This window comes from Nitrosospira sp. Nsp14 (assembly GCF_900113575.1).
Classification (GTDB): Bacteria; Pseudomonadota; Gammaproteobacteria; order Burkholderiales; family Nitrosomonadaceae; genus Nitrosospira.
In genome coordinates this window covers 57672-115342 of record NZ_FOPV01000001.1, presented here as the reverse complement: position 1 = coordinate 115342, position 57671 = coordinate 57672, and the positions used below count along the sequence as shown (strand labels likewise).

At 56.4% G+C, this 57671-nt stretch carries 42 protein-coding genes and 1 riboswitch (2 of these 43 cut by a window edge); of the genes, 8 read left to right on the top strand and 34 right to left on the bottom strand.

The genetic code is table 11. The features are described 5' to 3' along the window. On the top strand, positions 1-20 hold the 3' end of the coding sequence (gene dksA / locus BM022_RS00465; RefSeq protein WP_091135687.1) for an RNA polymerase-binding protein DksA. It extends 403 nt beyond the left edge of the window; only the last 20 of its 423 coding nucleotides appear in the window; the start codon falls outside the window, past its left edge; it ends in the stop codon at positions 18-20. Positions 21-167: 147 nt separating this feature from the next. On the opposite strand, the gene pnp is transcribed toward dksA, so the two are convergent. From pnp to BM022_RS00375, 18 genes are all read right to left on the bottom strand, one after another. Next, on the bottom strand, positions 168-2273 hold the full coding sequence (gene pnp / locus BM022_RS00460; protein ID WP_091135685.1) for a polyribonucleotide nucleotidyltransferase: 2106 nt from the start codon (positions 2271-2273) through the stop codon (positions 168-170). Positions 2274-2384: 111 nt separating this feature from the next. Further along, positions 2385-2654, bottom strand: a complete 270-nt coding sequence (gene rpsO, locus BM022_RS00455) for a 30S ribosomal protein S15 (protein ID WP_091135683.1) — start codon at positions 2652-2654, stop codon at positions 2385-2387. A gap of 308 nt (positions 2655-2962) precedes the next feature. Continuing rightward, the gene (locus BM022_RS00450; RefSeq protein ID WP_256208766.1) at positions 2963-3688 is read right to left on the bottom strand and encodes a phosphorylase family protein; all 726 of its coding nucleotides are present in this window, start codon (positions 3686-3688) and stop codon (positions 2963-2965) included. A gap of 23 nt (positions 3689-3711) precedes the next feature. Continuing rightward, positions 3712-5658, bottom strand: coding sequence for a squalene--hopene cyclase (gene shc, locus BM022_RS00445; protein WP_091135679.1), 1947 nt, complete (start codon positions 5656-5658; stop codon positions 3712-3714). A gap of 189 nt (positions 5659-5847) precedes the next feature. After that, complete coding sequence (locus BM022_RS00440; RefSeq protein WP_091135677.1) at positions 5848-6666, bottom strand: MlaA family lipoprotein; 819 nt, start codon at positions 6664-6666, stop codon at positions 5848-5850. 135 nt (positions 6667-6801) lie between these two features. After that, positions 6802-9462 carry an MMPL family transporter gene (locus BM022_RS00435; RefSeq protein ID WP_091135675.1) on the bottom strand — a complete coding sequence of 887 codons (2661 nt, stop codon included), beginning with the start codon at positions 9460-9462 and terminating at the stop codon, positions 6802-6804. A gap of 145 nt (positions 9463-9607) precedes the next feature. After that, positions 9608-10240: an HpnM family protein gene (locus tag BM022_RS00430; protein ID WP_091135673.1), complete on the bottom strand. Its 633-nt coding sequence runs from the start codon at positions 10238-10240 to the stop codon at positions 9608-9610. A 91-nt stretch (positions 10241-10331) separates the two neighbouring features. Beyond that, entirely contained in the window at positions 10332-11441 is a 1110-nt protein-coding gene (hpnH, locus tag BM022_RS00425; protein WP_091135671.1) for an adenosyl-hopene transferase HpnH, read from the bottom strand. Between the two features lie 528 nt (positions 11442-11969). Further along, complete coding sequence (locus tag BM022_RS00420; RefSeq protein WP_091135670.1) at positions 11970-13244, bottom strand: porin; 1275 nt, start codon at positions 13242-13244, stop codon at positions 11970-11972. A 264-nt stretch (positions 13245-13508) separates the two neighbouring features. Then, entirely contained in the window at positions 13509-14351 is an 843-nt protein-coding gene (locus BM022_RS00415) for an indole-3-glycerol phosphate synthase TrpC (RefSeq protein WP_091135668.1), read from the bottom strand. Positions 14352-14353: 2 nt separating this feature from the next. Further along, entirely contained in the window at positions 14354-15397 is a 1044-nt protein-coding gene (gene trpD / locus BM022_RS00410) for an anthranilate phosphoribosyltransferase (protein WP_091135665.1), read from the bottom strand. Between the two features lie 74 nt (positions 15398-15471). Then, complete coding sequence (locus BM022_RS00405; protein WP_091135663.1) at positions 15472-16035, bottom strand: anthranilate synthase component II; 564 nt, start codon at positions 16033-16035, stop codon at positions 15472-15474. Positions 16036-16306: 271 nt separating this feature from the next. After that, positions 16307-16795, bottom strand: coding sequence for a hypothetical protein (locus BM022_RS00400; protein ID WP_143079498.1), 489 nt, complete (start codon positions 16793-16795; stop codon positions 16307-16309). 216 nt (positions 16796-17011) lie between these two features. Next, positions 17012-17653, bottom strand: coding sequence for a DNA repair protein (locus BM022_RS00395; RefSeq protein ID WP_091135660.1), 642 nt, complete (start codon positions 17651-17653; stop codon positions 17012-17014). Positions 17654-17796: 143 nt separating this feature from the next. Beyond that, a complete protein-coding gene (locus BM022_RS00390; protein WP_091135658.1) occupies positions 17797-19482 on the bottom strand; it encodes a putative porin in 1686 nt (561 codons plus the stop codon). Positions 19483-19501: 19 nt separating this feature from the next. Then, positions 19502-20167, bottom strand: coding sequence for a TonB C-terminal domain-containing protein (locus BM022_RS00385; protein WP_091135655.1), 666 nt, complete (start codon positions 20165-20167; stop codon positions 19502-19504). A gap of 4 nt (positions 20168-20171) precedes the next feature. Next, complete coding sequence (locus tag BM022_RS00380) at positions 20172-20576, bottom strand: ExbD/TolR family protein (protein WP_091135653.1); 405 nt, start codon at positions 20574-20576, stop codon at positions 20172-20174. 11 nt (positions 20577-20587) lie between these two features. Beyond that, positions 20588-22246, bottom strand: coding sequence for a DUF2341 domain-containing protein (locus BM022_RS00375; protein ID WP_091135651.1), 1659 nt, complete (start codon positions 22244-22246; stop codon positions 20588-20590). Between the two features lie 448 nt (positions 22247-22694). Here BM022_RS00375 and BM022_RS00370 point away from each other — a divergent pair, with 448 nt between their 5' ends. Beyond that, positions 22695-24032: a glycerophosphodiester phosphodiesterase family protein gene (locus BM022_RS00370; protein WP_091135648.1), complete on the top strand. Its 1338-nt coding sequence runs from the start codon at positions 22695-22697 to the stop codon at positions 24030-24032. A gap of 300 nt (positions 24033-24332) precedes the next feature. Here BM022_RS00370 and BM022_RS00365 read toward each other — a convergent pair whose 3' ends face one another. The 16 genes from BM022_RS00365 to gspG all read right to left on the bottom strand — a co-directional run bounded on the left by BM022_RS00365 (position 24333) and on the right by gspG (position 50456). Next, complete coding sequence (locus BM022_RS00365; RefSeq protein ID WP_256208764.1) at positions 24333-34640, bottom strand: filamentous haemagglutinin family protein; 10308 nt, start codon at positions 34638-34640, stop codon at positions 24333-24335. Positions 34641-34730: 90 nt separating this feature from the next. After that, entirely contained in the window at positions 34731-36296 is a 1566-nt protein-coding gene (locus tag BM022_RS00360) for a ShlB/FhaC/HecB family hemolysin secretion/activation protein (protein WP_091135646.1), read from the bottom strand. Between the two features lie 130 nt (positions 36297-36426). Next, positions 36427-37923: a hypothetical protein gene (locus BM022_RS00355; RefSeq protein WP_091135645.1), complete on the bottom strand. Its 1497-nt coding sequence runs from the start codon at positions 37921-37923 to the stop codon at positions 36427-36429. Between the two features lie 94 nt (positions 37924-38017). Beyond that, a complete protein-coding gene (locus tag BM022_RS00350; RefSeq protein WP_091135643.1) occupies positions 38018-38890 on the bottom strand; it encodes a PEP-CTERM sorting domain-containing protein in 873 nt (290 codons plus the stop codon). 100 nt (positions 38891-38990) lie between these two features. After that, a riboswitch (cyclic di-GMP riboswitch) is annotated at positions 38991-39072 on the bottom strand. 470 nt (positions 39073-39542) lie between these two features. Continuing rightward, positions 39543-40322: an XrtB/PEP-CTERM-associated transcriptional regulator EpsA gene (gene epsA, locus BM022_RS00345; protein ID WP_256208763.1), complete on the bottom strand. Its 780-nt coding sequence runs from the start codon at positions 40320-40322 to the stop codon at positions 39543-39545. Between the two features lie 273 nt (positions 40323-40595). Next, positions 40596-41351 carry a type II secretion system protein gene (locus BM022_RS00340; protein WP_177191584.1) on the bottom strand — a complete coding sequence of 252 codons (756 nt, stop codon included), beginning with the start codon at positions 41349-41351 and terminating at the stop codon, positions 40596-40598. Between the two features lie 29 nt (positions 41352-41380). Continuing rightward, positions 41381-41806: a type II secretion system protein gene (locus BM022_RS00335; RefSeq protein ID WP_091135641.1), complete on the bottom strand. Its 426-nt coding sequence runs from the start codon at positions 41804-41806 to the stop codon at positions 41381-41383. A 54-nt stretch (positions 41807-41860) separates the two neighbouring features. After that, positions 41861-42361 (bottom strand): type II secretion system protein, encoded by a 501-nt coding sequence (locus tag BM022_RS00330; RefSeq protein ID WP_091135639.1) that lies wholly within the window; start codon positions 42359-42361, stop codon positions 41861-41863. Positions 42362-42366: 5 nt separating this feature from the next. After that, the gene (locus tag BM022_RS00325) at positions 42367-44628 is read right to left on the bottom strand and encodes a secretin and TonB N-terminal domain-containing protein (protein ID WP_091135636.1); all 2262 of its coding nucleotides are present in this window, start codon (positions 44626-44628) and stop codon (positions 42367-42369) included. After that, on the bottom strand, positions 44625-45164 hold the full coding sequence (locus BM022_RS00320) for a secretion system X translation initiation factor (protein ID WP_256208760.1): 540 nt from the start codon (positions 45162-45164) through the stop codon (positions 44625-44627). Before BM022_RS00320 ends, BM022_RS00325 begins: the two co-directional genes overlap by 4 nt. A gap of 5 nt (positions 45165-45169) precedes the next feature. Next, on the bottom strand, positions 45170-45760 hold the full coding sequence (locus BM022_RS00315; protein WP_091135630.1) for a hypothetical protein: 591 nt from the start codon (positions 45758-45760) through the stop codon (positions 45170-45172). Continuing rightward, positions 45751-46308, bottom strand: coding sequence for a fimbrial assembly protein (locus BM022_RS00310; protein WP_091135628.1), 558 nt, complete (start codon positions 46306-46308; stop codon positions 45751-45753). The genes BM022_RS00315 and BM022_RS00310 overlap by 10 nt, the downstream gene beginning before the upstream one ends. Next, the gene (locus tag BM022_RS00305; RefSeq protein WP_256208759.1) at positions 46308-47132 is read right to left on the bottom strand and encodes a hypothetical protein; all 825 of its coding nucleotides are present in this window, start codon (positions 47130-47132) and stop codon (positions 46308-46310) included. The genes BM022_RS00310 and BM022_RS00305 overlap by 1 nt, the downstream gene beginning before the upstream one ends. After that, entirely contained in the window at positions 47113-48804 is a 1692-nt protein-coding gene (locus BM022_RS00300; RefSeq protein ID WP_091136074.1) for a GspE/PulE family protein, read from the bottom strand. Before BM022_RS00300 ends, BM022_RS00305 begins: the two co-directional genes overlap by 20 nt. Positions 48805-48809: 5 nt before the next feature. Further along, complete coding sequence (locus BM022_RS00295) at positions 48810-49994, bottom strand: type II secretion system F family protein (protein ID WP_091135626.1); 1185 nt, start codon at positions 49992-49994, stop codon at positions 48810-48812. A gap of 6 nt (positions 49995-50000) precedes the next feature. Then, positions 50001-50456: a type II secretion system major pseudopilin GspG gene (gspG, locus tag BM022_RS00290; RefSeq protein WP_091135623.1), complete on the bottom strand. Its 456-nt coding sequence runs from the start codon at positions 50454-50456 to the stop codon at positions 50001-50003. Between the two features lie 461 nt (positions 50457-50917). Here gspG and BM022_RS00285 point away from each other — a divergent pair, with 461 nt between their 5' ends. From BM022_RS00285 to BM022_RS00260, 6 genes are all read left to right on the top strand, one after another. Beyond that, a complete protein-coding gene (locus BM022_RS00285; protein WP_091135621.1) occupies positions 50918-51622 on the top strand; it encodes a response regulator transcription factor in 705 nt (234 codons plus the stop codon). A gap of 447 nt (positions 51623-52069) precedes the next feature. Continuing rightward, positions 52070-53074 carry a multicopper oxidase domain-containing protein gene (locus tag BM022_RS00280; RefSeq protein WP_091135619.1) on the top strand — a complete coding sequence of 335 codons (1005 nt, stop codon included), beginning with the start codon at positions 52070-52072 and terminating at the stop codon, positions 53072-53074. Between the two features lie 43 nt (positions 53075-53117). Next, positions 53118-56000, top strand: a complete 2883-nt coding sequence (locus tag BM022_RS00275; RefSeq protein ID WP_218146804.1) for a beta-propeller fold lactonase family protein — start codon at positions 53118-53120, stop codon at positions 55998-56000. A gap of 181 nt (positions 56001-56181) precedes the next feature. Next, positions 56182-56805 (top strand): LexA family protein, encoded by a 624-nt coding sequence (locus BM022_RS00270; RefSeq protein ID WP_091136069.1) that lies wholly within the window; start codon positions 56182-56184, stop codon positions 56803-56805. Between the two features lie 16 nt (positions 56806-56821). After that, entirely contained in the window at positions 56822-57568 is a 747-nt protein-coding gene (imuA, locus tag BM022_RS00265) for a translesion DNA synthesis-associated protein ImuA (protein WP_143079496.1), read from the top strand. Beyond that, a protein-coding gene (locus BM022_RS00260) for a Y-family DNA polymerase (RefSeq protein WP_091135617.1) crosses the window boundary here: on the top strand, positions 57528-57671 show its beginning. 1401 nt of this gene lie beyond the right edge of the window; the window shows 144 of its 1545 coding nt (coding positions 1-144); its start codon is at positions 57528-57530; its stop codon lies off the right edge, out of view. The genes imuA and BM022_RS00260 overlap by 41 nt, the downstream gene beginning before the upstream one ends.

The window sequence follows — 57671 nt, the reverse complement described above, 5'->3', positions numbered from 1 at the left end:
AAAAGCAAGTCGCTAAATAACCTACCCCTTTGTTGTCACGCGGTCGGAAATAGGTGCCGCCATGAAAAAGCCCCTGTCTTACTATAGGGGCCTTTTTTTTACGGATGAGATTAAGGTCTTAGCTTGCTACGAGGGGGCTCATCTGTTCCAACTCGTCTTATCCTGAGTTAGGTCGCTTCGCTATCTGTCGTCTCGGCAGCAACCGCTTTCATACTGAGACGTAGACGACCTTTATCGTCAGCCTCCAGAACCTTCACACGCACAGTCTGCCCTTCCTTAAGATGATCAGCAACGTTATTGACGCGCTCGTTGGCAATCTGGGAAATGTGCAACAATCCATCCTTGCCCGGCAGCACGCTGACAATGGCGCCAAAATCGAGAAGTTTTAATACAATCCCCTGGTATATTTTTCCCACCTCTACCTCGGCGGTAATATCCTCGATTCGCTTTCTCGCCAACTCACCACCTTCGGCATTGATACAGGCAATCATAACGGTGCCGTCGTCAGTGATATCGATAGTGGTGCCGGTCTCCTCAGTCAGCGCACGAATTACTGCTCCGCCCTTTCCTATCACATCCCTGATTTTTTCAGGGTTGATTTTTATTTTAATGATACGCGGGGCATGCTCCGAAATTTCCTCGCGCTTCGCGGGCATGGCCTCTTTCATGATGCCAAGAATATGGAAACGTCCTTCTTGGGCTTGGATCAGCGCAGCGTGGAGAATATCCTTGGTGATGCCCTGGATCTTGATATCCATTTGTAGAGCCGTGATACCTTTTTCGGTACCGGCCACCTTGAAATCCATATCGCCCAGATGATCCTCGTCCCCGAGAATGTCGGTCAGAACAGCAAATCTGTTGCCTTCCTTGATCAGCCCCATGGCAATGCCAGCGACATGGGCTTTCAACGGTACACCCGCATCCATCAGTGCAAGGCAACCGCCGCAGACTGAGGCCATAGAACTCGAACCGTTGGATTCAGTAATCTCGGAAACGACCCGCAGCGAATAACCGAACTCTTCAGGTGTAGGCAATACGGCAACCAGCGCTCGCTTGGCAAGGCGGCCGTGGCCGATCTCCCGGCGCTTGGGCGTACCTACCCGACCGGTCTCACCCGTAGCGTACGGTGGCATGTTGTAGTGAAGCATGAAGCGCTCGGAGTAGTCCCCTTGCAGCGCGTCAATTTTTTGCTCGTCCCGACCCGTACCTAACGTTGCAACCACGAGCGCCTGGGTCTCGCCGCGGGTAAACAGGGTGGAGCCGTGGGTGCGCGGTAACAACCCGTGTCGAATGGTAATAGGACGTACGGTGCGCGTGTCGCGCCCGTCTATGCGCGGTTCGCCGTCGAGAATCTGGGAACGCACAATTCTGGATTCCAGCGCAAAACAAGCCTCCTTGACCGCTTGTGCATCCGGCCCGTCCTCGGTATCGACCCCAACTTCAGTGAATACCCTTGTCCAGATGTTGTCGATGGTTTCCGATCGAACCTGTTTCTGTTTGATCTGGAAGGCGGCGCGCAGATCATTTTCGGCCAGACTTGCGATTTTCTCAGCCAGCGCGGCGTCTCGCGAGGGTGATACCCAGTCCCATGCGGTAACCCCCGCTTCATCGGCCAGCTCATTGATAGTATCAATTGCGACCTGCATCTGCTGATGGCCGTAAAGAATGGCGCCCAGCATGATGTCTTCGCTTAGCTCGTTGGCCTCGGACTCTACCATCAGGACCGCTTGCTGCGTACCTGCCACAACGAGATTCAACTGAGTCTGCTTTAATTCGGTCGTGGTGGGGTTCAAGACATATTCGCCATCGACGTAGCCGACGCGGGCGGCACCAATCGGACCATTGAAGGGAATGCCGGATAGAACCAGCGCCGCAGAGGCGCCGAGCATGGCGGGTATGTCCGCATCTACCTCATTATCGGATGACAGGACTGTGGCTACGATTTGTACTTCATTGTAAAAATGATCGGGAAATAGCGGCCGGATGGGCCGATCAATCAGACGAGAAGTGAGGATTTCCTTTTCGGACGGACGACCCTCCCGCTTGAAAAAACTTCCCGGTATTCTTCCGGCTGCGTAGGTCCGTTCCTGATAATCGACGGTTAGGGGGAAGAAATCCTGCCCCTGCTTAGCGTGTTTTGCGCCCACCACGGTAACCAGGACCACTGTATCGTCCAAGGATACGATTACTGCTCCGTGCGCTTGCCTTGCTATTTCTCCGGTTTCGAGCGTTAGGTGATGAGACCCGTACGAGATGCTTTTCTTGATTTTCAATTACCTACCCTTTTCGATAAAAACATTTCAGCGCCGCGCCGGGTGAACCGATACAAGCCTAAAACTTTAGATGCTCATTCGGTCATACTATCTCAATCAGGGCTCGATATGCTATTTGCGCAAGCCGAGACGCTCTATTAACGCACGATAACTATCGGCGCTGCTGCGTTTCAAATAATCCAGCAGCTTGCGGCGTCGACTCACCATGCGCAATAGTCCGCGGCGGGAATGGTGATCTTTGACATGCGCTTTGAAGTGAGTGGCCAAGTCGTTAATGCGTGCGGTCAACAACGCCACTTGCACTTCGGGAGAACCAGTATCTCCGGCGGCTCGTTGGTAGTCGCGTACTACCTGTGCTTTTTGATCGGTTGTGACTGACATGCTACTCTCCATTACAGCTGATACGAAAGAAGGGCGATATTTTAACCTTTAACATGGTCAACGCTCAAGTAATGTTACGTTTTATTTCATGCTGAGCCTGCAGGCAAAGCTGAAGCGGTAACCGGGACTGAGGTTTAGCATGAAACAAAGTAATTACTGGCGCCGATGTATCTGGCGCTCATCTTCTGTTTACCTGCTCACTCTCGCCGTTGTCCGGGATATCGATGAACTGTGCGGGCAGAGGGGCCAGCAGGGGATGAACAGGTGACTTGCAAGCTCTTGCCTAGTCAAGTGCGGTGTCGGGCACATTACCTGGCACTGCCTCGGTAGCTTGCGGGGGATGAAACGGAGTTGCGTGAAGCAATCCCCATTTCCGTCCCGCCTAATCGCGCAACGCTAGCCAATGCGGAGCATGCGGCCCGCGAATCAGCCGCAAGACGCAGCAGTGTCCCAACGGTTAAAACCCGGCGTAGTAGTAAAGGCAGCAGCCGAGCCAAGTCGGCGCTACCATCAGGGCGTACCACATCAAGCAGAACGGTTGGAGGTGAAAATTCCAACGGATCCGAGATTGCCCGCACGGCCAGAAACGGTAGGCCGGCATGAGCGGCAGCTTCCGCTACGGCTCCGCTTTCCATGTCCACTGCGCAGGCCCCGGTAGCTTGCGCCAGCTCGGATTTTGTCGTGCCCGACGTCAGCACGCCGGCGCTCGCAGCCAAGATGCCTCCAACGACACTTATGTGCGCAGGCAACCGCTGCCGCAGACGGTCGCGCCAGCTCAAGTCAACTTCCAGTAAGCGACCAGTATGGATCAATTCCGGCAATACTAAATTCCCGGGACGCAAACTTGGCTCCAGGGCTCCCGCAAAACCAAAGCTCATCAACGCTGTCGCGCCAGATGCACGCAACCCCTCGGCAGCTGCGCGCGCTGCTTCTGCACCTATACCGGAAAGCCATATCGCTCCATGCTCCCCGAGGCCGATCCGCTCGTTGAATGGTAGGCGACCCTGGGTAATGCAGCGAGCTTCAACTCGCATCGCGGTGACAATGCCTACTCCCCTCACACAAATGCATTCCCGGTCAGCGCCTGATATCTGGTCAAGGCCCATAGGGGGAAATATTTTGTGTACCCGTAGTATCTCAGGTAAAAAACTCGTGGGAAGCCAGGCGCCGTAAACCACGGGTCGTGCCATAGTCCATCCGCGTCCTGAGTATTCAGCAAGTATGCGATGCCTCGGCGCACTTCCGGGCAATTCGCTTCACCTGCCGCCATCAGACCCAGCAGCCCCCACGCGGTTTGAAACGATGTGCTTACCTTGAACTGGCCTGCCTGCTGCGGTTCGAAATAACTATCGTTACCTTCGCCCCAGCCTCCATCATCCCGTTGCACCGACTTTAGCCATAGCACAGCGCGGCGGACGGCGAGATCACCCACATCAACACGGGCCAGACGGAGAGCCTCCAGCACGGACCAGGTACCGTAAATATAGTTGCTTCCCCAGCGCCCAAACCACGCGCCGCTCGGTTCCTGTTCGCGGTATAGGCAGGCAAGGCCTCGCTGTACAGCTTCCTTATGCCGGTCCTCGCCGTGCAGGGCCAAGAAACCGGTACATCGCGCCGTGACATCGCTGGTCGGGGGGTCAAGCAAAGCGCCGTGGTCTGCAAACGGAATTTCATTCAGGTAGTAATATGTATTGTCGGAGTCGAACGCGGCAAAACCACCGTTCCGCGACTGCATGCCCGCGAGCCAGTCTGCGGCGCGTACGATGCTCTGGTGGTATGCCGCCGGGTCGGCCTGCTGTAGAGCCCATGCTACCGCCGCGGTATCGTCCAAATCCGGGTAGTGAGGGTTGGTATATTGAAAAGCCCAGCCGCCGCCCAGGAGTTCCGGATGCTCTTCCTGCCAATCCGCAGGTGCATCAAGTATTTGATTAGGAATTAGCCAATCGAGCGCCTGTCGAATAGGCTTCTGGTCGGCGTTGATATCCTCTTGTAGGGCGAGGCATGCCAGAACGGTATCCCACACAGGTGACGCGCAGGGTTGGCACCAGACACGCTCGCCTTCATCCACCAGCAGTTTACGTAGTGCACGGCGGCATTGCTCCCGATGAGGATGCTCGTATGGATAGCCAAGCAACGCCAACGCCTCGCCGGCGTTGACTATCGCCGGGAAGATTCCGCCAAGGCCGGAATCCCCATTAAGGCGCTCAATGGTCCAGCGTTCCGCTTTTCGTAGCGCATAGCGACGCAATGGCTTCGGAATAAACGGCTCAAACAGCGAAGCAGTACGCTCAACAACCAAAAACAGCCGATTGAGACGGGTGCGCACCGAAAAATAGTCTCGCTCTTCCTCGGGGGGAGTTGTAAACAGTTCCTGGATATGTATTTGTCGCGGGTTGACCGCGCGCGCTTTCAAGCTGCACAGGATGGAAAGCGGTACCATCACCGCGCGAGACCAGTACGCGACCTTGCTGATGTGAAATGGAAACCATCGCGGCAACAGAATGATTTCCACAGGGACAAATGGAACGCCGCGCCAGGGAATCTGCCCATACATTGCGAGCAATATGCGTGTGAATACGTTTGCCCGCGCCGCCCCTCCGTGTTTGAGAATAGCTGCGCGCGCCCGCATCATGTGAGGCGCATCCGGAGAATCTCCCACGATCTTGAGCGCGTAGTACGCCTTTACGGTGCAACTCAGATCGAAGGGGCCGCCGTAATACAAGGGCCAACCGCCGTGCTCGAGATCCTGTTTTTCACGAATGAACCGCGCGAGCCTGATTTCAAGGTCTGCATCCACGTCATCCATGAAGTGCATCATCAACACATACTCGGCGGGGATAGTGCAATCCGCCTCGAGCGGGAAACACCAGTGTCCGTCGTCTTTTTGCAATGAAAGCAGAGCGTCTCGCGCCGCGTTCAATCCGTTTTCCAGCATGGTCGGCCCGCCTGAATCCGGATAGCGATCTTGCGATGAAAGTATTGCAGCGCCTTCGAATCTTTTCATTTTTTTTACCTACCTTCCTTACGGTGAGTCAGGATACAACCCCATCCATACGGTCATGAGAACAAATACTGACAGCCACGTTTCTATTCCGCTGACCCGATACCACGCGAACGGATGGCCGAGGTCGGGATTCTTAACCATAGAAGTCCGTTCAAAAAATGCGACATGCCTCTAATACATCTATTTTTGCTATATCCCGGGACTTGACGAGGTTGGTTTAGCCGATGGTTTATCCGATATTCCAACGGCCGGTTCGTTCTGAAGGGAAGCATCATCCGACGGATCCTCGTAGCTCTCCGGCGGCGGACGGCCATCATAGATCAAGTGCTTACGTTGTTGCAAATAGCCTTCTCGTACAAATAGATAAGGGTCCAGTGCCGCCTGATCGCGAATCCGCATTGGACCGGATAATCTGGCCCGCTTGTCAATGATGCTTAAAATGGTCACGGGCGCCACGAAAGCGGTGCCTGCCACCGAACCAGCATAAAACAGGAGATTGCTGAAGACACTCACTGGAATACCCGGGGCATCGCGATAAGTGCTCGGCCCTATTAAGGGTACAAACAAGTAAGACCCGGTATTGACGCCCCAAACCCCCAGTGTCTGCCCAAAGTCTTCATCGTGTTGGGGCAGTCCCATTTGACCCGCCATATCAAAGAGCCCTCCCAAGCCAATAGTCGAATTGACTACAAAACGTAGGCTGTCCTCAAATCCCTGACGAACTTTTCCCTGCAGAAAAGCGTTCAGGATAACGTTCGGGTAGGCGAGGTTATCATAGAAATTTCCAATCGAACGCTGCATGGGGTTGGGGACGTATTTTACGTAGACATCCGCAACCGGGGCCAGAACCGCGCGATCAATTTTATCGGTGAAGTCATAGAACTTGCGATTCGTTTCTTCGTTTGGATCAATCGGATCGGTGCCAGGGCCCGCGGGATGCATCGTGGCGCAACCCGAGAGTGATAAGGCGCAAGCTAATAATAAGCCGATTGTCGCTTCACGCGTCATGATGCGTAAGAGGGAGTACAAGCGTTGATTATCTGATGGGCTCGACAAAAAAAACGAATCAGTTAATGCGTTAAATCATCACAAGGTGCGAAGTATAAACAATAATCGCCACTGGCGCAGAACTTCGCAAAGTCATTACGTTCTCGCGCCTTGAACCGGTGCCCGCAACAACACGGGCAACACCGCGAGCGTGCAGACGAGGGTAAATGTCAGTCCCACCGTGAGCATTATCCCCATACTGGCGGTTCCCTGATGCGAGGAAAACATCAGGCTGGCGAAATCAACCAAAGCAGTCAAGGCGCTGTAGAAAATCGCTCGCGCAGTACTGGTATGAACCAGTACCTCGCTCACCATCTCGTTATTCAAGCTTCGGTGCACCATATGCAAGCTGCTATCGATACCAAGACCGAGCAGCAACGGTAATGCAATAATATTTGCGAAGTTGAATGGTACATCCAGCAGAACTGTGAACGAAGCAGTGAATAAACTGGATAGCAACAGCGGTAGCAGCACTAAGATGGTATATTTTAAACTGCGCAACAATATTAGCAATATTACGACGATGCCAACAAGCGCCAGCAGAAAGGCTTGGACAAATGCCTTCACCACTGCCTCGCCTGCTTCAAGGCTTACCATGGGTGCACCGGTCGCGTTGGGCGCCAGTTCCTGCACGGCCATTACGAAACGCCGCAACTCGTCGTTATCGTTAAGATCTTTTGCCGGGTAGACGGCCACCCGGTATTCTCCAGTGTGGCTGTGCCAGCGATTGACCAGGTCAGCCGGCAGGTCGTCCTCCCCGAACGGAGCGGCTTCAGTTGCGAGCTGCAGGCTCTGCAGTGCAATGGGTAAGGTTAAGAGCAGATCCTCCTCCACCGAACTAAGCAGTTTGCCCTTCTGCTCGTCGGTCCCCGCCTTGTCAACCAAAGCAAACAGGTTGGCGAGCGATGATTTCAGCTTGCCGGCGGCTTCGGTTGCGGCATGATTGGGATGCGCTTTAATAAACTGATCCAATACTGTAGCCAGCTTGTCCAGTGCACGACGTTGCCGTGCGGTGATGTCGCTGGCGGCAGACTCGGCCCTGGTTGAAATTGTTATAAGCCCAGTCGTAAGGGCCATGTCCTCAATAAGCAGCAGTTTCTCGTCTTGTTCTGATGGCACAAAATCATTTATGGTAACCACCTTGCTTACTTCGGGAAGTTTGGCGAGGTTTTCGGCCAAACGTTCCGCTTCAGTGCGCTCCTTCGCCAGGACGATTGAATGCCAGGGCGAATCCTCAGCTTTAGCGAGTAGTTCCCGGAACGCCCGCACCGCATCGCCGCGGGGGTCTTGCATGTTCAGCAAATTGTAGTCAAACCGCACTTGGGGCAGGATGGCGAGGGCAGCAACGGAAGCCACGGCAGTAGCGGCATAGGTTGCCTTGTGCCACCTCAGGGAGAGTTCAAGCACTTTGCCGACGGGGCTCTTGGGGATTGATTTCCTGAACCTGCGTTGCGGCAGACACCGTAACAGAGCCGGGCCAATCGTCAGGGTAACAAGCAGGCTGATTATCATTCCTGTCCCGGAGATGATGCCCAACTCTGCTACGCCACTGTAGTCGGTGGGCATGAATGCATAGAAACCGATGGCGTTGGTGATAGTACAGGCTGTCAGCGCAGCGCCCGCATCCCCGCCGGAAACCTGTATGGCCTGATCCGGCGGGGAACCACTTTCGAGAACCTCTCGATACCGCAGTAGAAAGTGGATGGCGAAATCCGCGCCCAAGCCAATATACAGCACGGCGAATGCGATAGAAATGAGGTTCAAGTGGCCGACAACCGCAGTGGCAAATGCCGCAGTAAGAAGCAAACCCATCGTCAGACAGACCAGGACGTTAACGATCAGCCCGCCAGTGCGCATGGCAAAGTACAACACCAGGCCCACCATAACAAAGGTGATCACGCCGGCATATTCCATCCCACTAAGCGAGCTTTTAAGTTCCTCATTGGCTAACGCCGCCTCACCCGTGATTCGTAGGCGTATCGGGCCGCCCTCTGTCACACCAATATCTTTTGCGATGGTATGCAGAGCGTTAAGGGATTGTTCCGCCGGAGATAGCTGAGAAAAATCCTGCTTCGGCTTGACGACGATTATGTGTTGATATTTATCCTTTTGTGCCTCGCCGCTGAATAACGCTTGCCATGACTGCGCTCTCGGCGTTCCGTCGATACGCGCGTCCAGCGTTGCGCTTATCCCTTCCATGACGGGCCGCAGTTCCATGTTGCGTCCCTTGGTCATTTCTGTAACTGCCAGCGTGAGCACGTCAGCAAAAGCAGTCAAGGTAGGATCATCAGCGATCTGCGCGATAAGCGGCTGCGCGGCTACGATACGATCGGTAATTTGCACCAGCTCCGGAATACTTTCGTATAGCAAACCGTTACGCGCAAAGAAATCCTCGGCGGTTGGCGCAAAGACATCCTGAAAATTGGTGGTGTCCGCCTTCAACCGCATGGCAAGACGTTGCGTCGTGGCACGTGCTTGCTCGGGCGTAGGCGCCTCCACGACCAGCAACATGGTATCGATATCTTGCGGAAACGTTTCGGTGTAATGCCTCATGTTGACGCGAAACGGCAAGTGCTCCGAAAGCATGTCCGTGGTATCGGTGTTCATGCCAAGGTTACGCGAGACATATATCCCGCAGGCAATCGCGCCCAGTAGGGCAATGAGAAGAACCCAGGCACCGTGCCGATAGGACATGGTAGACCAGCGCGCAAAAATTTCGTAAGTGCGGCTGTGAGAAGCTTTGGTCGGTGTGGTCATACCTCGGAGAGCAATCTGAAGCGATGAATCCGTGACGCGGCTTTAAGGGATATGATGCGCAAAAAGGCAACGGGGCCGGCGGTCTTTCCGGCAGACGCGCTACCCGTAAGGCCCGGGGCCCGCAAGGTTGACAGACTCGACTTGTTTAATCTTGCTCGGTCTGGACGATTTTGTCCTTGAGCATATCAATCAGCGCCTGGAAGCCGTCGCGCTGAAGGATCGCACGATATTCCACGCGTTTTAGCGCGAGATCGCTGACCCCATCAGCAAGGACATTGACGATCCGCCACCCGTCGTTTGTCTGCCGGAGGACATAATCGAAACGTACGGGCGGCTCACTACCCGATTGGACGAACCGAGTACGCACCATAACTTGATCCCTTGGCATGGCCTGCTGCTCAATGAACTCGAAACGCTCACCCTCGTGACTTTTAAACCACCCCGCATAGGTGCCAATGCTAAGCTTTCGGAAAACATCAGTGAAAATGCGCTGCTGCTCCACGCTCAACTGTGTCCAATTGGCACCAAGTGTTGTGCGCGCAATAAAGTCGAGATCGTGAGTTTGGTCAACTGCCTTAGCCAACAATTCAAACCGGCCGCGGTAGCCCAGTTTCCCACCCTCGCGCATCGACTTGATCAGTGTCTCTTGCAGATGGCTCACCACCTCCTGCGGCCCGGGCTGCCCCTGCGTCTGCGCCCAGGATGCCGGAGCAACCAGGAGCATCAGCACCACCATCTGAAATTGAAAAAGCGACTTGATCGAGCGCAGAATTCTCATAGCGAAAGCCTCTAAAACAATGCGCTAGTCGCCATCAAAGCCCCAACAAGCTATGATACTTGGGGCTTTGAAGACCTAGATGCATGCGCTGTTATCGTTGAACCTTAACCGGAATTCCTGCAAGCGTTTTCGGAAGTTTGGGTTCGTCGTCTGCCCAGGTCGGTGAAGGCTCAGCCACCATTGGACCAGTCGTTTTCGGACCTCTGATGGAGGTGATCAACGCCTTTACCGGATGCTGTAACATATCTTCGACCGCAGTTGCTTCATAGCCGCAATGGGCCATGCATTGAGCGCATTTGGGATTACTGCTGTTTCCGTATTTGTCCCATGGCGTATCTTCAAGCAGTTCCTTGAACGTCGCTGCGTAACCTTCGTCAGACAAGAGATAGCAGGGCTTTTGCCACCCGAAGACGTTACGCGTGGGGTTGCCCCATGGGGTACATTGATAGTTCTGGTTGCCGGCGAGAAAATCAAGATAAAGCGAAGAATGGTTCAATTTCCAATTGCGCGTCTTTCCGATCTTGAAAATACCCCGGAATAGATTCTTGGTATCCTTTCCTTTAATAAAGATATCCTGCCTGGGAGCACGTTCATAGTTGAACCCCGGCGCAATGGTGGCACCTTCAATACCGAGCTCCATCGCATAATCAAGGAATTCGGCGACGTCTTCAGGAGTTTCCCCCTGAAAAAGGGTGCAGTTGACCGTTACTCTGAATCCCTTTGCCACTGCGATTTTTATGGCCTCTACCGCCCGATCGAAAACCCCTTCCTGAGCAACTGAGGCGTCATGGCGCTCTTTAAGACCATCGAGGTGGATAGAAAAAGTCAGATAAGGCGACGGGGTATAGTCGTCGATCCTCTTCTTTAACAAAAGCGCATTCGTGCAGAGGTACACATATTTCTTCCGCGCGATGATTCCCTCAACGATTTGAGGCATCTCCTTGTGTATTAGCGGCTCGCCACCAGGAATGGAGACCATCGGGGCGTCACATTCATCAACGGCGTCCATACACTGTTGAAAGGACAGGCGCTGGTCGAGGATGTGGTCCGGATAATCTATTTTGCCGCAACCTGCGCAAGCCAAATTACATTTGAACAGCGGTTCCAGCATTAAAACCATAGGATATTTTTTTACTCCTCTCAACTTCTGCTTCAGCAGATAAGTGCCTACCGCGATCTGTTGACGTAAAGGAACTCCCATGTGCAAACCCTCCAGAAAACTTCAATAAACTGATAAATGGCGGACAATATCAACCGCTTTTTTTCTCGTTTTTTAGATTAAACACCGTGCTTTCGAACACTTTCACATCGATATCGTCCATCCCGATCCGGCAGACAAGGCACAGCTTGATAATATGATGATCTCATATTTAATCCAGGTAACGTGTGAGCGGGTATTCTTCGAATATCGCCAGGTAAGGCGTCCTTACTAGCTAGCGGGTGTTCTACCCATTTTCCATTTTTTTGGCGGAACACTTGCAATGCATCGGCATATTAGCATGTATGTCGGACAAACTAAACACACAACCTCTTCAGGGTCAAAGTCCGCTCGGCATGCTCTCCTTAGGCATGGAGAACCGGTTTAGCAGTTCTTAAATATACGAACCCTTGTCAAACTTCCTGCCGGAAAAGAACTCCACGCCCTTCACCAAAACTTTGGGTTTCCCTGAAAAAAGAACCTAAAAAAATGGGGCGCCTGGGCGCCCCATTCTCAACTTCCTCTACACAATTAAAAGTTGTGACGGAGACCAATCGTGAAGGTGCTACGATTGCTGCCAGCCGGCGCATAACTCGGTGCCGTGTAGCTGACAGCGTTGGCGGCGTTGGACAGATCGTTTGCAGCTGCCGCATTGGGGTTGTCTAAATATACGTGCTGATAACCACCGAAGAAGCTGGTGCGTTTGCTCAGATTGTGGATCGCGCCCACGGTGAAGCTATCGGCTTTACGTGCTGCCGCCGCATTGACGCCCCCTGCATGAGCCTTGGTCATACCACCTTGTAAGACCAGAGTGGTATTGCCCCATCTGTATTGAGCGCTGGCATGCCAGATATTACCGTCCGCACCCCAGTTCATCGCGGAATTACACTGGCCAGTGGATTGGCCCGCATCAAGCGGGTTCGCCACCAGGGAAGCAGCTGTGGTACAGGTTGCCGCACCAATCGCATTGTTGATGTTTTCATACTGGCCGGCGAGCTTGAAGTTTTCCCAAGCCCAGGCAGCGCCAACACGCCATATTTCTTCGGTCTTGAGGCCAATGTTCTTTTGAACGGCGTTGGCATTGTCGCGGGAGTAACCACCGAAGATGTCAAATCCCATACTCCCGAAATCAAAGTGGTATTTGGCTGCAGCCTGGCCGTCGAATTCACCGTTCTTACCACCTGTATTGCCATTGCTGCCCAGGCCTCCGGGCGCGAGACCGGATATGACGCTTCCCTGTTGCAGCGGATCAAGGGTATTCGCATCGCCAGGCATCAGGATGGCTGCAAAGGAGAAACCTTCCATGGAAGCGGAATCGAAACGGATCGCGCTGTTCACAAAGCTGTTGGCGCCCGAACCCATGCCATTGGCCGCGCCACTCATGGTCCCGCCGGCGCCGTTGGCTTGCAGGGTGGTGTATGCGAACGGATCAATGGTCATACCTCCCGCGAAATCCTTGAAGGGAGATTGAACGCGGCCGAATTTGACATCGCCCCACTGGTTGCTGGAGAGTCCGACCCACTGCTCACGAGGAGTCGTGGCGGAACCGGAACCGGCATTCAAGCCCATTTCGAGGCGGGCATTGGCTTTCAAGCCGCTCCCCAAATCCTCGGTAATGTGCAGACCCCAACGGGAGGAGCGGGAGTTATCTTGGAGAGATCCTTGGCTGCCCTGGCTGGAAAAGTCAACGAGGCTGTATTCAGCTTGTACCCGACCAAAAATCGTGACGTTCGTCCCCTGAGCGGATGCAACCACCGGGGCCGCGAGTGCACCAGCCACGGCCAGCGCAATCAGTTTCTTTTTCATGTGGAAAATCTCCTTTAAAGTTGAAACGGTGGGGCCTCTCACCGACCCTATTTCGGTGGAGTCTATCCCGCTACTATGGACCTCTCTAAATGAGAGGGTTGAGAGATTGTGCCTAACGCGGCTACACCTAGCAAGGAAATAAAGAGAGTTTCGGGATATGGAAGAGGTATGTGTTGCTTTTTTGCAACAAATACTTCCCGGCGGCGATTCAACTGGGATGCGTCGGCTTGCTCGGCGGTGCGTCTGCGGCCCTTGGGGCAGACCCTAGCCGAACAATCTAGCCAGTTCCGCACCTGGATTGGCGGCACGCATGAACGCCTCACCTACTAGAAAGGCCTGAACTTGACGCGCACGCATCAGATCGACATCGGCTGGCGCAAGTATGCCGCTTTCCGTTATGACGATCCGCCCCGGGGGAATTTCTTCCAGCAGCTGCAGGGTTGTGTCCAGGCTGGTTTCGAACGTCTGCAGATTGCGGTTATTGACACCGATTAAAGGGGAAGTGAGTTGTAATGCAAGTTCCAGTTCCGCACCATCGTGCACCTCAACCAGAACTCCCATCCCGAGCCCGTGAGCGCACGATTCAAGCCTGCGCATATGGGAGAGCGCGTCCCCATCGTCGCTCACATCCGCCGCCGCATCGCCGGTGGGGAAACGAGGGTGAAAAGCAGAAACGATAATCAGGATGCAATCGGCGCCCATCGCCCGGGCTTCGACCACCTGATATTCGTCGATGATGAAATCTTTGCGCAGGACAGGCAAATCACAGGCAGATCTCGCCAGTTTTAGATATTCCGCACTTCCTTTGAAAAATTGCGCATCGGTTAGCACCGACAGGCAGGCCGCGCCGTGCTTTGCATAGCTTGAGGCAATGGCAGCCGGGTCGAACTGCGCGCGCAGCACGCCCTTGCTTGGACTGGCTTTCTTGATTTCCGCGATAACGGCGGGTAGCCCTGCATCAATTTTTTTGCGCAGCGCGGCAGTAAAATCCCGGGGTGGGGGCGCGGACTCAGCCTCCCGGCGCAAAGCGGAGAGGCAGCGCGCCGCCGTCGCAGCCGCCACCTCCTGCTGCTTGACGGCCAAAATCTCTCGCAATATGTTGCCCATAACTATGCCAGCCCGGCTCTATCGCGATTGGAGAATTGGATAAATTGGCGCAGCTTAGCTCTTGCCGCCCCACTTTCTATCGCTGCCCGCGCTTTTTCTACGCCTTCCTCCAAGGACCCCGCCGCGCCAGCAACGTAGATTGTCGCACCTGCATTGAGGGCCACGATATCCAGCGCCGGTCCGGGTTGATTATCCAGGACAGCCATCAGTATCTCCCGGGATTGCGCACTGTCTCGAGCTTGTATCGTTTCGATAGCAGTAGTTTTCATGCCGAAATCTTCCGGAGCGATTGTGTATTCAATCACCTCTCCGTGCCTGAGTTCGCTAACCCGGGTCACGCCAGCGATGGTTATTTCGTCCAGTCCGCCTTGCGCGGTGCTGCCGTGCACCACCATCACATGCTGACTACCCAGACGCTGCAGGACGCGCGTCAAGGTACCGACGAGTTCAGGGTGAAATACGCCCAGCAGCTGGTTTTTTGCGCCCGCAGGGTTGGTGAGCGGCCCGAGGATATTAAAAAGTGTGCGCACCCCAAGGTCACGCCTAACCGGGGCCGCATGCCGCATGGCACTGTGAAAATTAGGCGCAAACATGAAACCCAGACCGGTTTCTCTTATATTCTCCGCAATTTCCAGTGGTGTCTGATTAAGATTAACACCCAGGGCCTCAAGCACGTCCGCGCTCCCGGATTTGCTGGATACTGAGCGGCCACCATGCTTCGCTACACGGGCGCCGGCCGCGGCCGCGACAAAAGCCGCCGTGGTGGATATATTGAACGTATGGGCCGAGTCTCCACCAGTGCCGCATGTATCCACAAGCTGACGATCATCCGGCACATCAACCGGAGTGGCGAATTCACGCATCACCTGAGCAGCGGCCGCGATCTCTCCAATCGTCTCCTTCTTTACGCGTAGTCCCGTGATAATGGCTGAGATCAGCGTGGGCGACAATTCTCCTCGCATGATCTGCCGCATGAGCGACAGCATCTCATCGTGCAAGATCTCACGGTGCTCGATAATACGTGCCAGCGCTTCCTGCGGTTTCATGTTGGTCCTTTCAGGGACTGTATCTGCACAGTCCTTTATCGGCGGGTTTTAGCTCCCGCAGCCGAATTCAGTCTTCACTGCTTCAAAAAATTCTCGAGCAACTGGTGCCCATGTTCGGTGAGCACGGATTCCGGATGAAACTGCACACCTTCTATCGCAAGGGTTTTATGGCGTATGCCCATTATCTCGCCTCCTTCGGTCCATGCGGTTATTTCCAGGGAATCAGGGAGGCTTTCCCGCTCAACGACAAGCGAATGATAGCGGGTCGCGGTAAACGGGTTCGGCAGACCACGAAATATGCCGGCGCCCGCGTGAAAAATGGGCGAGGTTTTACCATGCATGACCTGTTTCGCATGGACGATCTTGCCGCCGAAAGCTTGACCTATACTCTGGTGGCCGAGGCAAACGCCCAATATGGGAATCTCGGTATCATATGACGCGACGAGCGGCATCGAGATGCCTGCTTTGCTTGGCGTGCATGGACCGGGTGAAATGACGATACGAGCGGGCCTTAACCGGGCTACCTCGTGGGGCGTAATTTCGTCGTTGCGAAATACGACCACGTCCTCCCCCAACTCACCAAAATACTGCACCAGGTTATAGGTGAAGGAATCGTAATTATCGATCATCAGCAGCATATGGCGAGGACTAGCGCGTATAAAGGGTCCTGCTGATACCCAATCGCTGTGCCGCGTGGGTTCGTGAATGTGGATAACGCAGGAAACCCGATATTATCCCTTCGCGCAGGCGCGCCCGCAAGGGTAAAAATCAGACGCGAGCTCGGCGAAACAGATGAGAACGCTGCAACTGAACTACCCCCCATTCATGAGGAATAACGCCATTTCTGTTTTTAGATCACAGGCGGCCGCAGGGCTTCCGGATGAGAAAGGGGGACCAAAACTCCCTTGTTTACTTGATGCGCTCTATTGCGTTAAAAAATTCGTTGTCATTCATCCGCGTCAATGCCTGTATTCCCGCACGCAGCAAGTAACTCTTTTTTATTGGCCTGCCCTGATCGGCGCAGCGCTTCTTAAGCACAGCAAGCTGCTTGTGCTCGTTTTCAGGAATGGAGTAACTGTCGTGCCGCAGTTTATTTTTTTTCGGCGTGGAATTGGCGGTGATATCCGTCTTATCGGCCTTATCTAACTCAACGTCCCTAACTGCTTTCACCGCCTTATCTGTTTTAGCAACCTTATCTGTTTTAGCAGCCTTATCTGTTTCATTCGCTATTTTTCCTCTTCTTGCCGGTTTCCGCGGCATTTCGCTTTCCGCCGCGCTTTGGCCGGTTTTTAGGGGCGCGGACGATTTAAGACTCTTGGCAGCTATAACCTTTTTTTGTTTGGGAGCAGGCTTACGCACCGGCTTTTCTTCGGCTCCCACCGCTTCTTCCTTTTCCATATCTGTGCTCGATTTCGCACGCCCCTTACGCGATGTCATTGTCATGTTGTTCTCCTGAATCATCAAATAACGATGCAAAGTATAGCGCTTTAGTACCGGTTACCCGGAGGTTCACGCCCCGTTCTATACAGACAACGGATGGGGCTATTCTACCCGCATATTAGCGGATTTTACATGAATTGCATTCTCCCGTTGCCTGGAACTGCCGGGGCAGAATCAATTGATCGTGCGTTCCAGGCGCTGGCCTTCAAGCTTCTCGCGATAGTTTTCGAGAAGATTTTCCATTTCAACGCTTTTCATGCGTGTGAAGGGCTCAGCCTCCAGAATCGCATTAAAAGCACCCTTTCTGGTGTACCAGTCAACCAGTTCCATACCTATGCGATAGAGTTCAGTGTTATTGGCTTCGCAAAGCTTTCTTTGCTCGTTCTCCTTCGCGAGTACGCTGACAGTCTTCTTCAAATCCTGTTGCAATTGGTCGCGCTGAGCGGAGACCGCCTGGTTTTGTTTCTCCGCCTCATCCAGCCGTGCACGCAACTCGGCCTTTTCATTGTTTGCGGCCTCGATTAACTTCTCCAGTTGATGGGCTTTGGCAGCAGCGCTTGCCGTGGAGCGCTTGTGAATATCGATTTCTTTCTGGGTCTCTTTCTGGGTCTTCTTCAGTGCGTCTTCAAGTACCGTTTTTTCCTGGTCCACAGCGGATTTCTGCTGCTGAATCTCCGTCAATTGCTGCTGCATGCGCCGCAGCACCTGCCGCTCTCTTTTTTGATCCTTAGTGTCGGTAGCCATCGCAGGTCCGGAATACGAGGCGGCTATCAGAAAAACAACCGCCACCGCTTGGCAGAACAGTCGCAAAGTCATGTATTTTACCCGACGATCCTACAGCAATTTAGCGTGCAATACGGTGAATAACCCATGCTCAATGGTTGCCAGTTTTGTTGTCGCCGCTGCTAACCGTTTCGGCGCCGAAGGTTCGGTCGCCCAAGCTGCGACACACCAGTACATTAGAACCTGGCATTAAAGTCGAAGTTTACCGTGTCGATGCCGAGGGGCAGGCCGCTAATGTTGTCGTAGGACATATAACGAACACCCAGCCAGGTGTTATGCGCGACGCCGTATAGGGCCTGAAGCGTATAACCCTTGTGATTGGTGCCCCCAAGCAGATAATTGGAATCAGTAAAAGCGTCCAGCATCGAATCACGCTCCGAGCGGCGATAAAATCCCATCACCTGCCACTGGCGCCGCTCGGAAATAACCGGGTAACCCACGGTCAGGCGCGCCTGGTAGGCGTTGACTTCGGGCTTGATATTCTGCCCCGTTCGAGCAAGAATTTTGCCTTCGTCATAGCCTACGTTGCGAACGAAGTCCAAGGTGCCGATAACGTGAATCGGCCTGAATTTGGCATAATCCGCCACGATGGTTAAATTGGCAATCTTATAGTCCGCGGCCAATGCCCAGAGGTTGGTGGTTGGATTGCCATCGTTATCGATATTGAAGAGGCTGTTGCCTTTCTGCCGGAACAGGGGAGCAGTCTGATCATACAATGTATCGCCAAAATTTGGATTGCGGACACCGGCAATATCCCGAAAGTCATAATACGCAGCGCCGACCCTGACCGTGGTGTCGGCATCCGCCGGGACCCACTCGAATCCCGCCTGTGCTCCATAAAACCATTTATCCTTGGCTTTGACAGTCTCGCTCTGATTAACTTGCTGTAGAGGAAATATCCCCGCGTTAAAAAAGGGCTTGATCACCCGATCCTCTTTCATCCACGGGTTAAGATTAACTGCCAGGCCTTCGAAGTTCAGGTCAACGTCCCATAAAAGGTCCGTATGCACTACCCCGGCTTGAGGAATAGTATGCGGGCCTTTGGGGATCGGGCCAGTATATACATTCCCCAGCGTGCCCACGAAGAAGGGGTTGGGGAAACGTCCGGCGGTGACTGCTACCCCATTCCAGGGAGCGAGCTTGAGGAAAACCTGATCGAGCACGAAAGTGAATTTACTGTTGTAAGTTCCGAAGGTCTGCAACGTGGACACGGGAGATCCCACCCCCACGAGGTCGCCTGTAACGCCGGCACCATTCACATTCCCAGTAGTAAGGCGCAGCCCAAGGTCCACTCCCTTGGTAACATTCGCGTTGATGCCAAGCCGCATGCGGACCCGTTCGCGGTGTTCGTCCTCAGTGGTGTTGTTGATTTGCTGCCCCATGGCTTGAAAATTGGCGGCGGGCGCGTTACTGTCGGCATAGAAATCAAGCTGCTCCCGCAACCGTATGTCGCCCTCCATCTTGAAGCGGCTTAGCCACTCAGGAACCGCGTTTACGTCTCCCCAGCGCTCCTGCTTGGCTTGGAACACCACTTCCTGGCGTAGCTGGTCGCGGATTTCGCGCTTGACATGCTCGGGCACATAGGTAACCCGTACTTCACCCTTCTTGGGTTCCACGGCTTCAGGCTGCGCATTTTTTTCATGCGCCTGCGGGTGCGAAGCCTTCGCCTTTGCTTCCGCCTTCCGGATCATTTCGTCGGCCACTTCCTGCTTGATAACCCCTTGTTCGACCAGAAGCCGGATGAGATTCAACGTCGTCTCATACAGGATTTCAACTCTTTCCCGCTCATCGGTTTTTGCCTGCGCGGCGCCCGCACATGCCAGCGCCAGCGTCGCACTCGCAAGCATCAAACTAATATTCATTTCTTACTTTCTCCAGCCATCAGGCGCGCGAGGTCACCCGTATTTTTATTGGTTGCGGCATGTCGGCCGGCGGAGCCTCGCGTAAGGCTCGTAAATTTTGCAGCACATCCTTTAGCAACTGATCGACTTTGGCATCACCCGTTGTATCACCCAGAACAACTCGCGATATCTGTCCCCGGGGGTCGATCCACACCTTCACTATCACCTTGTAGCTCTTGTCCTTCAGCGCTTGTTCCCGCGCGAGCGCATCCTGAAAAGCCGAATTAATCGCCTCGTTTACTATCCCGTCATACCAGGCCCACGGATTTCCTCCTCGGCCGCTCCCGATCAGGTCAGATCCGCCTTTTTTCCCCACCAGACCGAACGAGTCACCACTTCCAGTCCCCTCGGCATCAACAGCGAGATCCGGCCCGGGCGGCGGCTCATCGGCCTGATCCATCGGCTCTGGGTCAGGTTCGGATATCTTTATTTCTTCCTTAACTACCGGTTCCGGCGGTTTCTGCTCGGGTGGCGGTGGAGGCGGAGGGGGCGGCTTGATCAAGGTGATCTGCTGCAGCCCCTGTTTTTTTGGGGGCTCGGCACTGCCGAGAAAATCCTTCAGCCACAATCCCACCATGACCAACGCAGCCAGGCCGAGTACGACGCCCCCCCAGCGCAGCCAGGCCGGCCGTTCCTTTTCTTCCATGGCATTACTTCACCAGGCGCTGAGTCACGAGGCCCAACTGGGTAATATCCAGCTGACCCAGTAATTCGAGAACGTCCATCACCTTGCCGTATTGCACTACCGTATCCCCTTTGATTACGACGGGAAGCTCTGGATTAGCGGCTTTCAGCTGACTTAACCGGGTTCTTAGCTCGTCCATCGTCACCGGATAAGCATCCAGAAAAATCTGTCCGCTTTCGTTGATCGTGATCGCCTTGGTCTGCGGTTTGGCCAGGCTGGGGGTATTGCTAGCCTTGGGCAGATTAACTTTTATTCCCTGCACCGATGCGGTCGTCATTATTATGAAAATCACCAGCAGCACATAGGCGAGATCCAGCATGGGCACCACATTGATCTCGTCGTAAAGTTCGTTCTCTTCCTGTACCTTCATGCCATCCCCGGTTAGCGGCTGTAGTTTTCGGCAAGCTTGGTGATGAATTCATCAACAAAAATATGCATTCTGGAGACGATGGCCTTGATGCGCGATGCGAGGTAGTTGTAGCCAAACAGCGAGGGGATAGCCACCGACATCCCCGCCACTGTTGCTGCGAGCGCTGCCGCGATACCCGGCGCGATCGCATTGACGTTGACATCCCCGGCCGCGGCGATCGCTGCAAACGTGATCATCACGCCCATGACCGTGCCGAGCAGGCCGATGAAAGGCCCGCCGGAAATAGCGATCGTGAGCAGCACCATGAATTTGTTCATGCGCTGGATTTCTTCCACCAAGCCGGCGTCCAGGCTGGCGCGAATCGCGTCGAGTGCTTGCGGCGATAGAGACTTGGTGATTTGGGTGGCATCGGTATTGTCAAAACGATGCGCGAGTTCCACGGCCCCGATGTGATATATGCGATATAGGGAAGAATGTTTGAAGTCTTTTTCCAGGCCACCGCTTTTGTCGATCATCGCGAGGTCGGTCGAGAGTTCGCGAAACCGGTGCATGAAGCGGCTATTGGACTTATCAACCCTGTTGATATAGACCGCCTTGCTGTACATGACCCATATTGCGATCAGCAGCATGACTGCGAGGAACCCGATCGCAACCCATCCGTCGACCGTAAGCGACTTGAGGATTATGCCCAGGTGCGATGCGGCTTCAGCATTCCCTTCAGCACTCTCCTCTTCACCCACCGTGACCAGCCCGGACTCGGGCCCCAGCGCGGCCTGCACAGCCATCCATTCCATGCCTCGGGCCACACCGGACACCTGCACCTCGTCCATTTCGCCCTTGAAGCCGGCGCCAAGCGTCGCAGCGCCTACGGGCATGGCCGCGCCAGACGCCTCATCTGCCGGCTTCCCGTCGAGGTACACTCGGAGCGTGTCGGACAGCGTTACTCCGACGTGGTGCCACTTCCCTACGCCAAGCGGCGTCTTCGATACGACGTTGGCTCCGCCGGATTTCACCCTGACAGCCCCCGCCTCCAGTGACACGGTAATACCGTCGGACTGGAGCAAGACGCCATCGAGTGACGAGGGCTTCACCCATGCAGCAAAACTGTAGCCGTTGCGCGCGCTTACCGCAGGCAGTACTACGGTTCTGGAACCGTCAAACCCCGCCCCCCCGTTGGAGAAGGACGCCGCGACACGCTGTACGGAAGACTGTGCGTGCAAGCCGTTGGGCCCGCTGTCCTGCGGATTTCCATCCCGCTCTGCGAAATGGTAAACGGCGCTGCTGGCATCATACGTCCCCTTGGGATCCGACGCGGATACGGCGTTCTCATTACCAAAATAGAGGAATAGCTCCGCCTGCGACGTGAGCTTGGGAACTTTCACCCACACCAGCGCCAACTGGTTTGCGCTGTCCCATTTCTCAACGTTAAATTTCAGTTCGGTTGCGTCGTCCGCGGCGACAACGCGCAAGTCCCCACCATCATCGTTGGTCGAGAAAAAATCGAAGTTTCCCGTGTGCAGCCGGATCAACACCGGCGCATCCATTACCTCGCCAGCCGGACTTTTCAACGTAACTTTTTTTCGGCCTGTCCAGTCGTTATTCCACCACGCATGACTCGATAGGGAAAACGTGCATAACAGTACAGCTAGTAGGGGGACAAGGGCGCGCATGACAGATCGTCTAAACAAGTGTGTGGGATTATCCGTGGATGAGGTTACAGCCATTAGCAACGAATATGAGCCAAAAGGATCATATTCGCGCGTTCGAGGACGAACGAGGCGAGACAATCATCAAGTCCCGAATAACCACCGTCCCTGTTGGTCGGGAATATGAATATGCTGCAAGGAACTGACTATCGGGCGAAATTCGAATAGAGGTGGCGGTACGTTGTCCACTTTTGCCGCGGACTATCGAGATTTGTGGAGGCCGGGCTAGTGTTCGATACTCTGGGAAAAGCGTTTCCTTGCCTGGCTTTGGGATGCGATTGCTGAAACAATTGATCTGTTTGGATCAGCCACCCTCTCGTGGAAATGAAAAAGAACAAGAGTAGCGTCAGAGTCTGCATCGCTATGGACGTGACTGAACGTGACGAATTCTTTTGAAAACGGGAGACCTGCCATGCTTACAAAAAAATCCGCTTTTTCAGCTCTGACGACATCCCTGTTGCTGATTGCCCTTTCCATGGCGGCCACGACAGCGTCCGCGAGCAGACAACACGATGACGATGACGACCACGACCATCATTCCGATGGTTCGGGAAGCCATTCCGAAAACAGCATGAAGATCCAGCTCGGCCCCCGCCCTTACTTCCTCGTCAATGACATGCAAGGAGGCGCTCTTAAAAGAAGGCTTAAGAGTTGCAGCAATGGTCCGTTCCATAAAACAGATTTTTCCATTGGTCACCGGGGTGCGGCCTTGCAGTTTCCGGAGCACACGAAAGAATCCTACGAGGCGGCGGCACGCATGGGCGCCGGCGTCGTGGAGTGCGACGTGACCTTCACCAAGGACAAGGAGCTGGTTTGCCGCCATTCGCAGTGCGACCTGCATACCACCACGAATATCCTCGAAACGCCGCTGGCCGCAAAGTGTACCCAGCCTTTCACGCCCGCCCAGCTTGATGCCGACGGCAATGTTGTGCAGGCAGCCTCGGCACAGTGCTGCACCAGCGACATCACCCTGGAGGAATTCAAGACGCTAAGAGGTAAGATGGATAGCTTCAATCCTGCGGCAACCACCGTCGCGGCTTACCTGGGGGCTAATCCCAGCTGGCGCACCGACCTTTATGCGGGTCCCACCAGCGGTACCCTGCTCACCCACAAAGAGAGTATTCGTTTATTCAAGAGACTCGGCGTGAAAATGACGCCCGAACTCAAGAATGCCAGTGTTCCCATGCCTTATGACAGTGATGGCGACGGTACCGGGGATTACACGCAGCAAAACTACGCACAGCAAATGATTGACGAATACAAGGCCGAAGACGTCAAGCCCCGAAATGTTTATCCGCAATCGTTCGATATTCGCGATATACGCTACTGGATCGCCAAGGAACCAGAGTTTGGCAAACAGGCGGTTTATCTGGATGACGCGAACGTGGTTGCTGAGCTACCCTCCGCCGCCCAACTCGCCGCTTACAAGGCCGAGGGCATCAATATCGTCGCTCCGCCGATATTCGCACTGCTGGACGTCGATGACAGTGGCAATATCGTCCCATCCCGGTACGCCCGCGATGCCAAGAAGGCGGGACTCGACATCATTACCTGGACCCTGGAGCGCTCCGGCATCTTGGTCGACGGCAACAACGACTTTTATTACCAGACGTTCGATTCTGCCATCAAGCGTGAGGGTGATATGATGAAAGTCCTGGATGTCCTCGCCCGGAACGTCGGTATCCGCGGCATATTCAGCGATTGGCCCGCCACCGTCAGCTACTATGCAAATTGCATGAATATCAAATAATCCGATTGCCCACTTACGAGGAAATTAAACGAGTAGCACCTTGCACCCTGACGGAAAGACAAACCCCAGCCATACCAGCAGTAACGATTCTGGCAACCCATCGCTGCATGACATGATCGAGGCCGCAAGCTGTCTCGCTGGGCATTTCTGAAAGGTTCCCTGAGCGCCACCGCAGTCACCAAGGACGACGGCGGGGTGATCGGTTCCTGACATGCAATAATCACCCACCCGAGAAGTAAGCATACCCGACTTCGCCGGGGGGTGTCCTCGGGCGCTACGCCCTTACCCACTGTAAAGCTGTTATTCCCCGTGCCCGATCACCTCGGTAGAAATAAAGGTGGGCTTAAGCTTTTTCATCGTTTCAGCCGTTCGCGCTGCATCCGACAGATTCTGTGATAAAGCCGCAGTCGCCTTGGATACGTCATCTCCCTGCGAGGTGGAACCAGAAGTGGTGGCTGTTACCGCGCTCGCATCCGCTACCGGGGTGCCGGTGGAAGTGCCCGCAACCGCAATATTGTCCGCGCCCAGCACGACCTGGGCAGCTATATTGAGATTGTTGGCCCGGATCCCGGCATCTCCGGCATTGACCGTGCCAGTTGGCGCAATCAGGTCGATGTCGCCAGCGGGCTTCCCGCCGCTGGAAAGGGCTCCTATCCCGCTACCCGACGCCGCGCCTTGCAATTCCTGCGTCACGTTACCCTGTGCATCGACTTTAATCAAAGGCGGAGGCACCGCGGTTGCACTCTTCTTGCCTTTACCGGCATCGATATCGCCCTCGCTCGACCACAGCAGGACGTCGCCGCCGCCCACCGTGAGAATGCGCGACTGATTGACGGTGATATCGTTACGAGCAAAGCCGCGCACATCCCCCTCCGCGACGGTCAGCATTCCAAGGACATCGTTGCCCACGTCTACCAGTATCGCGGGTGTATTGGTGAGACCGACAATCAGGTCCCCGCCAGGCACCATGAACTCGATATTCCCGCCGCGCTCGGTCTTGATACGGCTGGCAAACAGGTTGATTTCTCCCTGGTAGTTTTTAAAGCTGCCATCCTCGTTCTTCTCGCGCAATCCCGGGAACACCAGCTCCAGCGCCGCATAACCGCGCTCATAGTCAGCAGCAAACGGGCTGTCTTGATTGTTGGAGTCACGTCCGGTAACGAGCAAGGCGGAATAAACCATCGACCGCACCATGGCGCGCTGAGTGTCGACATCCAGTGCCTGTACTGCCTTCACCGCCCGCAGGGCGTCAGAGCCCTCCAGGTTATCGTTCTTCACCAGCCAGCGCGCCTGCCACAGCAGGACATCCGTCGGGTTGCCCCCGGCTTTCTCGAGTTCCGTTACCAGCCGGTTGACGGTGCCGGCGTAATCGATTCCCTGCGCACCCACCCCGGCCGCGACATGAATATCGGTGCCACCGGCGGGCAGTTCCGCATTATCGAGGTCGCCGCGGCTGACGATTCCGGCGGAGGTGCCCAGGTCCACATTACGCCCCGCCGTCACCTCCAGCCTGCCTAGGCCGCCAACCCAGATTTTGGAATTATTTGCCCGGTCGTTTCCAGTAGTAAAAGCAATATCACGGCCTGCTTCCACCCGGCTGATATCATTCTTGCCCACATGCTGCGCTTGCACGGCTACGTCGCGCACATCCTGCCCGGCACGAAGCCTGACGGATTTAGAAAGGTCCAAAGTAAGCTCGTTTGGACTCCCCTTGATATCTCCCGCAATAGCATAGACTCGCGCCGGCTGCGTATCGCCGGTATGCATGGGAACAGCGGCATGAACAAGAACAAGGTTCTCCGCCGTCACAGCGGTGGTCGGGAATTGGGAAGACTCTGTTCCTGGCCTGATCGCACTCGGGATCAGGGCCGGATCCCGGTCGCTCATGGATATAAGCGCGGGGATAGCGATCGAGTTCGCCGCCAGCAGCGCCAACTGCGCGCGCGCCGAGGGATAAAGTACAAGGTCAGTGGGCCCGTCATTCATGACGATATCACTCTGAAACGCCGTGGCGGACAGGTTTGGCGGCAGAAGGGAAAGCAGCGTCGGTTGGTACCTTGAGCTCGAGATATTGAAGTTGAGCCCCGGGCCATTGACGCCTTGGGTTTTTCGGTAAGCCGCCTGTATGTCTGCACTCCCCCCGCCGCCATTGTGCATCGTCACCTTCCCACCCAGGCTCTGCATGTCTACGCCACTGTCGCGACCATAGGTCGAAAAAAGGCTCCAGCTGGGGCTTGTGGCATTGTTGACGTTGAACGCGGTGCCGGTGCCGGAAGACTGGACCACCAGATGCGGATTCAGCACAGTATGAATGTTGACGTCCCCTTGCGCGCTTACGAACGCCCGTCCTTCGCCCAGGGCCAGAATGGTGTAGAGTGGATTGCCCTGTACGGTCTGCCCGCTGCCCACCTTGCCACCAGCTGTTATGACGACATCGCCACGGTCGGCATAATATTGGCCGCCCAGCAGGTCGCCCTCGGTTGTCACGCGCACATCGCCGCCGCCGGTTGTCACCAGTTTTGTCGCATTCGGCGCAGTGGCGGTCATGCGTGCCTGGGTTGGGGCGCTGGCGGAGACGTTTTCCACGCTCCCGCCGGCCTGCAGCATGACGTTGCCACCGCCCAGCGCGCCGACGCCTTGCTGGAACTGGTCGAAGCGCACCCACCAGGCAGGTTGCCGGGTATATTCCCCGGTGGATGCATTCACGGCCCCTTGGCGGAACAGCCAGTTGGAATAGAGTTGCGCCGCGGGCGCCCCGATAATATCGCCCGTCGCCACCAGGCTGACATCCCCTCCGCCCTGGCTGAACTGGGCATTGGCGGGAACGACAAAACCGGTGGCGGTGTCTGCTATCCGTCCGGCGGTATAAATCGCGGACTTGTTATCCGCGAGTTTTATGTCGCCGCCTGCGGCGAGACGAATGTCGCCGGTGCCGGTGCGCACCAACTTGCCGGCTGCGAGGGTGATGTTGCCGCTGGCTGCCTTCACTGCCAGCGGATCGGCAGCACCGGCATCCGCGCCCGCAACCAGCCGGTAGCCCCATGAATCCCCTTCAACCAGGGTGGCGGGGATGGTGCCGCTGCTGAAAGGCGTCGCCACGTTGAAGCCATCGGAGAGATTGCTATCGAGATTGAGGTTGCCTGCCGCCCTCAGGGTCAACACGCCAGGCTCTTCTCCCGCGGGGCGGGTGGCGAGATTCCAATCATTGCTGAGTGCAAGATCGCCGGCGGAGCGCACTTCAACCCCAGTGCGCACGTGGAAGACGGCATCCCCACTCTTGCCCAGACGCGACGCAATCGTGCCGGCGTTGGACGCAAAGCTGGTATTGTCGGCATTCACCGTGTCAAGACTGAGGGTTGTGCCTGTGCTTGCGCCGGTGGCAGTCAGCGTCGTGATGTTGTCGTAAACCTTGACTGCTTCGACCACTACCGATCCCGCGCCGCTGATGCTGCCAGCGATACTGCCCACCGCCACGTCAGTGCCCGCGTCGCTCCCGGTGCGCGATGCGCGCAGCACTACTTTCCCGCCGTCTCCGTCATTACCCCCCTGCACGTCGATTGCGCTGCCTTGCGCCAGGTTCAGCGCTCCTTGGGCGGTGCCGATCTCCACAGTACCGCCGCTCTTGCCGTCGCCGGTGGAAACGGCATCGAGCTTCGCGCCGGCCAACACAGTCACATCGTTCTTCGCATGAAGATGGATGCTGCCCGCATCCTTGCTGCCGTCCTTGTCCGAGGCGTCAATATGACCCGCGACATCCAGTTTGCCGCCGTCCGCCGTAATATGCACTTCCTTCGCCTTGACCGTATCCGACGCAGCAATGCTGACATCGCCGATGCGAACCCGCAACGTCCTCCCGCCGTCGAATACGCCCTGGTTGAGCACAGTGTTGAAAGTGGAGAAGTCCGCCAACGTTCCCACATCCAGCTCGAAGCGCCCCCCGTTGCCTTTGACGCCGTTGCCGTCCGCCATCGCCGAGCCCAGCAAGCTCCCAACCGGTAAGGTCACCGCACCTTTCGGCGCGCGCACGCTCACCTTTCCTGCATCTGCCCCCAAGGGAGCGGACACGTCGACCTTTGCGCCCTCGGCGACCACCACATTGCCGTTGTCGCTGGCCAGTTCGACGCTGCCGCCGGGCGACCCGCGTTGCACGTCGAAGAAAACCACTGAGCGTCCGGCTGCGTCCGCGACCGCATTTGCGCCCAGCGTAAGATCAGCAGATGTCGCGGTAAGCTTGAGCTGTCCAGAAGGCAGGATCGCCTCGGTATCGAACATGATCTCCGTGCCCGACAGCGCCCATTTAGCTCCAAGCGCATTTACCGCCGTGAGCGCACGATCCGCCGCAGTGTCGGCGAGGTTGAGGGCGCCGCCCGCGGTCAGGCTCTGGCTGGCGCTTTGCTCGCCGCTGATACGCGCAATGCTCATGTTTGCTGTAGTGGCTGCGATATCAGTAGTCCCTGAGCCGCGTCCGATAAGCTCATTTGCCCGGATATCCACCTGGGAAAATCCTTCGATCGCTTTGGCCCCCTCGCCGAGCACCAGTTTGTCCGCGTGTATCGCCAGCGTACCGGTGCCGAGCGTACCGCCGGCGGTGGATGCCGACGCAGCCGGATTGGAAAGCGTGATGGCAGCGGCGCGCAAATTGGCGGTTTTACCGGCATTGTTCAGCCCGGCCAGCCCGCCGCCAAACAGGTTCAGGGCTTGCAGGGTGGGCTTGCCGGCGCTATTTGTCCCGCCCACGTCCACATCGCCGTACAGGTCAAAGGTGCTATAGCTGGTCAGCGTCAGCGAGTTCAGCCGGTCCAGCGCGTCCAGTTCGCCCTGGCTGAGAGTCAGACCCTGGGAACCGGACGGCGCGTTTCCGAAATTGACGCGTGTCGCACCGACTGTCAAATTACCCGCCACGAGATTATTCTTATCGTCGGCAAAAATGGTTGTGCCGGCAAAGGCATTCTGTTTGGTGGCGTCGAGCGTAATCGAATTTACCGCGCGGATCGTGCTGCCGGCTTCGCCGACCAGCGCGCCCTCGCTACGATCCGGGCTCCCGCTACGGGAAAAGGCGGCGTAGGTGGAGGCGGCCCGCACCAGCGCGCCGTTACCCTCCGCGGTGTAGCCGGCGCCGGTAGTCGTTGCCTTGCCTTGCGCGTCGATGGCGCTGCCGGACCTGAGCGTAAGCGTATCCTTTGCCGCCAGGATGATTTCTGCGCCCTTCAAGGCATGGTTGGCGTCGTTGGCCAACGTTACCTCATCCGCCGCGACGTTGAGCGTGGTGCTTGCGCCGACCGTAGCGCTGGCGGTACGCGTGCCGCCGATGAACAAGCTCGCCGCACCAATGCTGTTGAGCGTGGTGACCGCAAGGCGGGTGGCAAGCGGATCGACGCCGGAGAGTGGGGAACCTGGTTGGCTGGTGATGGCGATTTTAGGCGCGCTGATGTCGACTGCAGCCCCTCGGCCTCCCGCGCCCGCCGCGAGTTTGTAAATGCCATCGAGCTTCAGCCCGGCGGTCGTATCCAGGGATAGCAAGCCCGCGTCCTGCGGGCGGCTGACCCCGGCGGCAAAGAAGTCGGAGGCCCGGGTGAGAGTGATTTCGGAGCGCTGCAGAACCTGGTCGCGGGTCAGCACTTCGAAACCGTGCCATAAGGCATCGCGCGGACCGCCCGCGGATGCGCGGCTGTCGGTCACATAGCCGGGCACCACCTGGGTTCCGTCCTGCTTGCTATAGGCCTGCCCCGGCAGCAGGTTAGGCACATCCGTATTCAGCCTGACAGCATAGGCGCCGGGCAGCAGAGCGTAGTGCCCGGGCAACAGCGTGTACACGCCTGCCGGCAAGCCCGGTATCCCGGAAAGATACACGGCGTCGCCGGCGGCGCGGTCGAAACCGGCGTTCTCCTGCCTGTCGCCGGGGGCGAATCCGCCCGCATAGCCCGGCAGGATGGCATAGGTTCCGGCATCGCTGAGAATATCGCGCGAGCCGCCTGGTCCCACGCTGAATTCGTAAGCCTGCAAATCGCCACCACCGGCGAGGTCGAGCGTGGCGCCCGCCTGCATGTCGATATTGGCCGCGTTCATACGGATAGATTTTTCGTTCAACGCAAGCTGCGGAATCTCGAATCCATCCGGCCGGTAAACCCAGCTACGCCCGTTCACCAGCATGCCAAAGGGAATCATGCTGCCGGGGGTTGCCGCGACGGATGTCAGGCTGCCGTCCTTGAAGGTGACGACATTAGTAGCGTTGAAATTCAGTTGGCCGAATGGCGCCCACACGTTGCCGCCCTGCACGATATCCGCGGCCGTCACGGAAAGACTGCCCAACGCGGACAGAGGCTGGGTCGGCGGAAGGTTCGGCAGCACCGTATTGCGGAAGAAAGAGACCGTCTGTCCCGGCGCCTGGATGCTAAACTGGCTATAGGTGGTGGGGGCAACCACCGCACCGCTGAAGACCAGCTCCCCGGCGCTGGCAAGCGTGCCGGTGGGACGCTGTGCGCCGCCGCTGTTTACTCCCGCCAGCCTGACTTCCTGGGCCCCATTCAGTTCGGCACGCGCTATGCCGCTCAAGGCCAGGTTACCCCCAGCCAGCTCTAGCAGCTGCGCATTCGCCTTGAAAATGCCGTCGCCCGCAACCGGGGTATTGACCACCTCCACTCGCTCGATGTCATAATTGCCCAGCCGCACGGTTTGCGCCTTCAAAGCCGCCGCACCCCCCGCCATTTCGATACGCGGGGCGTCGAGCACCAGCTCGTTCAACGGCAGCATCCGATTTGCCCCAACATTCAGGCCATCTTCCAGCCGGATCACATCCAAACTTTTAAGCCCAATGCGATCGAAGCCCGCAGCCTCCAGCGCTGCGGAGCCCAGCCTCGCCTGCCCGTTCAGCCCGCTTGGCACAACAGCTCCGGGCGTCAGGCTGCCTACCTGAGGCCCCACAGTTTGCGCCAGGCTCAGCACACGCTCGCCCGTGGGGTATCCCATTTCGGGGGGGGAGACGAAGCCCAATTCCAAGCTGAATTTACCACCGCGGTTTGACCCACTGCCCGCATGAGCCGCAAAAGCGCCGTCCAGCAGCGCACCTTCGCGCGCGACCATGCGTAGCGACCCGGCATCGCTGCCCACCCACTGCCCCAACCCTCCCGCCTCATTCAGGATATCCAGGCGAACCGGCGCGACCCCCGATAGCTCTATTTTGGAACCAGCCTCGGCCACGACATAACCATATTGGGCATGCAAGGTAACGGAACCGCCATCGAGGACCTCACCCTGAGTCAGCCGATCATGGTCAAGAAAGGTGAGTGCAACGCCGCTTACATCCAATAAGGCCTGCTTGCCCAGCCACACACTGTGGCTCGGATTGAAGGGTACCGTGTTTTGGCGGCCGTGATCGAGGGTTGCGGAAATGCTGCCTCCTGGCGCGCTTACGCGACCCTGGATCTCCAGCAACCGGGCCGCCAAGAGCGTCACGTTTGCCCTGGGATCGGCCTCGATGCGCGCACCGGCGTCGATCAGCAAATGGCCTGCGTCATCGTCGGGATTTTTTGCGGTAAGAGTCAAATTCACCGGGTGGCGTATCAGGTCATCCAACTTTACCTGGCGCGTAAAATCCTCCAGCCGGCTACCGCTCGGTCGCAGAGTATAGTCCGGCTGCAATTCCAGGCTGAGGGTGGTGGGCGCAACCCTTGTGCCTGACGACACGGTCAGTTTATCCCGCCCGGCAAGATTGATATTCGAAAATCCGCCGCGCTGGAAAAATTCGGCGTCCAGGTTGAGCGTGCCCGGGGTATTGCTGGGCGCGCCGCCAATCTGGATCTTGTTGCTGGACACGGTAAGCGTGCCTCCACTGCCGCTATCGACCCCATAGCCGCGCAAATTATCGGCCACGCCCGAAACGGCGTTGCCGGAAAGGCTGATTTCGCCGCCGTTGCCGGGGATGACACCGCCTCCCCCGTCCACCCTGAGCCGGCCGCCGCCGGTGACATCCAGCAACGTATTTCTTCCCAGAGCAAGACTGTCATCAGCGGAGAGTGTAATCTTACCCCCATGCGCCAGTGCGACGTCGGCGGAGCCCGCCGGCACGCCGGGCAATTCATTCACCCAGGCTCCGCGGGCTGAGAATTTCACTCCATCGGCCACCACAACATTAAGCGGGTCTGATGATGATGGTGATGAGCCCGGGGGAAGCGCGTTTCTGTCGGCATCAAGCACAATCGAGCCGCTTCGCGCCTCAATGTCAGCGCCGACTGTCACGGCCCATGCCGTTATATGCACGCTGCCACCCTGCGGAGCACGCAAAGCCTCGCGTACCACTACTGCCTGGTTGCTGAATATCTCCAGGTTGGCGACCTTATCCTTGCCAAGCAGCGAAGGATTGAGGCTTAAGGTACTGACGAGCTCGGACGAGAGCGCATCGCCAAATTTGAACCCGGGGGGGAGGGTAGAGCCGGCGCCACCCAGCTCGACCACCTGGTTCAGCTTATAGTCGAGTCCGCCGGCAATGGGGTTGGCCACAGGGTCGTTGCCGATTGTCAGTCGGGCGCCAGCAGGCATGATGCCGGCGTCGTGCTGCACTTCGCCCACCACAGTGCGGCCCTGGATATCAGCCTGCATCACGTTGGCGCGCAAACCGATGACTTCCAGCGCGCCTGCATTCTTGCCCTCGGTATAGCCGGGATCGTAATTGAAGCTCTGCCCGAGGTCGATCACCTCTTTGACATTCCAGCGCCCATAATCCTGTGTATAGCGCGTAGCCATGCCGTCATAGCGCACATCGGCGTGCGCATCGGCGATGTCGGTCAATACCCCACGCGACATGAGCAGCGTGGTGGGGACACTGGCCGGGGTATAGCGGAGACTCCCGCCTGAAAGATCGATCACGGCGCCGGCTTCGATGATGCTCTCCCCTTGCGAGCTCACGCGCACAATACCTCCCTGAGTGGAGCGTTCCGCCACGCCACGCTCCAGGCGCGCCTGGTGGGATTCCAGGCTGTCCTTGGCAATCAGCGTGGGCTCGCCCGCGTTGGCATTGGCCAAGGCGCGGTTGATATCGACAAAAACCTTCTGGCTGCGCAGCGGCCCATCGCGGTTCACCGGCGAATCTTTCAGCTCATCCCCCCGCAGTTCGATTTCGACGCCGTTACGCGCAGCGGAAACTTCCACGTTTTCCAAGCCTGCCACATTGATGCGCGCACCGCTGGCGATATGAACCCGGGCAGCAGCCGAGACAGGCGCGTCAAACCCCTGCCTGACGGGGTCCTGGGAAAATAGCAAACTGGGATTGTCGAGGGCGATGAAATTCACTTCCCCCGCCGGCGCATTGATCATCGAGGCATTTTCCATCCGTACGTCCTGTCCCACCACCTTCACCTGCGACGGAAGCACGAGGCCGATACCTGTCAGCCCATCCGGCACACCGGTCTTGTCGGATACGTCTGGTAACACCTCGGTCAAGCTGCCTGTACCGAGAACCACGCGGCCGCCGCGAGTCGAATTATCCTGCGCCGTGGCCGAATCCTGCGCCATCAGATAGATCGAGCCGTTGGAGACGACTGAAGTGGTCGCGCGCGCGATGCCTTGCTGGTTGACCGCGTACCCCACCATGGTGACATTGCCACGTGGCGTGCTCAGTTCGCCCAGATTGGTGACGTGGCCGAGCTTGTCGCGTGCAGCATCCTTGAGCACGACGGTTTGACCGTCCAGCTTGCCATCCTTGACGCCGGTGTTAGCGGTTTCGAAATCGCTCAAGCCGGCCGGGCTATCCACTTCCACCAGTAACCCGCGCACGTTGGCATCCGCCGGTATGGCCGAAGCCGAACGCAGGAATACCTTGGTGCCCGCCGCTGCGATCACCTGTCCGTCCGGAGCCTGCACACTGCCTTTATTGATGACGGTGGGTGCAATCAGCATCACCCGGCCCTGACTGCCGGCCGTGATGCGCGCGCCCTCGAATACCTTGATAAAACCGCCCGAGCCTTCGAATTGCGGATTCGTCTTCTCCGGGGTAAGAAATGCATTGAGAATGAAGTTATCCTTGATATCCAGGCTGCTGGCAGTAAAGCTGCTGAGATTCACCTGGGAGGAACCCATGAACGCGATACCATTGGTATTGACCAGGATGACGTTCGCCTTTTGCCCCGCAGCCTGACTGATGATGCCGGCAATCACACTAGGATCGTTGTCCCAGACGCGATTAAGGGTGGTGAAATTGGCGCCCTGAACCAGGTTCTGTTCGACCAGAACCTCAACTTGGCGGAATTGCACGGAGTGGCCGGCGCTGATATTAAAGCTTTCCCAATTGAGAATGGCCTTGTCACCCACCTGGTCGACGATGGCCTGGTGCTCATGGACGTGATAGTTAGCCTGACCAGCGGTGACGAAATCCGGTATCCCGCCGCCGCAGCTGCCACCCGCGCACGGAACCGGCAACTCAGCCTGCGCAGATGTGCTCAGCAGCAGAGCTGTCACAAGCAACCCCGCACCGCTGGCCGCCTTGCGCCGGCCTCGCACATTTTCGCCGGCCGGCACCACCATACCCAGGGTCGTACTGAAAATTAACTTGTATAGATTACGATTCATTTTGTGTACCTGCTTCTCGGTGAGCAGCTCGATATTGCGTTTCGTCACGCCCTTCCCCTTTCTTGCGTGACGTCATTATTTTACTGGGCTCCGGTTCGAATAAGCCGCAGAGGGCAATGCAACCTGGCGTCGGTCGCGTCACCATGCCTGCCGCACCAGGAAATGCACCCGTTTGTCTCCCGCCCTGGTCCTGTTGACATCCTCCAGCGCAACCGCCCAGCTAAAGTCGGCGGAGGCTCCCTTCCAGGCCTTGAGATGAAATCCCATGCCGGTGCCCGCCAGATCGAACCGGTCTATCTGGCCGGGCAATGGCTGCTGCACGCGCACGACCCCGCCATCGATAAAAGCCAGCAAACGAAACTCGTTGATCCCCCTGACCAGGTAGTCGGCATAATTGGGCGTAAAGACTTCAAACTGGCCACTAGCGCTGTCGTCGCCCAATGCCGCGACTTCCAGGTATCCGCGCACCGTGTTTATCCCACCGACGATAGCTTGCTCATTATTGATAAGCGGCTGCGCCGCAAGCTGCCAAGTCGCACGGCCCGTCCATCCCCAGCCTTGCGGCATGGTGTGCGTATGAGAAAAGTTGCCGCGCAGAAATACATAGTTGGAATGGGCCTTGAAACGCTTGTTGGCAAATTCAGCTTCACTTCCCACCACGTCGCGCAGGTGAAAATTGACCGATAGTCCCAGTTTGGTGATGCTTCGATCGCCAACCCAGGTGCCATCCCACCCGACGGTGAAAGGCATATACGTGATGGGCGTATTGAATCTGCCGCCATCGAGCAGTTGAATGTTTTGGCCAAAATCCTTGTAGTCCATGCCCAGCGTCGCGGTGTGGAAAAATTTTTCACCTCCTGGGAGCGGAAGGATGTAACGTCCTCCGACAATTACGCCGTTGCCCAGCACATTAAGCGCTCCCACTGACGCTACGTTGGAATCGGAATAGACGCTGTACAACGCGAGGAAGCCGCCAGTCGGCACCGGCAAGGTGTAATTGGCGGAAATTACCTTGCTCTCGTCGGGGTTTTGAGGCGCGATAAGTCCCGTGATGCCAAGGCTATGCTGCCGGTGCCAGAGGTTGTCCCAGCTTACGTTCGCGCTGAGCCGGGTGAGTGTTGTATTCGGGATCTGGCGGCTATTCAGTTCGATGCTGCCATGTAGTGGCAACTGATCCTTTACTTTCAAATCCACTTCCACCGTGCCCGGCGTTTTTCCCGCCCGAAGCACGGGCGTGACCCGGCGATCGGCGGAGCGATTCAGGTTCGCCAGCTGTTTCTGCATTTCGGTAAAATTCGGAACATTCCCCTCGGCCAGCTCGGGTATGGTGTCTTTGATATCCGCCGGGCTGAAATAGCGGGAGTCCATGACGCGTAAACGCGTCACCGGCGCTTCCGTCACCGCCAGCCGCACCACCGCCTCTTCCACTTTCTGTTGTGGAATTGTCACCAGGACCGTCAGGTAACCCGCGGCATGATAGGCCCGCTCCAGCGCATCCCGGGCTCGTTCCACATCGTCCAGCGTTTTTTGTTCGCCCAGATGCGGATAAACTGCCTCCTCGATCAACGCTACCGGCAATAACGTGGCGCCTTCGACCCGGTATTCGAATACGTCAAACTGTGCATTTTGTGCATATGCGTACGACAGAGGCATAAGGCCGATCAGGCACAATACGCAGCTTACCCACAGCGCTATTTTCGTCATTCGCACGATTTAAAAGCCAACCTGAAGCATGCTTTTTCTTGTTCTTGTAAGCGCAAAATGGGGCAGCCCGGAGTGGGCTGTCCCTGTCGCCTCGCCCGGACGGCATTGCACCGTCCGGATAGTGCGAAAACTACTGAACTGCCGGCTGGCAGGAGTTGCCGAGACGCGCACCTTTGCCGGTCGGGCCGCCTGAGCCGGCCACTGGTGTGGCGAATATACCTTTTAGATCGCTTTCGCCCAGCGTGGTGGTGACAGCGGAGATCAGCGCAGTACCCGCGGCGCTGGCGGGGCTGACAGAGCCTGCGGCAGTGAAGGCCGCGAGCTCATACCAGAAGTCGTAGGAGCCGTCCATCGCTTCCGCGCGCTGCTGAGCATCGGAGTTGGGGGAAACCCGATCGAGCTTGACGAACGCCCACCGGTCAGCGGTAGCGGTCGGGGCGGGCGTGTTTTCCATGGACATCACACCCAGGCCGAACTGGTTCGCGCCGGTCGCCGCATTGAGGGCGGTTTTAACGCCGCCCGTGCCAGACTGCTCGGTGACAATCGCCGTGCCGGTGCTGTCAGTGGCGCGTGCTGGTTCCAATGACCCGCCCGACAACCCAGTGCTGCAAGGCTTGTCCAGGAAACGTATATTGGAAGCCGACTGCGTGCCGGAAGTGGGGACGCGGCGCGCCAAATTGACTATAGAACCGGCTGGGCCGCCAAACAGGCTGCCGTCCACTCCACCGACCGTATCCCTATTTGCAACAGCGGTATAGCGTACTGACGGCAGAGTAGGCTGGCAGGCAGGGGTAAGGTTGGGGGCGGTCGCAGTGCCATCGTCGCAGGTGGCGGCGAGCGCCCCGGCGGCAACGTCATTCTTCTGCAACTGGTGATACAAGGGATAGCTTACCGCCACGCCGAAGGCCTGGCCTAGGTTGGTCGCCACCTCTGAGCCAATTTCGCCAAGTTCCGCGCGGATCTCCAGGTTCTGCTTGTTGATCCGGTATTCGGTATCGGAAAAACCACCGTCGGGATAGCTTTGCCCGGGGAGAGCGGAAGCATCACCCTTGACCGAGGTACTGAAAGTCTTGGTAACGACGTCGGTGCAGCTATTGTAGCGGCCGATGGGATAAGCCACACCGTTCAAGGTGACATTGGTCGTGGCGGCCGCACCCGCGGCGCACTTGCCCGCGCCACCCAGCAACGCCAGGTTGTTGACGCGCTTGATATTGCCCGGCAGATAGCCGTTGGGATTAGGCTCCCCGTTCATGCTCAGGTGCGGCGCATAGGCGTTGAAGGAACCGCCCTCAACGGTATGGTATACCACGACTTTCTTTCCGGCCAGCGAACCTGCGGCTGAACTCATGGTACAGGCATACGCCACGCGGTCGCCGCTGCTCTTGCCTGGTTCGGTACCGGCGGCTTCCAGATACATGTGCGCATCATTGGTGCCGCCGTTTCCGGCCAGCCCGTTGCAAAGCGACATCACACTGCGGAACACCGCGTTGGTCGGCGCGGAGGCTCCGGACAGCCAAACATAAGTGGTTGGACCCGCCGCGATCTGGGCAGGGGTCAGCGCGAAAGCAACCGGAGCCGTGCCAAGCGATGCGATCGCCAGCGCGATTTTACTCAGTCTCATTTTCATTTTGTATCCTTTTTTAACTGGTTAAATACTGGAATCAATCCCTGCGCTTTCCGCTCTGTTCTGAGAGAGGTGAAAGCTTCAGCGAGATCTCCGGTTAGACGCCTGTGCGGCGGCGGACCATCATGCTGAGCATCCCCAGCCCGGCCAGCAGCATGGCCCAGGTATCGGCTTCGGGCACAGGGCTGGTGATGGTAAGGACACCTGCTTCGCTTAACGAAACTTTGGTGTATTCGTCGGCACCGATAAGACCGTCGTGGTTCAGGTCAACACCGAACGGGGTCTTGGTGGCCTGGGCCAGGCTGGAGGTGGAAGAGGTGGTCAGGAACCAGAAATTCTGCTCTGTACCCAGTTGCTGGGTGGTATCGACAGTGGTCTTTGCCAGCCAATCGTCTCCTTGCGTTAGGCCATTGACTGCGCCGAAGAAAGTATCCGGGGCGTCAGTCGGCTTAGCAACACTTGCACCATTTGCGTCGGAAGCATGGGTGCCGCGGCCGTTGTTGGCATCGATATATTTCTCCATGTTGGCAAAGCCTTTTACGTTCGTATTTCCTTGGCTCGGCCAGCTATCGACGCTACCGGTGGTCAAGTAACGCGAACCGCCTTTCGAATTTGCATCGGTGTTGTCCAGGGCGATAACGTTGAACTGGATGCTACCTACATTAGCGGGGGTAACGAAGCTTATCAGTTGGTTCCAGGATGCGCCGTAGGCGCCGGTGGTCAGATCCCAGCTTCTGGTGAAACCAGCTTGGCCGTTGGCTGCGATCATGTCGTCCATTTTGAAACCGAGGTCGAATAACCCGGAGATGTCATCATCGCCCGAGGTGGCAGAAGCGCCACCGTAGTAGCGCAGATTAAGCAAGAGTTCGCCGTTGCCGGAATCGCCGCCATCGACGGCGGCAAAGGCGGGCGCGGTGACGGCCATGATGACTGCAACTGCGAGCGCCTTAAGTTTGAAGTTGATTTTCATTGCTGATGCTCCCTTAGATAAATTAATGAGTTGCCTGAATTTCCAACCAGTTCGCTTGTCCATGAGACCTCGCGTCCAGTCCGGCCAACGTCTAACATCTAGGAGCAGCCCGGCTGACTTCCCTGACGGGGAGACCCGCAGCTTTCCGTCCCCGCTTCGCAACGGGTTTGGCTTTATTCCTGGCCACTGCATACACCTCTTACGGCCGCCGCCAGTGTATGAAAACATCGTTAAGCGCTTGTGAAAGGCGGCCTTGCTTTCTGTGATTCTTTCCGGCTATGTTCCGTGCCTATCGTCACTTCCCAGCAACTTCGATCGCTGTTCCATTCCGCTTTAGCATGGTACCGCTGGTATGTGACGGTAAATCGGTAGTCTGACACCCGTTCCATGAAGCGTTCGGACTATACCAATGAATGAGAATCCCCGATTCTGGAATGGCTTTGTTCCGGCGCCATGATGAAGCGGACCCGCGGCGGTAACGAGGGAGCGTGCTTGAAGCACCGCTCGGATGACGGAATGAGCGAATAACGAGATAGCGGAGAACCATGCTTTTAAGAGCCGATGTAGCGAGAATCCTCATCCTGAGGCAGGTCCCTCCGCTGCTATGGAAGCCGACGGTGAAAGCGCTGGCGGCACACGGATCCTGGTTTTGCTAAAGGGTGATCTTCAACGCCATCGCTTTGGCGACTGCGTGAGCGCGGTTATTGACATCCAGCTTGCGCAAAATTTTCTGAATGTGATTTTTTACAGTAAGCGGGCTGATATTGAGCAAGTGCCCGATCTCATGGTTGTTCTTGCCGGACTGTACATAGCGCAGAATTTCGGTTTCCCGGTCTGTAATGAGTTTGCGGTGTTTTCCCGCCACTGCCCCTTCCTTGCGATGCCGTTCATGGAACAGCATTCGCACCAGCGCCATATGCATGTGAGGCATGAGCAGTTCGAGGAAATATGCATGGCGCTCGTTTAAAGTGGCGGAAAACTGCGTGAAGGCAAAAAAACTGCTTGTACGGCCGTTGGCATCATACATTCCATGTGCTGCAACGCGTTCTAAATTGCCCCGCTTGAGGTCGGTCGCAAAGTGCCTGTACACCGTGGTATGGGGCTTACCCGGACATAGCAGCAATGGCTGGTTCTTGCCCGCGCTCCAGGCGGACATCAGCCGGAATATGATTCCGCCTTCGGGCCGGCAAAGGTCGGCAAATTGAGCCTCGAATAATTGCGTCCGGCTAAACTTTTCTATGCTGATGGATTCCCCAGAGCCTTCGTCCAATATGCAAACAAGGGCAACATGCGGCAAAAGACTCTGCACGTCCCCCTGTGCCCACAAAAAAAATTGGTGTCGTTGCGTAATGGAAGTGGATGAATCGATGATGCGGAACAGATACTCCATTTCCCGTTCCGTCAGAGCAATAAACCTTTCAGTGTCTCTCATGCCTGGCTTTATGTTATACGCATTTCCGGTGTGAAGCGCCGGGTTGCATTGTTTTTTATTAATCTCTGTTAACCGAGTATTCTCTGAGGTCAGCATGACAAAACCATGAAGATATTGTGTCAACTTCATGAATGTGGAGTGGGCAGAAAGGACCATGACATAACGCATCCGCGCTACGGCTGATACCACTTTTTGCGGCAGAAATCCGCAGCTCGCAACCCGGCTGTCACCCCTCGAGTGGAACGAGGTCAAAAATTTGCTCGAAAAGCGGATTTAGGGGGGGTTAGCGGGACGGCTCCGGCCGCCGGAAAAAGAGTCGCTTTCGTTGGATGGGTTGCGGGAACCCGAAAAGGGTGACGAACCGGGTTCGTTGGATGAGTTGCGGGAACCCGGAAAGGGAGATGAGTCGGTTTCGTCCGATGGATCCGATGGACTGGGGGAACCCGGGAAGGGAGACGAGTCGCGTGGCGGCTGCCGCTGCGAATCAGGCTGTGCTTGAGTAGGTGATTTCGGATCGGAAGGGGAGTTCGGATCGGGCTGGGGTTGGGGCTGAGACTGGGAAGCCCCGCCGCCGGCCTCTCCCGGCAGATATATAAACTTCCACTCGCGATAACTGTTGGCCCCCGAGAACGACGTGTAGCGCTCGTGAAAATTTGCCTTCTTAAGCGGCTTCTGAGTCGACAGACTGTGCACCCCGATAAGCCCGACGCCGGGCCGCGTGATCAATCCCCACTCGGCAGCACCGGTCATCGGATCATGAAAAATCTTGCGCAGATGCCGGGTAACGGTCGGGAAGCGGTTGTCAGAAATCAATCTTTCAAGCGAATCCGGGTAGCGCTTGGCGCCGGGCGACCCTTCGTAATACGACCCGATCGCGAGCCTGAACTGCTCTCCGATGAACAGAAGCTCCGTTTCCTTTTCCCGTCGCGCTTCGGTTTTCCACATCTGACCCGCGCCAGCCAGAGCAATGCCGGCGAGCGCAACGGCGAACATCATCCAGATATAGGTATAACCCTTTTCGTTGGACATGCTGCACACGGGACGCGCTTCAGCTTTAGCTACCACGCGCCATAATACGTTCCATCCTTCGCCTGTTCGGGAGAACCGCTGTGGATGTCATAGAGGCCGCTCGTCCCGTCGGCCGGAGGAACTGCAACCCATGTTTCCCTGCTATCGGTAAGAGGATCAACTGGAACAGCGCGTAAATACCGTTTCTCCACCAACTCCGCCAGATCCCCGGGATATTTCCCGGTGTCGCTGTAGAATTTATCGATGGAATCGCGCATGACATTCAGATTCTGGCGAAGCACTGTCTCCCTCGACCGGTCTAATGAATTAAAATATTTTGGCGCGACAATGCTGAGCAGCGTAGCGATGATCGCCATCACGACCAGTAGTTCAACCAGGGTAAAGCCGCGGTAACCGCGGCCGTCAGCGTCCGTTAACCTGCTGCCGCTTTGATTTTCCCTTTGCCTGTTATGCATAATCAAGTCATGGTCCCAGCGGCGGGTCTTATAGAAATGGTTCGGTAACGCTGCTCACCATTTATCGTAAGGGATACCGTTTAACCCGATATTTTGAGAACGGGAAAATATGTCGAAAACATCGTCGCCTTCCTGAGGATTATCGGGCGGACTTTCATAAGCACGTTTCCCCCAGGTTTCAGTGGCGGATAAGGACGCATCCTCAGACATCGGGTCGCGCGGCAACCGCCGCAAAAAATAGATTTTGCGCTTTTCCGGATCCTTGATGTCCGGTATGCCGGTCACCAGATCCTCCAGTTTGCGCGGGTATTCCGATTCATCCGCTTTCCTGGCGATCCGGCCGTCATGTACCGCGCGTTTGTAAGCGTCGATCGCCTCCCGGATCTGCCGCAGTCCCGCCCGCAGTTCGTGTTCTTTTTCCCGCTTCACGTGGAGTTCATACAAGGGAACAGCCGAGGAAGCCAGCACCGCCATAACCGCGACGACGATGGTTAGTTCGACTAAGCTGAAACCGCCCTCGGCTTTCAGCCTTGCGACCAACTTTCCAGTCGCCATCGGCTTCAACGGATGTCAATGCTGATGGCGGGCGGCAAAGGAATTTCCGGGAGACCGCTGTCGCCCTGTAAAGTGACACCCTTGATCGAGACCTGAGTTGTGCCCGGTTTTTGCGAAACCGCTTTGAAGCGCAGTTCCGCGCCCCCTCCACCCTTACCCATCTTCAACGTCCGGGAGCCGGATTTCTCGCCGCCATCGAGCAATTCGAGCGCGCTGGCATCATAGCTGAGTTCCAGCTCGGCGGGCGGCAGCGAGTCTGACCCTCCCAAGCTTACGCTGACCGCGAATTCCTTGTCGGCGAGCACTTGCTCGGGTCCCACTAACGTCACCACTGGCACGCCGCCGGCACCCGCTTCAGGCTCTCTCTCTCTCGGCGGCCTTGGCTCATCCATTGGAACCGCAGCCTGGGCGGCAAAGCCGGCGCCGCCGGCAGCTCCGGAAGAGGACATCGCAAGCGAATGGGGCTGGTTCTTCTTGAGAGTGACCGGACGCGCCCCTACCGCGTTCTCGGTACCAAAATGAAGATCGCTATCGATCCTGGCCGGACGCGAAATATTCCGTACGATCCGCGGTGTGATCAAAAGGGCGATTTCAGTCTTGTTGCGCGTAAAGTTCTTGCTGGTGAACAGTTTCCCAAGGTACGGAAGTTCAGCCAATCCGGGAACCTTTATGAGGTTTGCGCGTTCGTCGTCGCTGATCAATCCCGCCAGAATCTGTGTTTCTCCATCCTTCAGCGCGAGCGTGGTCGAAGCAGTGCGCGTGCCAACCTGATAGGCCAGGCCCCCGTTTGCTATCGTGATTTCCTTCACTATATTGCTGACCTCTAGGCTGACCTTCATGGATACCTCGTCCTGCAAGGTGATCGTGGACTCGACGTCCAGCTTGAGCCCCACGTCGAGGTAGCTCACGGACGATGCCACGCCAACGTTGGCAGTCGCGGTGGTGGTAACAACCGGTACCTTGTCACCGATGAGTATTTTTGCCTTCTCACGGTTTTTCACCCGAATGCGGGGATTGGCGAGAACGTTGACAATTTGCTCGGTTTGCTTGAGGTTGATTATCAATGCCGGATTCTTGATGATAGCCGTCAGGTTATCGATGGTAGAGGTGCCGCCATTGACCCCGGCGGAACTAATTCTAAAATCTCCCGGTATCGGAACGCCCGCAGCTGCGGTGGCCGCCGTCAGCATGCTAATCTGGACCTGATCCGGGTACTGGAAACCAAGATTACGCAGAAGATCACGCCTGATTTCAAGTACCTCGACTTCCAGCATGACCTCGGGATCGGCGAGGTCGTTCACGGCCACCAGCCGTTCGACCAGGCGGATCGCATCTGGCGTATCCTTCATGACGAAAAGATTCAACCTTTCGTCGACGTGCATATCCTTGGTTTTGACCAATCCCCTGACCATGGCAACGATCTGCTTCACATCCGTATTCACAACGTAAAAACTTCGGACAGCCAATTCCTGATACTCCTTTTGCTTGGCAGGCGTATTTGGGTAGATCAGTACCGAGTTTTCGTTGAGCACTTTGTGCGTGAGCTGGTTGGTCATGAGCAAAAGCTTGAACACATCCTCGACGTTGGTATCGCGCACGAAAATGGACGTTTTGGTATCCTGCCTGACGTCCTTGTCGAAAACGACATTTATTCCGGCGGTGCGCGCCATGATTTCAAAGATGGATTTCAAGCCGGCGTCGCGAAACTCAAGGGTGACAGGTTTTTTATACGCCGTTTTTAATGCCGGGCTCACCTTTTCCGCCTGGAACTCTATCTCGGTAATTTGGTGCAAAAAACGGCGAGCATCTTTCTGATTTGGGTTTTCCTGAAGAACGGTGCGGAGTTCGTGTTCTGCAGCCGCATAATCCTTGCGCGCCATCAATTCTTCCGCACGCTTCAACAGGTCGACATGGCGGCGGTCCATGTCCAGGCCAGCCAAGCCTTCCTGGGCACGCTCCTTGTCCGGGTTAATCTCCAGTGCACGGCGATAGCCTTGCTCCGCCGCAGGGAGATTCCCCCTCGACCGGGCGCTGTCCGCATCCAGCACGTGGCGGGCGGCTATCGCCTCGCGCTGACGGGCAAGCATGGCCCGGATCTGAAGATTATCCGGCTCCTTTCGCGCCGCCTCTTCCAGGCTGGCGAGGCCCATGTCTATCTTGCCTTCCGCCAGCAGCTCCTTGGCTTCCGTAAATGGCTCCTTTTTGGTTGCGCATCCTCCAAACGTGACCAGGAGCACTGCCAGCAAAACAAATGCCTGGGCTCTCATCGAGTCTCTCCAGGCTGCGCGATGGCGAGCATCTGTTTGACATTGAGCGGTAGGTAGGTAACTGTGATTCCGCGGTCGTTCACCTCATCCAAGCGGTACTGGCCATTGATGTTTTCGCCCGGCTTGACAACATAGTTGCGTTCCGCCAGGGCAAGGAACACCTGCGTTACCTCGTCTTCGATAATCTTCCCCAAATATTTGAATTGAAGCGGAGGCGGCGGGGGCGGCTGGTTTTTTTCGGCCTCGGAGCGGGGAGGGGGAGGGGGCGCCCACGATTGCGAGCGAAAAAGGTCGCCAGCCTGAGCATTGAATTTCCTGCTCTCCAACCGATCGAGCCGAAGCAGCTCATTTTCCTGCTCCTTTTCCTTCGGCGGATCACTGACCGTTGCGCGGGTCGGTTTTCGGGAACTTGTTTCTGCTTCCGCCGCTTCCGGATCCGCAGCGCCGTCTTCTCCACTGACCCATTGCGCAGCAAGGAGCGAGGCCAGCAATGCCGCCCCCAGCCATAATATGCGATGCCCCCCTGGTGCTGCCACTGCCTTCATCCGGGGCCTTCGCTCAGATAGAGATTGAATTTGAGATTCGCGTCCAGCAATTCCGACTCCACGCCTTCACGTTTTATCGCCACATCGACTAGCGCCATGGGCGGAACGGAACGCAAGGCATCCGCGATAAAACCGCGCACCTGGGCGTATCTGCCCCGCACCGGCACCAGCATCTCGTAGCGCGCGAGCTTCACGTCCTTCTCTCGCACCATGCGATATTCCGTGCCGTCAATCTCCACCGCGTGCTCGGTCGCGGACTGTACCACTTCGTTGATCCAGAACGGGGTCGAATCCACCTTCGGAAAAAACTCGTAAAACAGCTGCAACCCTTGGCTTCCGTGGACCGCCTTTCGGGCCACCACGCCGCGGGCTGGGGCGGGCTGGGCGGGCTCTGCTTTTAGTTGCGCCTGCATCGCTTCGGCCTTGGCCATGACCGCGTCGGATTCCGCGTGGCGCGGCAGCACGGCGGCGATAAAAAAAACTGCTGAAAAGATAATGAGCCCAAAGCCGATTTTTCCAGGAATGCCCAGCCGTTCCATTTGCCAACGCAGGCGCAGCCCGGCATTTGTCAAAATGCTCACGTCCATGATGCGGTCAACAGAAAAATGACGGGGCGATGAGGGTCGTCCCGCTTGATTTCATATTTAAGCAGATGGGCGTCCTTGAGCGCCGGCTCGCGTTCCAGGGCACCGACAAAATCCAGCATCGCCGCGATGTTCTTTGCCTCCGCCCCGATACGCATGATGCGGCCGGCAGCATCCGGCTGAAAGGAAAGCAGAGCCACATCAGGATTGGCTGCATATTCGACCGAGTCAAAAAGCGCCTGCCACGGCAAATCAAGTTCGCTCATTACCGCATTGGCCTTTTTTACTTCCTGCTTCATGTCGCGGCTGCTTGCATAGGATGACGGCGACGATGTTTGCTGAGGCCCTGTCCCTACTTTTCCTACAGTACTGCGCTGCGCCCGCCGCTCAATGCTGGCGATACGCGTATCCCAATAGGCCACTTCGTTGACGGCCATATTGAACTCGTACAGCACACCCGCCAATGCCACCGCGCCCAGCATCATAACGACGTAACCCGCAGGCTGCGCTCCGCCCCCGCTATCCGGAAATCTCAGCCTCAGACGGCGCATCAGGCTGCTCCAGCCCCGATTTCGGCCATGGTTGGATAGTGGGGCGGAGCAGGCATGCTTTCAGTTTGCAGGTGGGCTAGGCGCCAGCCGCAGTCCTCCGGCAAAGTGAATTCGGGATGCTCCGGCGCGAACAGGTAAACCGTCTCGTCCGCTTCCTTGTGCACGGAGAAAAGTATCGCATCCTGATGAAGCGCCGCAATCAACTCGTCTTCCGCACCATGCACGATCCGCTGGTTGCTTATGCGTTGCCACGCGCCATTCTCCACCAGCGCGAGGCAAAGGCGTCCGGTTTCCAGCAACGCGAACCATGTCCGGCTTTTATTGAATCGTTTGTGCCAGTGGTCGAATGCGCCCGTGAGATAGGGCTCGACATACTTCACCCTCGCCTTGCCCCGCGCGCTGACTTCCCCCAGCCGTTCCAGGAAGCTGCGTTCAACCGCAGCGCATATCCCCCCGCTGCATGGGTCCCATGAACTGACGCTGATGTCCCATGCCGCGGCACGTTCGCCGAATACCTCGCGCATTTGAAACGCGGCATATGCATGCAGCTCAGCCGGGGTTGCGATTGATGGTTGAGCGGTCAGGACTACATAGCGAACAAAGGCATTGGAAAGCGTGATGCTCATGTCCGCACCGCCAGCATTTTCAATCATCTGCTCGAATTGCTCAAGCGGAGCCTCCCAGGCGGGCAGCCCCGGCTTCTGTTTGCACGCGGCAGCCAGCCGGGCCGCCTGCCTCGGCTTGATGCCTTTTTGCAGGCGTGCCAAATCCACGCGTCCAGGCGCCAAAAAAACCTGCAGCCGGTCACGCCACAATGGTGACACGATTTGCCTCCTGCAAGCTCGTCTGCCCTGACCGCACCATATCCAGCGCCGCGTCGCGAAGGAAACGGGTGCCGTTACGCTTCGCCGCGTCCTTGATCCGACGTATCGGTTCCCGCGCTACGATGAGTTCGCGGATTTCATCATTCAATATCAGCATCTCGGCGATGGCGCTTCGTCCTCGGTAACCGCTGGCCCGGCAGTGGCCGCAGCCTTTTCCCGCGCGAAACCGGAACGTTTTCGCCCGCTCCGGGTCGATTCCGGACACTGCGATCAGCTGCTCGTCCGGTCGCTCTTCCATCGCGCAATGCGCGCACAGCAGGCGGACGAGCCGCTGCGCGGCAATTCCATTCAGAGCCGAGACAAAACTGTAGGGGTCCACCCCCATGTGGGAGAACCGGCCGATGACGTCGAATACGTTGTTGGCGTGTACCGTGGTGAATACCAAGTGGCCGGTCAACGCGGCCTGGATGGCGATTTGCGCCGTCTCCGGATCGCGAATTTCCCCAACCATTATTTTATCGGGGTCGTGGCGCAGAATCGAGCGTAAACCACGCACGAAGGTCAATCCCTTCTTCTCGTTGACGGGTATCTGCAACACGCCTGGCAACTGGTACTCGATTGGATCCTCGATGGTAATAATCTTATCGTGACCCGTATTGACTTCCGAAATCGCAGCATAAAGCGTTGTGGTTTTTCCGCTGCCCGTGGGTCCAGTCACTAGCAGCATACCGTAGGGCTCGGCGCTGAGCCGGCGCAAACTCGCCATTGTCACAGACTCGAAGCCAAGATGATCCAGGGTTAGACCCTCGACGTGATCGGCGAGCGCCTGCCGATCGAGAATACGCAGCACGGCGTCTTCCCCAAAAATACTGGGCATGATGGATACCCGAAAGTCGATTTCCCTTCCCTTGATGGAAACCTTGAAGCGGCCGTCCTGGGGCACGCGCCGTTCTGCAATATCCAGATCAGACATCACCTTGATGCGGGAAATGACCTGTTCCGCCAAATCCCCTCCTTGCACCACTCCGATACTGGTCAGGACACCGTCGATGCGGTATTTGATGGAAAGCGCGCCGGTCACCATTTCCAGATGTATGTCGCTTGCCTGTGATTTGTGCGCGTCGTATAAGGTGGAGTGCACCAGCTTTACCACTGGGCTCGTGCCTTCGTTGATCGTCTTCAGCGACAGGTCTTCCTCACCCGCGTGCTTGGTTCGGCTTGCCGCCGCGGGAAGCACGCTGTCCATCGCGCGCATGGTTTGTTCCTGCTGCGTAAAAAAGGCTGCTAAATCCGCCGGATGGACCAGATGCCACGCCGTTGGGATATCGATGCGGTCATCCGCCCAGGCTCTCAAATTCGGCGCGAACGGGTTCGCGACCGCAAGGATGTATGCCTCTCCGCTGCGAAATAACGCGCATTCCTCCGCAACGGCTTCGTTAAAGGACAATATGTCGAACGCGGGGCTGAATGTGCGCAGGCGCTCCATCGTCAGTACCGGCATACGCAGCAACCCGCCAAGTTCCGCTAACACCTGGTCGGGTTCGAAGCCGTATGTTTCCTCTAGAAAAGCGATTACCGGGACGCCTCGCCTGGATGCCTCATCCCGCGCCTCAGCAAGCTGATGTGGATCGATGTGAGGTATCTCGGCCAGCAGAGTCCCGGCTTCTATCATCTGGTTCATCCGACGTTTCCCGCCAACTGGAATATCGGCATATACATGAGAATGATAATTCCTCCGATTACTCCGCCGATAACCGCCATCAGTATCGGTTCGATCAGTTTGGTCAACCACTCGACCCAGCGGGAAATTTCTTCGTCGTGAAAATTGCCGATACGTTCCATCATCTCGCCCATAAGACCCGTTCTTTCGCCTACCCGCAACATGCGGTCGCCCACAGCAGTCGTCAGCCCTTCCGCTTCCATCGCGCTCGAGATGGTTTTTCCTTCACGGATGCGAACGGCAGCCGCGTGGACCTTTGGTCGAAAGTGGGGTTGCAGCAGTCCGCTCACCATCTCCAGCGCTTTTACCACCGGAATCCCGCCTCGCAGCAGCATACCCAACGTCCTGTAAAAACGCGCCAGTTGATAAACCCGCATGCGTTCCCCGATGGCTGGAATCCGCCATAACTGCTGAACCACGGTTACCCTGAATGCCGGACGCGTCACGGCATAAATCACGAGCGCCAACACAGCCGTTGCAACGCCCGCCAACTTCAATCCCTGTTCGTGCACAAGCTGCCCCCATTCAATCAGGAGCATGGACATCCAAGGCAGATCGGACCCGACATCCTCATAGATCGCGCTGAATTTCGGCACCACGAAAACAAGGAGGAACAGCCCCACCAGCAGTCCGATCACCAACAGAAGCACGGGATAAATGGAGGCACCGATCAGCTTCTTGCGGACCAGGTCCATCTGTGTATGATAGGTTATGAACCGCGTCAAGGCCTCAGGCAGATCGCCGGTGCGCTCGCTCGCCCTTGCGGTTGCAACATAAAGCGGGGGGAATGCTTGTGGAAAAAACTCCAGTGCACGGGAGAAGGTAACGCCTTCGTAAAGCCGCCCAAGCAATTCCTCGATAATTTTACGCACGCGAGCGTCTTGCTCTTTATCCGCCAGTGTCTCAATGCTCTCCACCAGGCTAAGCCCGGCTACCAGCAACGACAGCAGCTCCTGGCTGAAGTGAGCCAGGGGAAAGCGTAGTTTCGGCGTCGGCATCCAGCCGGAAAACCGACGCTTGACATTCAACACCATCCCGCCTTGCGCTACCACCTGGAGACGCGCCTCTTCCGCGCTCTCCGCGTTGAGCTCAAGAAATACCGTACCTCGTCCCGCAAGCACAGCTTTTACCTGATAGCGCATTGCAGCTTACCAGTTGGTGATATCCGCTGCTTCGCCCGTACCCCCGGGCTGGCCATCCTTGCCTAAAGAAAATAAATCGTACTCCCCGCGTTCCCCGGGATACTTGTAAACGTATGGCCGTCCCCACGGATCAGGTGGCGCGGCTTTCTTCAGATAAGGTCCCTGCCACTTCGGCTCATTCCCCGGGCGCGTCATCAATGCCGCCAGCCCCTGTTCGGTAGGTGGATAACGCCCGACATCAAGGCGATACTGGTCCAGAGCCTTTTCCAGGGCATCGAGCTGGGCTTGCGCTACTTTGACCTCGGACTTGCCCACCTGGGAAAAATACTTGGGCGCAACGTAGCCCGCGAGCAACCCTATGATAACCATCACGACCAGAAGTTCAAGCAACGTGAATCCGTAGGCCGCCCTGCCGCCGCGCAGATTGGAAGGACTCAGGCCAGTATTTCGAGGTTTACTCATAGATTTTTACAAAATAAAGCACAATATCCTAGGGCGTAGAGTGTAGGGTTTGGGTGTTACCAAAACATGACGGAACGGATGAGATTGATCCCGAGAGATTCGTGGAATCATATTAGCTTACCAACAATGTCGCAAGCAATAAAAGGAACTGAAAACAGATGCAAATTGGGGGGTAGAACGGGTTAGAGTTCCTAGTACCAAAGAACTATCGAGCCTTGCTGTCCGGAAAACATGTTCCGTACGAAGACATCAAATATTAAAGAACGCTACGAATGGTGTAACGAAGTCAATCCGAACGGACACTGGCATTTATCGCCAAGAGTACGTTATAATGTCATGATATTAAAGTAAATTATGCAAAAAATCTGAAACGAATAGCCCTATTTGCGTAATGTAACAATTTACACTATGCTTTTTTTTCAAATCAATCGTGGCAATAAAACCAACTCACACTCCACGTTATGGCTATCCGTGTCCTGCTCGTCAACAGTCATCAGATCGTACTCTGGGGACTGGAAAAGCTCATAAACGCTGAGTCGCCCAGTATGGAGGTTGTCGGCAAGGCAACCAATGGGCACGATGCCGCGCATGCGGCAAGGGAAAAAAAACCGGATATTCTTCTGCTCGACCTTTGTCTGGGAGGAGAAAGATGCAGCCCCCTGATTTCAGACTTGCTGAGCGAAGGACCTTTTCACATCATCATCTTTACCGAGTTTCACGATCAGGCGACCATCGATGAAGCTGTGCTCAGGGGAGCGCGAGGGGTGGTCTACAAAGAAGAGCCTCCGCATCAAATCATAAAAGCGATTGAGAAGGTCCACGCTGGCGAACTGTGGCTTGGTCGAAGCACTACGGGACGCCTTTTTATCAACTGTGTTCGCCCGGCACAAACGCCTCCTGATTCCACCACGAAAAAGATCAACGCCCTCACGCGGAAAGAGCGGGCGATCATGGGGGCCTTCGCAATCCAGGCGGGCGCCTCAAACAAAAAAATAGCGCAAAAGCTGTGTATCAGCGAACAGACCTTGAGGAACCATCTCACTTCTATTTTCAGCAAGCTGGAGATCACCAACCGCTTTGATCTTTTCATGTTTGCCAAACTTCATCACCGCGACTTCGGTATTTCTGAACCCGGTTCCGCACCTTCCAGCGACGGCTCCATCTGATTTCGACTACAGCGCCGGTCGGACACTCGGCTTTCCCCGCCGAAACCACTTGCCGAACGCGGCGATTCTCCCTTCCCGGCTCGTTGCTCGCATCCCTCTCTCGACGCATGTACTGCGTTTCTGTACTGGCATGGGGATGCAATAAGCAGTACATCTCCTTAAGAAAATTAGGACATCCCTCCGGTGTCCGTCCTTTCTTATTAGCCCATAATCCCCGGCAATAAAAGACAAGGCGCGTACAGTGCGCCGACGGGGGAAAAATCGCACCCCCCGTTCGGCACTTCAAACCCGTCAAATTCGGCACAGCGAGCCGCCAACGCGGCTACCTCTGCGCTGCCGCAGAACATTCGGATTAAAACCTGAGAATCAGCTGGCCTTGCTCCAATCGGGCAGGTGAGTCGACTCCGTTTTGTATCAAAACAACCACCAACCGCGAGGAGCCCAAAAATGAAGTTTCAACGTTGCTATGCTCCGGGGCAGTATTTTGCTTCTGATAACCCCGGGTACCCTTTAATCGCGGGGCCGTTCAGGCGCTTTTGCTCCGGCCTCAAGATACCGGCCATACTCTTTCTCGCAATTTTTTTTCTACCGGTGGGGGAAAGCATTGGCGCGCAACACCGCATCCAGATGACGGCGGAAGTGATCAGAGATGGCCTGCTCGCTTACCGGATGGTTGAGCACACGGTCGATGGCGTCGACATCACTTCCCGCTATGACGGCGAAGCCACCGTTCCCGGCCCGACGATTGTCCTCACCGAAGGCGACAAGGTGGTTATCACCATTCGCAATGGCATAACCATGCGGCCTGATCAGCAGGTCAGCATCCATACCCACGGCGTCCATTACCTGATTCTCAGCGACGGCACGCTAAAGGTTATCAACAAGGTCGAAGACGAAGGCGCCTATCCGGTCGGGTTTTATACCTACCTATGGGACGTGGCGGCAGGCACTGCAGGAACGTGGCCCTATCATGATCACAATTTCCTGACGCACAACGGTTCCGAACACAGGGGGCTGTTCGGCGCCCTCATTGTCAATCCGGCATCAGGCGCAGTGACTGCAAGCGTTGAAGGCAGAATCCAGAGCGTGCCTGTCGATAGCATTAAAAAAGATTATGTGCTTTTTCTGGGGGACGATGCCTTTTGGGGTACGGAAATAGATGGCGTCAGCAAGCAGCAAACACCGCGCTGGACCAACCCCGCCTTGACCGCGAAACACGGGGATAACGTTCGCTTCCATCTGATCGCAATGGGAACCGACCTGCATCAGTTCAGGCTCAAGGGTTACAAATGGGTTGACCCGGGAACCCACAACCTCATCGACAGGGCCAACATTGGCCCCCTCGAAAATCACGTTTTCACCATCAAATCTTCACATTCGGCCGATTACATCGACAGAAATTTTTCGAATCGTTTGATGGGCATGAGGGGGGACTTCAATGTCACCCGATAATGCAACGGCGCGCCAGGACATACAAGACATCAGAGGATACAGGATGAGCAAACTCATATTTGGAAGGAAATTGTTAACTGCAGTGGCGTTTGGGCTGGTTGTCAGCATGCCATTGGGTTCGACCGTCGCGCTGGCGGCGTCCCATACCATCGTAATGTCGGCCGAAATACTGCCGAATGGCCAACACGGCTACAAGATGGTCAGTCACGGCGGAAACAACGGCTCCAATTATCCCGCTACTGCCGTCATTCCGGGCCCAACCCTGTTCGTAAAGCAGGGAGACTCGGTGAGCGTGCAACTCATCAACAACACCAAGGAGAAAGTGGGTTTCAAGGTACCCGGCCTTTCAACTGGCAGCAAGGTCGAACCCGGCCAGACAGGAAGCTATAGCGTAGACACCAGCGCGACGGGCACACACCCCTACCATGACGGAAAGCTGGGACTCACCGGCCTGTTTGGGGCCATTGTCGTCGACAGGCCCGACGGGAAGTTGGAAAGCTACCTCGACGCTGACGGGAAGATCGTTCCTGTGAAGCAGCGGGATGTAAAAAAACAGCAAGTGCTGTTCATGGTCGGCTCAACCTTCTGGGGCACGGAAATCTCCCAGGACGGAACACAGACCCCTCTTTGGACCAATCCCACTCTGGGTGCTGTTCATAACGACATCGTCCGATTCCATATCCTGTCGGTCGGACCGGGACATACCTTTCACCTCCATGCCCACCGCTGGCTCAAACCTGTGACGGAAACTCGAAGGGATAAGAGCGGCCATTCCCGGGATGACAAGGACAGGGATGACTACGCGCATTTCAGAAGAGATGGAGATCGGGATGAGGATGGGGATGGGGACGATGATCGTCACCACAATTCATCCAAAGGTACTGTCGAACATCGCGGCACACCCGGCATCATCGACACCAAGCTGCTGGCTGACCGTTTCGACAGTCATGTGTTCACAGTAAAAGCAGGCACGGGCGTCGGCCCTGGCAGTTGGCAGTACCATTGCCACCTGTTTTCCCACATGGAAGCAGGTATGCACGGCAGTTTCAGGGTTGATCCCGTCGGCTCACCACAAATGGGAACCAGCATCGCTGGCGCATCTCCTCACGGGGCCATTTTCGGCAATTCGAGCAATGACCCCGGTCTTGTCACTTTCGTAATTTCGGACCAACCCGGCACCTGGTTCAGGAGCGCCCGGGCCGATACGATTTTCGGCATTACCGGCGGTACCCGGTCCCTGGAAGTACTCCCTCCCGGCGGAAGCGTCAACTTCATCATGTCGGACACCAACACGGTGCATACGATAACCAGCCTGTTATGGCCCAGCGGCGCCGACCACATGCCTTTTGACCAGGTCAGGGCCTACAAGGGCGGAGGACTGGTGCATTTGTCTAAACCGGGCCTGTATGTGTTCACCTGCAAGGTGCATCCCTATATGTTTGGGGCTGTCATCGTGGACGATCCCGCAACCGACGGCCTTGATCTCGGCGATACTATCGATCTGGCCACGGGCATAAAAAATCTTCCTACCAGCAGCGACCTGGCGACCTTCCTGCTGAAAACCTTCTTTATCGCCACCGCCCCCAACAACTGGCAGGATTACACGGCTTCCACACCGTGGAAGATAACCTATCCTAACGTTTCGGTCCGGGTGACCGGCGGAACGGTGGTTAATTTACCCGAGGTGATGACGGCACGTTATGGGAACGACATTGCACTCACCCCGCCAACGCCTCCGCGCGTCCACGGGGTGGGTGAGGTATGGGTCGATACCCAGTTTGAAAAAACTGCCGGCAAGAGCAAGCCGGGAACCATCTCGGTAGTTGACACGGCAACCTGGAAAGTGACCCGGAAGATCGCCCTGCCGGAGATCAACATGAACAATCCCCACAATATGTGGACAAACAAGGATCAATCGGTTGTCTACCAGACCCAGTGGTTTGACAATAAATTGACCATGATAGATAAAAGGACCGGCAAGCTGATCAAGAATATCCGCGTGGGCGAGGCTCCTGCCCATGTCATGACTCGTCCCGATAACGACGACATTACGGTCACCAATAATGGCGAAGACGGCGTGTCCATCATCCCGGCGGGCACAATGAAGGTCAAAGAGATCATGCCAACGCAAAAGTCCGGCCAGCTCGCCACCAATCCTCATGGCCACTGGATCAGCACGGACGGAAACCAGGTCGTCACGCCAAATATCTTTACCAATGATGTGGGCTTCTATGACATCGACAGCGGCGCCATCCTGGAAAGAACGCCAACCGGCGGCTCTGCCCCGGGTGCGCACCCCATCGCTATCGGCATGATGCCTGATTCCAGCAAGTTCTATGCGGCGAACCTGTTGCATCATAGCGTGAGCGTGATTGACAGGAATGGGACGTTGCTGAAAACCATCAATCTCATCGCCGACTATAACCCCATTGACGGAACGATACAGGACCGCGATGGAGATGGGCAGGCAACAGTCGGCATCCTTCCCATCCAGCTGCCGGTTTCCCCGGATGGCCGTGCAGTAGTAGTAGCCAATATGGGCCAATCGATAATTGTCATAGATACCCTTACCGACCGGGTGGTGAAGATGCTTCCGTGCGATGCGGGTTGCCACGGCGCCAATTTTGGTGCGAAAAAAGGCGGGGGATACTATGCCTATGTCAGCAGCAAGTTCGCCAATGAGCTGATCGTGGTCGACGTCGATCCAAACAATGACGGCAATCTGTCGGATGCGGAAGTAGCAGGCCGGGTTCCGCTTGTCAGCAACAGCCATACGCACACTGATGACCGTATCACCAGCCTGGCAGGCTATGGCGGGCAAGGAGTTCTTGCTATCCCCAACGTATACAATAGCTGGGTCAAGAACCTGCCTGATGAATGGAAGAGCCAGCTGACACCCGCACAACAAAACCCGTCTCATCGCTGATTATAAAAACAACATAGTTTCTGATACCTCCCTCTCAGCGGCCATCGATTATCGATGGCCCTTTTTTTTGCGCGTGGAGCCAGGATACTGAACTGGAAATATTTGGTGGGCTGAATTTGAACTGAGAACAATTGTTCTCTATAATGAGATCAACTGTCCTCAATTCAAATTCATGCATCCCATGCAACCGCTCGACATTTTTTCTTACCTCGGCAAGCTTCAGGATTACTATGCCCGGGAAAGGATCATTCCTTCCACCACGCAATTGTCCGTGCTGTGGAACGTAAAGGCGCGTTCCTGGACGCATCAGATCGTTCAACGCCTGAAGGAGGAAGGCTTTCTGGAAACGGCGGCAGGGAGCCGCCTCCGCCCCGGACCCCGTTTCTTTGAGCGAACAGTCGGGCATGCAGTCCGGGCGGGCCTGCCTCAACAGGCTGCCGACGTTCAGCCCGAGTTGCTGCGTATAGATGATTACCTGATCGAAAAACCCTCTCAAACCATTCTTTTTCCCGTCAAAGGCGATTCCATGGTCGATCTGGGAATTCTTGAGGGAGACATGGTGATTATCGAACGCAGCAATTCAGCCTCGTCAGGCCAGGTCGTGCTGGCAATCGTGGATAACGAATTCACCCTCAAGGTCCTGGCCAGGGATAAGGAAGGCTATTATCTCGAAGCGCGCAACGAGAAACGAAGCCAGGATTACCCCCCCATCCGGCCTGAGCAGGAACTGGAAATCTACGGGTTTTATATCGGCCTGTTTCGCAAGGCTTCCGTTTCCGGCCACCGCCTCGGCCTCAACCGGTAATGATGGGATTTTTGCCATGCCGATGCCTGCTTCCCCACCCTTGGCGCCGCTATCGCTTTTGCAAATCGAAGCCCGATTCAAGGGCAGAATATGGCGAGGCGACACGTTGGGATTTTCCGCCGAGCCCGTTCTTTCCAGTGGCTTTGATGAACTGGACAGGGAATTGCCCGGAGGGGGATGGCCTACCCGCAACCTGACAGAGTTGCTGCTGCCAGCGGAAGGGTTGGGGGAAATAGGCTTATTGAGTGCGCCGCTCGCTCAGATAACCGGGAATGAAAGAAATATTCTGCTGGTAAGTCCTCCTTATCTCCCTTATATGCCCGCCTGGGAGAATCTGGATATTGATAGCCGGCGCGTGGTGATGGTCAGGGTTCACAAGCCCGCCGAGCGATTATGGGCGTTTGAGCAGGGTATCAGGAGCGGCGCCTTTGGAGTGGTCATTGGCTGGCTACCCGAGGCAAGCCAGCAAACCACGCGTAAGCTGCAAATTCTGGCAAGGTCTGCCGCAATGGTGGTTTTTTTGCTCAGGCCGGCCAGTGCGCAATCGGAACCCTCGGCAGCGCCGCTAAGATTATTGCTCGGCCCAGCACGCTGCCATACTCTGGCCTTGTATCTGCTCAAGCGCCGCGGCCCCCCCGCTGCCTCACCCATTCGTATTGTACTGGGCTGGCGCAGGTACTTTTCAAGCTCCGCTGCGCCTCTCTCCGCTTCAGACCAACACAATGCTGTGGATCGCTCTTCATTGTCCCGCGTTATCGCTTGACTGTATCGAGCGCCGGTTTCCGGTGGCGCTCATACCGCCGATGGCGGTAACGGCGCGCAAGGGCAACCGGGTGTATGTCCAGCAGGCCAATCAACTGGCGCAG

What these genes read in the sequence shown, in the direction of transcription:
- rpsO (WP_091135683.1), bottom strand. Translation starts at nt 2,654, where the DNA reads ATGTCAGTCACAACCGATCAAAAAGCACAGGTAGTACGCGACTACCAA.
- BM022_RS00450 (WP_256208766.1), bottom strand. Translation starts at nt 3,688, where the DNA reads ATGCGAGTTGAAGCTCGCTGCATTACCCAGGGTCGCCTACCATTCAAC.
- shc (WP_091135679.1), bottom strand. Translation starts at nt 5,658, where the DNA reads ATGAAAAGATTCGAAGGCGCTGCAATACTTTCATCGCAAGATCGCTAT.
- BM022_RS00440 (WP_091135677.1), bottom strand. Translation starts at nt 6,666, where the DNA reads ATGACGCGTGAAGCGACAATCGGCTTATTATTAGCTTGCGCCTTATCA.
- BM022_RS00435 (WP_091135675.1), bottom strand. Translation starts at nt 9,462, where the DNA reads ATGACCACACCGACCAAAGCTTCTCACAGCCGCACTTACGAAATTTTT.
- BM022_RS00430 (WP_091135673.1), bottom strand. Translation starts at nt 10,240, where the DNA reads ATGAGAATTCTGCGCTCGATCAAGTCGCTTTTTCAATTTCAGATGGTG.
- hpnH (WP_091135671.1), bottom strand. Translation starts at nt 11,441, where the DNA reads ATGGGAGTTCCTTTACGTCAACAGATCGCGGTAGGCACTTATCTGCTG.
- BM022_RS00420 (WP_091135670.1), bottom strand. Translation starts at nt 13,244, where the DNA reads ATGAAAAAGAAACTGATTGCGCTGGCCGTGGCTGGTGCACTCGCGGCC.
- BM022_RS00415 (WP_091135668.1), bottom strand. Translation starts at nt 14,351, where the DNA reads ATGGGCAACATATTGCGAGAGATTTTGGCCGTCAAGCAGCAGGAGGTG.
- trpD (WP_091135665.1), bottom strand. Translation starts at nt 15,397, where the DNA reads ATGAAACCGCAGGAAGCGCTGGCACGTATTATCGAGCACCGTGAGATC.
- BM022_RS00405 (WP_091135663.1), bottom strand. Translation starts at nt 16,035, where the DNA reads ATGCTGCTGATGATCGATAATTACGATTCCTTCACCTATAACCTGGTG.
- BM022_RS00400 (WP_143079498.1), bottom strand. Translation starts at nt 16,795, where the DNA reads ATGGAAAAGGAAGAAGCGGTGGGAGCCGAAGAAAAGCCGGTGCGTAAG.
- BM022_RS00395 (WP_091135660.1), bottom strand. Translation starts at nt 17,653, where the DNA reads ATGACTTTGCGACTGTTCTGCCAAGCGGTGGCGGTTGTTTTTCTGATA.
- BM022_RS00390 (WP_091135658.1), bottom strand. Translation starts at nt 19,482, where the DNA reads ATGAATATTAGTTTGATGCTTGCGAGTGCGACGCTGGCGCTGGCATGT.
- BM022_RS00385 (WP_091135655.1), bottom strand. Translation starts at nt 20,167, where the DNA reads ATGGAAGAAAAGGAACGGCCGGCCTGGCTGCGCTGGGGGGGCGTCGTA.
- BM022_RS00380 (WP_091135653.1), bottom strand. Translation starts at nt 20,576, where the DNA reads ATGAAGGTACAGGAAGAGAACGAACTTTACGACGAGATCAATGTGGTG.
- BM022_RS00375 (WP_091135651.1), bottom strand. Translation starts at nt 22,246, where the DNA reads ATGCGCGCCCTTGTCCCCCTACTAGCTGTACTGTTATGCACGTTTTCC.
- BM022_RS00370 (WP_091135648.1), top strand. Translation starts at nt 22,695, where the DNA reads ATGCTTACAAAAAAATCCGCTTTTTCAGCTCTGACGACATCCCTGTTG.
- BM022_RS00360 (WP_091135646.1), bottom strand. Translation starts at nt 36,296, where the DNA reads ATGACGAAAATAGCGCTGTGGGTAAGCTGCGTATTGTGCCTGATCGGC.
- BM022_RS00355 (WP_091135645.1), bottom strand. Translation starts at nt 37,923, where the DNA reads ATGAAAATGAGACTGAGTAAAATCGCGCTGGCGATCGCATCGCTTGGC.
- BM022_RS00350 (WP_091135643.1), bottom strand. Translation starts at nt 38,890, where the DNA reads ATGAAAATCAACTTCAAACTTAAGGCGCTCGCAGTTGCAGTCATCATG.
- epsA (WP_256208763.1), bottom strand. Translation starts at nt 40,322, where the DNA reads ATGAGAGACACTGAAAGGTTTATTGCTCTGACGGAACGGGAAATGGAG.
- BM022_RS00340 (WP_177191584.1), bottom strand. Translation starts at nt 41,351, where the DNA reads ATGTCCAACGAAAAGGGTTATACCTATATCTGGATGATGTTCGCCGTT.
- BM022_RS00335 (WP_091135641.1), bottom strand. Translation starts at nt 41,806, where the DNA reads ATGCATAACAGGCAAAGGGAAAATCAAAGCGGCAGCAGGTTAACGGAC.
- BM022_RS00330 (WP_091135639.1), bottom strand. Translation starts at nt 42,361, where the DNA reads ATGGCGACTGGAAAGTTGGTCGCAAGGCTGAAAGCCGAGGGCGGTTTC.
- BM022_RS00325 (WP_091135636.1), bottom strand. Translation starts at nt 44,628, where the DNA reads ATGAGAGCCCAGGCATTTGTTTTGCTGGCAGTGCTCCTGGTCACGTTT.
- BM022_RS00315 (WP_091135630.1), bottom strand. Translation starts at nt 45,760, where the DNA reads ATGGACGTGAGCATTTTGACAAATGCCGGGCTGCGCCTGCGTTGGCAA.
- BM022_RS00310 (WP_091135628.1), bottom strand. Translation starts at nt 46,308, where the DNA reads ATGCGCCGTCTGAGGCTGAGATTTCCGGATAGCGGGGGCGGAGCGCAG.
- BM022_RS00300 (WP_091136074.1), bottom strand. Translation starts at nt 48,804, where the DNA reads ATGATAGAAGCCGGGACTCTGCTGGCCGAGATACCTCACATCGATCCA.
- BM022_RS00295 (WP_091135626.1), bottom strand. Translation starts at nt 49,994, where the DNA reads ATGCGCTATCAGGTAAAAGCTGTGCTTGCGGGACGAGGTACGGTATTT.
- gspG (WP_091135623.1), bottom strand. Translation starts at nt 50,456, where the DNA reads ATGAGTAAACCTCGAAATACTGGCCTGAGTCCTTCCAATCTGCGCGGC.
- BM022_RS00285 (WP_091135621.1), top strand. Translation starts at nt 50,918, where the DNA reads ATGGCTATCCGTGTCCTGCTCGTCAACAGTCATCAGATCGTACTCTGG.
- BM022_RS00280 (WP_091135619.1), top strand. Translation starts at nt 52,070, where the DNA reads ATGAAGTTTCAACGTTGCTATGCTCCGGGGCAGTATTTTGCTTCTGAT.
- BM022_RS00275 (WP_218146804.1), top strand. Translation starts at nt 53,118, where the DNA reads ATGAGCAAACTCATATTTGGAAGGAAATTGTTAACTGCAGTGGCGTTT.
- BM022_RS00270 (WP_091136069.1), top strand. Translation starts at nt 56,182, where the DNA reads ATGCAACCGCTCGACATTTTTTCTTACCTCGGCAAGCTTCAGGATTAC.
- imuA (WP_143079496.1), top strand. Translation starts at nt 56,822, where the DNA reads ATGCCGATGCCTGCTTCCCCACCCTTGGCGCCGCTATCGCTTTTGCAA.